The sequence below is a fragment of the Aeromonas sp. ASNIH2 genome, assembly GCF_002934795.1.
Classification (GTDB): Bacteria; Pseudomonadota; Gammaproteobacteria; order Enterobacterales; family Aeromonadaceae; genus Aeromonas; species Aeromonas caviae.
In genome coordinates, this window is the sequence record NZ_CP026406.1 from 2593837 (window position 1) to 2648133 (window position 54297).

The 54297-nt window shown below is 63.6% G+C and carries 56 protein-coding genes and 3 pseudogenes (2 of these 59 cut by a window edge); 29 read left to right on the plus strand and 30 right to left on the minus strand.

Features of this window, described 5'->3' with window-relative positions; translation table 11 throughout:
- On the plus strand, positions 1 to 429 hold the end of the coding sequence (locus C3F36_RS12210; protein ID WP_019706001.1) for an IS30-like element ISAs2 family transposase. 519 nt of this gene lie to the left of the window's left edge; 429 of the gene's 948 nt are visible here — the last part of the coding sequence; its start codon lies beyond the left edge, outside the window; its stop codon occupies positions 427 to 429.
- Here the strand turns inward: C3F36_RS12210 and C3F36_RS12215 are convergent.
- From C3F36_RS12215 to C3F36_RS12230, 4 genes and pseudogenes are all read right to left on the minus strand, one after another.
- The gene (locus tag C3F36_RS12215) at positions 395 to 1105 is read right to left on the minus strand and encodes a DUF3644 domain-containing protein (RefSeq protein ID WP_104455142.1); all 711 of its coding nucleotides are present in this window, start codon (positions 1103 to 1105) and stop codon (positions 395 to 397) included. The genes C3F36_RS12210 and C3F36_RS12215 overlap by 35 nt on opposite strands.
- Positions 1106 to 1364: 259 nt before the next feature.
- A pseudogene (locus tag C3F36_RS23840) lies at positions 1365 to 1586 on the minus strand (GNAT family N-acetyltransferase); the annotation flags it as partial.
- Positions 1587 to 1667: 81 nt separating this feature from the next.
- Positions 1668 to 2129: a hypothetical protein gene (locus tag C3F36_RS12225; RefSeq protein WP_233759649.1), complete on the minus strand. Its 462-nt coding sequence runs from the start codon at positions 2127 to 2129 to the stop codon at positions 1668 to 1670.
- Complete coding sequence (locus C3F36_RS12230) at positions 2110 to 2445, minus strand: hypothetical protein (protein WP_104451985.1); 336 nt, start codon at positions 2443 to 2445, stop codon at positions 2110 to 2112. The genes C3F36_RS12225 and C3F36_RS12230 overlap by 20 nt, the downstream gene beginning before the upstream one ends.
- A 142-nt stretch (positions 2446 to 2587) precedes the next feature.
- Between C3F36_RS12230 and C3F36_RS12235 the strand changes: the two genes are divergently transcribed.
- The 3 genes from C3F36_RS12235 to C3F36_RS12245 all read left to right on the plus strand — a co-directional run bounded on the left by C3F36_RS12235 (position 2588) and on the right by C3F36_RS12245 (position 5005).
- Complete coding sequence (locus tag C3F36_RS12235) at positions 2588 to 2908, plus strand: hypothetical protein (RefSeq protein ID WP_104453191.1); 321 nt, start codon at positions 2588 to 2590, stop codon at positions 2906 to 2908.
- A 215-nt stretch (positions 2909 to 3123) separates the two neighbouring features.
- Positions 3124 to 3708: a hypothetical protein gene (locus C3F36_RS12240; protein WP_010672673.1), complete on the plus strand. Its 585-nt coding sequence runs from the start codon at positions 3124 to 3126 to the stop codon at positions 3706 to 3708.
- A 406-nt stretch (positions 3709 to 4114) separates the two neighbouring features.
- Positions 4115 to 5005 (plus strand): sensor domain-containing diguanylate cyclase, encoded by an 891-nt coding sequence (locus tag C3F36_RS12245; protein ID WP_104455144.1) that lies wholly within the window; start codon positions 4115 to 4117, stop codon positions 5003 to 5005.
- 63 nt (positions 5006 to 5068) lie between these two features.
- Here C3F36_RS12245 and C3F36_RS12250 read toward each other — a convergent pair whose 3' ends face one another.
- A complete protein-coding gene (locus tag C3F36_RS12250) occupies positions 5069 to 5707 on the minus strand; it encodes an exopolysaccharide biosynthesis protein (RefSeq protein WP_010672675.1) in 639 nt (212 codons plus the stop codon).
- Positions 5708 to 5907: 200 nt separating this feature from the next.
- Here C3F36_RS12250 and C3F36_RS12255 point away from each other — a divergent pair, with 200 nt between their 5' ends.
- On the plus strand, positions 5908 to 6522 hold the full coding sequence (locus C3F36_RS12255; protein ID WP_039040459.1) for an outer membrane beta-barrel protein: 615 nt from the start codon (positions 5908 to 5910) through the stop codon (positions 6520 to 6522).
- Between the two features lie 12 nt (positions 6523 to 6534).
- On the opposite strand, the gene C3F36_RS12260 is transcribed toward C3F36_RS12255, so the two are convergent.
- Positions 6535 to 6840, minus strand: coding sequence for a monooxygenase (locus tag C3F36_RS12260; protein WP_041212361.1), 306 nt, complete (start codon positions 6838 to 6840; stop codon positions 6535 to 6537).
- A gap of 121 nt (positions 6841 to 6961) precedes the next feature.
- Between C3F36_RS12260 and C3F36_RS12265 the strand changes: the two genes are divergently transcribed.
- Positions 6962 to 7318 (plus strand): winged helix-turn-helix transcriptional regulator, encoded by a 357-nt coding sequence (locus C3F36_RS12265; RefSeq protein WP_042015355.1) that lies wholly within the window; start codon positions 6962 to 6964, stop codon positions 7316 to 7318.
- On the opposite strand, the gene C3F36_RS12270 is transcribed toward C3F36_RS12265, so the two are convergent.
- From C3F36_RS12270 to C3F36_RS12280, 3 genes and pseudogenes are all read right to left on the minus strand, one after another.
- Positions 7290 to 8324, minus strand: a complete 1035-nt coding sequence (locus tag C3F36_RS12270) for an acyltransferase (protein ID WP_104455145.1) — start codon at positions 8322 to 8324, stop codon at positions 7290 to 7292. The two genes, C3F36_RS12265 and C3F36_RS12270, sit on opposite strands and share 29 nt — an antisense overlap.
- Positions 8325 to 8500: 176 nt before the next feature.
- Entirely contained in the window at positions 8501 to 9121 is a 621-nt protein-coding gene (locus C3F36_RS12275) for a PepSY-associated TM helix domain-containing protein (protein WP_104455146.1), read from the minus strand.
- Positions 9122 to 9177: 56 nt separating this feature from the next.
- Positions 9178 to 11215, minus strand: a pseudogene (locus C3F36_RS12280) (TonB-dependent receptor).
- 272 nt (positions 11216 to 11487) lie between these two features.
- On the opposite strand from C3F36_RS12280, the gene C3F36_RS12285 reads away from it, so the two are divergent.
- Entirely contained in the window at positions 11488 to 11970 is a 483-nt protein-coding gene (locus C3F36_RS12285) for a GNAT family N-acetyltransferase (protein WP_104455147.1), read from the plus strand.
- Between the two features lie 469 nt (positions 11971 to 12439).
- Positions 12440 to 13177, plus strand: coding sequence for a class I SAM-dependent methyltransferase (locus C3F36_RS12290; protein ID WP_104455148.1), 738 nt, complete (start codon positions 12440 to 12442; stop codon positions 13175 to 13177).
- Positions 13178 to 13236: 59 nt separating this feature from the next.
- On the opposite strand, the gene C3F36_RS12295 is transcribed toward C3F36_RS12290, so the two are convergent.
- Entirely contained in the window at positions 13237 to 14295 is a 1059-nt protein-coding gene (locus C3F36_RS12295) for a porin (RefSeq protein ID WP_029313567.1), read from the minus strand.
- A gap of 218 nt (positions 14296 to 14513) precedes the next feature.
- Between C3F36_RS12295 and glpX the strand changes: the two genes are divergently transcribed.
- Entirely contained in the window at positions 14514 to 15524 is a 1011-nt protein-coding gene (gene glpX / locus C3F36_RS12300) for a class II fructose-bisphosphatase (protein WP_039040467.1), read from the plus strand.
- A gap of 260 nt (positions 15525 to 15784) precedes the next feature.
- On the opposite strand, the gene C3F36_RS12305 is transcribed toward glpX, so the two are convergent.
- Entirely contained in the window at positions 15785 to 17122 is a 1338-nt protein-coding gene (locus C3F36_RS12305) for an IS4-like element ISAeme15 family transposase (protein WP_104454934.1), read from the minus strand.
- Between the two features lie 197 nt (positions 17123 to 17319).
- On the opposite strand from C3F36_RS12305, the gene C3F36_RS12310 reads away from it, so the two are divergent.
- Positions 17320 to 17571: a YkgJ family cysteine cluster protein gene (locus tag C3F36_RS12310; protein WP_010675884.1), complete on the plus strand. Its 252-nt coding sequence runs from the start codon at positions 17320 to 17322 to the stop codon at positions 17569 to 17571.
- Positions 17572 to 17737: 166 nt separating this feature from the next.
- Here C3F36_RS12310 and C3F36_RS12315 read toward each other — a convergent pair whose 3' ends face one another.
- The 4 genes from C3F36_RS12315 to hemC are packed head-to-tail and all read right to left on the minus strand — an operon-like array spanning position 17738 to position 21695.
- Positions 17738 to 18901, minus strand: a complete 1164-nt coding sequence (locus C3F36_RS12315) for a heme biosynthesis HemY N-terminal domain-containing protein (RefSeq protein ID WP_104455149.1) — start codon at positions 18899 to 18901, stop codon at positions 17738 to 17740.
- Positions 18902 to 18911: 10 nt separating this feature from the next.
- On the minus strand, positions 18912 to 19988 hold the full coding sequence (locus C3F36_RS12320) for a uroporphyrinogen-III C-methyltransferase (protein ID WP_104455150.1): 1077 nt from the start codon (positions 19986 to 19988) through the stop codon (positions 18912 to 18914).
- Positions 19985 to 20719 (minus strand): uroporphyrinogen-III synthase, encoded by a 735-nt coding sequence (locus C3F36_RS12325; protein ID WP_104456044.1) that lies wholly within the window; start codon positions 20717 to 20719, stop codon positions 19985 to 19987. Before C3F36_RS12325 ends, C3F36_RS12320 begins: the two co-directional genes overlap by 4 nt.
- A gap of 46 nt (positions 20720 to 20765) precedes the next feature.
- Positions 20766 to 21695: a hydroxymethylbilane synthase gene (gene hemC / locus C3F36_RS12330; RefSeq protein ID WP_152552589.1), complete on the minus strand. Its 930-nt coding sequence runs from the start codon at positions 21693 to 21695 to the stop codon at positions 20766 to 20768.
- Positions 21696 to 22018: 323 nt separating this feature from the next.
- Here hemC and C3F36_RS12335 point away from each other — a divergent pair, with 323 nt between their 5' ends.
- Entirely contained in the window at positions 22019 to 24538 is a 2520-nt protein-coding gene (locus C3F36_RS12335) for a class I adenylate cyclase (RefSeq protein WP_104455151.1), read from the plus strand.
- A gap of 187 nt (positions 24539 to 24725) precedes the next feature.
- On the opposite strand, the gene C3F36_RS12340 is transcribed toward C3F36_RS12335, so the two are convergent.
- Both C3F36_RS12340 and cyaY read right to left on the minus strand, forming a co-directional pair.
- Positions 24726 to 25379 carry an alpha/beta hydrolase gene (locus C3F36_RS12340; protein ID WP_104455152.1) on the minus strand — a complete coding sequence of 218 codons (654 nt, stop codon included), beginning with the start codon at positions 25377 to 25379 and terminating at the stop codon, positions 24726 to 24728.
- The gene (gene cyaY, locus C3F36_RS12345; RefSeq protein ID WP_104455153.1) at positions 25376 to 25690 is read right to left on the minus strand and encodes an iron donor protein CyaY; all 315 of its coding nucleotides are present in this window, start codon (positions 25688 to 25690) and stop codon (positions 25376 to 25378) included. Before cyaY ends, C3F36_RS12340 begins: the two co-directional genes overlap by 4 nt.
- Before the next feature lie 73 nt (positions 25691 to 25763).
- Between cyaY and lptM the strand changes: the two genes are divergently transcribed.
- From lptM to C3F36_RS12380, 7 genes are all read left to right on the plus strand, one after another.
- Positions 25764 to 25964, plus strand: a complete 201-nt coding sequence (lptM, locus tag C3F36_RS12350) for an LPS translocon maturation chaperone LptM (protein WP_010672699.1) — start codon at positions 25764 to 25766, stop codon at positions 25962 to 25964.
- Positions 25965 to 25984: 20 nt separating this feature from the next.
- A complete protein-coding gene (gene lysA / locus C3F36_RS12355) occupies positions 25985 to 27235 on the plus strand; it encodes a diaminopimelate decarboxylase (protein WP_024942160.1) in 1251 nt (416 codons plus the stop codon).
- A gap of 65 nt (positions 27236 to 27300) precedes the next feature.
- Positions 27301 to 28131, plus strand: a complete 831-nt coding sequence (gene dapF / locus C3F36_RS12360; RefSeq protein ID WP_104455154.1) for a diaminopimelate epimerase — start codon at positions 27301 to 27303, stop codon at positions 28129 to 28131.
- A 79-nt stretch (positions 28132 to 28210) separates the two neighbouring features.
- Positions 28211 to 28891, plus strand: a complete 681-nt coding sequence (locus C3F36_RS12365; RefSeq protein ID WP_199769580.1) for a DUF484 family protein — start codon at positions 28211 to 28213, stop codon at positions 28889 to 28891.
- Positions 28884 to 29861, plus strand: coding sequence for a tyrosine recombinase XerC (gene xerC, locus C3F36_RS12370; protein WP_104455155.1), 978 nt, complete (start codon positions 28884 to 28886; stop codon positions 29859 to 29861). The genes C3F36_RS12365 and xerC overlap by 8 nt, the downstream gene beginning before the upstream one ends.
- Before the next feature lie 95 nt (positions 29862 to 29956).
- The gene (locus C3F36_RS12375) at positions 29957 to 30667 is read left to right on the plus strand and encodes an HAD-IA family hydrolase (RefSeq protein ID WP_104451972.1); all 711 of its coding nucleotides are present in this window, start codon (positions 29957 to 29959) and stop codon (positions 30665 to 30667) included.
- Positions 30668 to 30738: 71 nt separating this feature from the next.
- The gene (locus C3F36_RS12380; protein ID WP_010672705.1) at positions 30739 to 31143 is read left to right on the plus strand and encodes a hypothetical protein; all 405 of its coding nucleotides are present in this window, start codon (positions 30739 to 30741) and stop codon (positions 31141 to 31143) included.
- Positions 31144 to 31294: 151 nt separating this feature from the next.
- Here the strand turns inward: C3F36_RS12380 and C3F36_RS12385 are convergent, their stop codons facing one another.
- The 3 genes from C3F36_RS12385 to C3F36_RS12395 form a co-directional block, all read right to left on the minus strand.
- A complete protein-coding gene (locus C3F36_RS12385) occupies positions 31295 to 32065 on the minus strand; it encodes a gamma-glutamyl-gamma-aminobutyrate hydrolase family protein (RefSeq protein WP_104455156.1) in 771 nt (256 codons plus the stop codon).
- 363 nt (positions 32066 to 32428) lie between these two features.
- The gene (gene yidA, locus C3F36_RS12390; RefSeq protein WP_041214347.1) at positions 32429 to 33238 is read right to left on the minus strand and encodes a sugar-phosphatase; all 810 of its coding nucleotides are present in this window, start codon (positions 33236 to 33238) and stop codon (positions 32429 to 32431) included.
- A gap of 113 nt (positions 33239 to 33351) precedes the next feature.
- Complete coding sequence (locus C3F36_RS12395; RefSeq protein ID WP_324804809.1) at positions 33352 to 35016, minus strand: DUF342 domain-containing protein; 1665 nt, start codon at positions 35014 to 35016, stop codon at positions 33352 to 33354.
- A gap of 394 nt (positions 35017 to 35410) precedes the next feature.
- Between C3F36_RS12395 and C3F36_RS12405 the strand changes: the two are divergent.
- Positions 35411 to 35926: pseudogene (locus tag C3F36_RS12405) on the plus strand (metal-dependent hydrolase).
- Here C3F36_RS12405 and C3F36_RS12410 read toward each other — a convergent pair.
- Positions 35923 to 37098 (minus strand): competence/damage-inducible protein A, encoded by a 1176-nt coding sequence (locus C3F36_RS12410; protein WP_104455158.1) that lies wholly within the window; start codon positions 37096 to 37098, stop codon positions 35923 to 35925. The pseudogene C3F36_RS12405 and the gene C3F36_RS12410 overlap by 4 nt on opposite strands.
- Before the next feature lie 28 nt (positions 37099 to 37126).
- Positions 37127 to 38371 carry an HD-GYP domain-containing protein gene (locus C3F36_RS12415; protein WP_199769582.1) on the minus strand — a complete coding sequence of 415 codons (1245 nt, stop codon included), beginning with the start codon at positions 38369 to 38371 and terminating at the stop codon, positions 37127 to 37129.
- A 144-nt stretch (positions 38372 to 38515) separates the two neighbouring features.
- Between C3F36_RS12415 and metA the strand changes: the two genes are divergently transcribed.
- Entirely contained in the window at positions 38516 to 39463 is a 948-nt protein-coding gene (gene metA, locus C3F36_RS12420) for a homoserine O-acetyltransferase MetA (RefSeq protein ID WP_010672713.1), read from the plus strand.
- Positions 39464 to 39469: 6 nt separating this feature from the next.
- Here metA and C3F36_RS12425 read toward each other — a convergent pair whose 3' ends face one another.
- Entirely contained in the window at positions 39470 to 39988 is a 519-nt protein-coding gene (locus tag C3F36_RS12425; protein WP_104455160.1) for a phosphatase domain-containing protein, read from the minus strand.
- 149 nt (positions 39989 to 40137) lie between these two features.
- Here C3F36_RS12425 and C3F36_RS12430 point away from each other — a divergent pair, with 149 nt between their 5' ends.
- Positions 40138 to 40608: an Lrp/AsnC family transcriptional regulator gene (locus tag C3F36_RS12430; RefSeq protein WP_010672715.1), complete on the plus strand. Its 471-nt coding sequence runs from the start codon at positions 40138 to 40140 to the stop codon at positions 40606 to 40608.
- Between the two features lie 55 nt (positions 40609 to 40663).
- Here the strand turns inward: C3F36_RS12430 and C3F36_RS12435 are convergent, their stop codons facing one another.
- Positions 40664 to 42628 carry an LTA synthase family protein gene (locus C3F36_RS12435; protein ID WP_104455161.1) on the minus strand — a complete coding sequence of 655 codons (1965 nt, stop codon included), beginning with the start codon at positions 42626 to 42628 and terminating at the stop codon, positions 40664 to 40666.
- Positions 42629 to 42885: 257 nt separating this feature from the next.
- On the opposite strand from C3F36_RS12435, the gene C3F36_RS12440 reads away from it, so the two are divergent.
- Entirely contained in the window at positions 42886 to 43164 is a 279-nt protein-coding gene (locus tag C3F36_RS12440) for a DUF2442 domain-containing protein (protein WP_039039795.1), read from the plus strand.
- 117 nt (positions 43165 to 43281) lie between these two features.
- The gene (locus C3F36_RS12445) at positions 43282 to 44898 is read left to right on the plus strand and encodes an alpha-amylase family protein (RefSeq protein ID WP_104455162.1); all 1617 of its coding nucleotides are present in this window, start codon (positions 43282 to 43284) and stop codon (positions 44896 to 44898) included.
- 55 nt (positions 44899 to 44953) lie between these two features.
- On the opposite strand, the gene C3F36_RS12450 is transcribed toward C3F36_RS12445, so the two are convergent.
- Positions 44954 to 45484, minus strand: a complete 531-nt coding sequence (locus C3F36_RS12450) for an MgtC/SapB family protein (protein ID WP_045523053.1) — start codon at positions 45482 to 45484, stop codon at positions 44954 to 44956.
- A 24-nt stretch (positions 45485 to 45508) separates the two neighbouring features.
- A complete protein-coding gene (locus C3F36_RS12455; protein ID WP_010672720.1) occupies positions 45509 to 46951 on the minus strand; it encodes a RimK family alpha-L-glutamate ligase in 1443 nt (480 codons plus the stop codon).
- A gap of 187 nt (positions 46952 to 47138) precedes the next feature.
- Here C3F36_RS12455 and C3F36_RS12460 point away from each other — a divergent pair, with 187 nt between their 5' ends.
- The 4 genes from C3F36_RS12460 (at position 47139) to C3F36_RS12475 (ending at position 49284) form a co-directional block, all read left to right on the plus strand.
- Positions 47139 to 47612 carry a GNAT family N-acetyltransferase gene (locus C3F36_RS12460; RefSeq protein WP_104455163.1) on the plus strand — a complete coding sequence of 158 codons (474 nt, stop codon included), beginning with the start codon at positions 47139 to 47141 and terminating at the stop codon, positions 47610 to 47612.
- Complete coding sequence (locus tag C3F36_RS12465; RefSeq protein ID WP_041212265.1) at positions 47609 to 47845, plus strand: DUF3624 domain-containing protein; 237 nt, start codon at positions 47609 to 47611, stop codon at positions 47843 to 47845. Before C3F36_RS12460 ends, C3F36_RS12465 begins: the two co-directional genes overlap by 4 nt.
- Before the next feature lie 42 nt (positions 47846 to 47887).
- On the plus strand, positions 47888 to 48634 hold the full coding sequence (locus C3F36_RS12470; RefSeq protein WP_104455164.1) for an SDR family oxidoreductase: 747 nt from the start codon (positions 47888 to 47890) through the stop codon (positions 48632 to 48634).
- 224 nt (positions 48635 to 48858) lie between these two features.
- Positions 48859 to 49284 (plus strand): hypothetical protein, encoded by a 426-nt coding sequence (locus C3F36_RS12475; RefSeq protein ID WP_104456047.1) that lies wholly within the window; start codon positions 48859 to 48861, stop codon positions 49282 to 49284.
- A 100-nt stretch (positions 49285 to 49384) separates the two neighbouring features.
- On the opposite strand, the gene C3F36_RS12480 is transcribed toward C3F36_RS12475, so the two are convergent.
- Positions 49385 to 49969: a hypothetical protein gene (locus C3F36_RS12480; RefSeq protein ID WP_041212267.1), complete on the minus strand. Its 585-nt coding sequence runs from the start codon at positions 49967 to 49969 to the stop codon at positions 49385 to 49387.
- Between the two features lie 185 nt (positions 49970 to 50154).
- Here C3F36_RS12480 and C3F36_RS12485 point away from each other — a divergent pair, with 185 nt between their 5' ends.
- Entirely contained in the window at positions 50155 to 51330 is a 1176-nt protein-coding gene (locus C3F36_RS12485) for an iron-containing alcohol dehydrogenase (RefSeq protein WP_104455165.1), read from the plus strand.
- 147 nt (positions 51331 to 51477) lie between these two features.
- Here the strand turns inward: C3F36_RS12485 and C3F36_RS12490 are convergent, their stop codons facing one another.
- The 3 genes from C3F36_RS12490 to C3F36_RS12500 all read right to left on the minus strand — a co-directional run bounded on the left by C3F36_RS12490 (position 51478) and on the right by C3F36_RS12500 (position 53800).
- Positions 51478 to 52107: a glutathione S-transferase family protein gene (locus C3F36_RS12490; RefSeq protein WP_199769583.1), complete on the minus strand. Its 630-nt coding sequence runs from the start codon at positions 52105 to 52107 to the stop codon at positions 51478 to 51480.
- A 108-nt stretch (positions 52108 to 52215) separates the two neighbouring features.
- The gene (locus tag C3F36_RS12495; RefSeq protein ID WP_043154025.1) at positions 52216 to 53484 is read right to left on the minus strand and encodes an O-acetylhomoserine aminocarboxypropyltransferase/cysteine synthase family protein; all 1269 of its coding nucleotides are present in this window, start codon (positions 53482 to 53484) and stop codon (positions 52216 to 52218) included.
- 139 nt (positions 53485 to 53623) lie between these two features.
- Positions 53624 to 53800 (minus strand): hypothetical protein, encoded by a 177-nt coding sequence (locus C3F36_RS12500; RefSeq protein ID WP_080769963.1) that lies wholly within the window; start codon positions 53798 to 53800, stop codon positions 53624 to 53626.
- 100 nt (positions 53801 to 53900) lie between these two features.
- On the opposite strand from C3F36_RS12500, the gene sgrR reads away from it, so the two are divergent.
- Positions 53901 to 54297, plus strand: the 5' portion of a protein-coding gene (gene sgrR, locus C3F36_RS12505) for an HTH-type transcriptional regulator SgrR (protein WP_104455167.1). The gene runs 1358 nt beyond the window's last position; the window shows 397 of its 1755 coding nt (coding positions 1-397); the start codon lies at positions 53901 to 53903; its stop codon lies beyond the right edge, outside the window.

Below are 54297 nucleotides of genomic sequence, written 5' to 3' on the forward strand. Positions count from 1 at the left end.
GGCAAGCAAGGCACAGGTGCACTGGTCACCCTGGTGGAGCGCAAGAGCCGGCTCTATCTGGTCAAGCGGGTCGCGAGCAAACAGGCTGGGGTGGTGCGGGATGCGATAATCGAGATGTTAACGCCCTACATCGAGCAGGTGCATACCATCACCTTTGACAACGGCGGCGAGTTTGCCGAACACAAGGCGATAGAGGAAGCGCTGGGTGCCGAGACTTACTTTGCGCACCCTTACTCTTCGTGGGAGCGCGGTCTGAACGAGAACAGCAATGGGCTGTTGAGGCAGTTTATCCCAAAGGGAACAGACCTGAGAGAGGTCACGGACGAGGATGTCAGGAGAGCGGAGCAGTGGCTCAACCTACGACCTCGGAAATGTCTCGGATTCAGGCAGCCTGTCAAGGTATTCGAAGAGTACCGTCAGGCGGCATAGGCGAGTGTCGCACTTCGAAGTTGAATTCGCGGTTAAGGACGCCAGACTGAAATACTCTGGAAATAATTCCTTGTATCTCAGGCATAAGTAGATGAACAGCCTGATCTCTAAAATAAGCAACCTGCTCTATATTTTTTCTTATCTTAGAGTTGGAAGGATAATACCTTTCTAAGCACTCTCGTAAGGATATAGTTTCTTTGAATCCTTTAGTCTTAGTTCTAAAGATAGATTTTTCACCATCTCTTTCTATTAGTGCAGCTTTTAAAAATTGCTCCCACGCTGTGCAAAAACACATTGAGAAAGCATCCATCTTGTTTTCTAAGGATGGTCTGTTGTATAACTCCAAGGCAAGGAGCATGTTGTCTTGTGATTTTGCCAATAATGCTTTGGCTAACTTTGATCTGCAGTTGTGACCTAGTCCCCTCCTGTTTTTGGATTGGGATAGCAATTTTGAAAACTCTACTTCTGATATATTTTGGCAGTTAGATGCATCATATAAACCATCAGGAGTTTCACTGATGAAGTCTGCTAGCTGACCTTTTATCCAATAAGTTCTGAATGTTGTTGCTTTCCATCCTGTCGCAGAAAGAACATCTTCTAGGGAGAAAGGGACTCCATTTTTTTCTTTTTCTTGAAGAAACAGGAACAAAGAAGAAAGGGACTTACTTATTTTCATAAACACCCCGATTCAATGATTGTCTATTATGCATTCAAAATTGTCTTGTGGCAGTGTAGCTTTAACGATTCGTAAGCTGAAGCATTTGAGCCTTTTAATGTGAGGTGGTGCACCTTCTAGATCGTCTATGCGAAATGATGGAATGTGGATTCTGAGGTATTCTCCCTTTTTATTGGGGGCCGAAATTCAATCTGTAGGGCTGAGATCTAAATTACGATGATCATCACTCACCTCAGATAATCCTGTAGGGTTATCTCCGTTAAGAAATTTTGCCTGCGGTAACAAGGGTATAAATATGCGCATCAAGAGGCTGACCATGGAGGAATATGCGGTTCCTCGCCCGACACTCAAAGGTAGCCCCTACAGCGATGGCAACAGCTTTGTTGGCGATGTTGCCAACCCCCATCACGCTCTCCAGTCGAAATAGACCCAACTGCTGCAAACCAAAGCCACACAGCAGGGTGGCCGCCTGCCGGGCGACCCGTTGCCGATGTTCATGTCCGACATAATCCGCACCTTATCACCCATGCAGACATAGTGACCTACGGTACTACTTCTCTTGTCAGGGCGTGGCGCTGCCCAGTTGCTTGAGGTAAGCGGTCAGTGAGAATGGCTGAGCAAATTCCTTCATGCCTGCCAGCCTGTCCAGCTCCGCCTGCCCCATCTGCTGCAACTGGGTTTGCTGGGCTGGCGTCAGGGTGGTAGTCCTCGCCTTGATCAAGGTGTCGAGAAAGGTGCGGTCTCCCTCTACCGCCTGATGGAACGCTTTGAGCGCCAGCGCATCGACCTCTGCTGCGGTGCAGCGCTCCATGCTTTTCTCATGAAGATAGATAAGCACGGTCACTTGTTGTTCCCTCTCCAGTGACCAGAAGGGGTCGCTTTTCGTGGGCAGAGTGGTGCCGTGTTGCGACTTGATGGCTTCGCACCGCTCAAATGCCGGGTCCAGATCGTGCAGTGACAGCGCCATGGCGCCTTGGCAGGCGAAGAGCAGCAGAAGGGCAAATTTACTTGTTGTATGAGGCATGGACACATTTCCAGAACTGGGATTCTTTACCTGCTGAAGACCATGCCATGGGTTCAACAACCTGATTCAGTTTGTGGCGCAGGATATTGGGGATGCCTTCCATCGCCTGGCCATACAACTCCCAATCGTAATCACTGATGTTGTAGGCAACGTCCTTGGCACTTCTCGGGTCGCTGAAAATCGTATAAAGCGGTGTGGCGGAAACGGCGACAGCCAGTTGATTGGCGCTGTCTACAAGCTGGTCCATTTGCTCCAGGGCATCGATTGAACGGGAGCTCAATGTCAGTCCTTTGATCGGACATGTAGCTATCCCCATGATACTCTCCTGCTTTATCGGACATGAATGAGGCCAAATTGGATATCATTTATGCAACCGATGATCAAATTAAAAGCTGAAAAATGAGAGTCATATCGCCCTGTGTCGCGTGATGCCGAGCATGAAGAGATAGGCATTGATCATGATGTTATTGGTTGTTGGGCTTGTTGCAGGTAGCTACCTCTTGTCGGGTTGGGGGCGCTTTGCAGAGAGGCGTTTTGTATGTGGGTCATTCTTGATGCTCCTGTATCTTGCCCTCTATTACCTTTTTCCTTCTGATCTCGTCGGTAGCTCCATCCATCAAGGGCGTCTGGGGCAATATCTGCCGGTCTTGTCCTACGCCGCCATCTTGTTTGGTGAAGCCATTTTTCCCTTCGACAAGGGAAGGTATATCCCTTGGGTAGGTGTTGGTGGGTTGATCGCCGCCTCTCTCTATCACCTGGTGTTCTTCGCTATTCAGTAGCGCAATATGGTCACAACGGCGGTGTTGCGCTCAGGCCTCATTTGATTCGAGGCATTCTCTGGCACTGTCTGTTCGCCAGTCTCTGTCGCCCCCTGCCCATGTGCGCATCGACCCGGGGCGGGTTTGTCTCTAGCATGGAGGGGCGGCGGAGTCTGGCTCCGTCAAAATGGATGATGGACGAAGTGCGCCTTGCACACTTCTGGCGGAGAGAAAAGATGAAGCTGCGTTCCTTGTTGATGGTGGGTGCCCTGCTGCTGGGCGGATGTGCGGTCAATCCCTATGGGGGGACGCCTGCGCCGGTCGGCGAGCCGGACAAGCCGGTGACCAAACCAGAGAAACCCGTGGCCGAGCCTGACAAGGCCGAGCCGGTGCCTGCTCCCAAACCCGTGGCACCGACGGGGCTGGCGGTCGCCCTGGCCGATGACTTCCTGAAGGCCGCCGATGTGCAGGCGCTGGCGGGCAGCAGCCCGGTACTGCTGCTGATGGCGCCCCAGAACGGTACAGGTGAGCCCTTCAGCACCCAGCCCCTGGCGGTGGCCATGATCCAGCGCATTCAGGCCAATAGCGGCTTTCGTTTCGCAGACCCGGGTCAGGTGGCGGCCATCACGGGTCAGCTCGAATACCAGCAGGGGGGCATGAACCCCGCCTCCCTGGTGCGCCTGGGTCGCCAGACCGGGGCGGGTTACATGCTCTACGGGGATCTCCTCTCTGAAGGGGGCCGCTACCGGCTCGCCATGAGCCTGATGGATCTCAAGAGCGGCGAACTGCTCTGGAACGCCAGTCGATCCGCGGCCCGCTGATGCCGGCTCGCCATGAGCCTGATGGATCTCAAGAGCGGCGAACTGCTCTGGAATGCCAGTCGATCCGCTGCCCGCTGATGCCGGCTCGCCGGATCCCACTTGACCGGGATCCGGCCCTGCCCCCCTTGTCCGGGGGCGGGAATACCCTTGTGGTTCCCCTGGCGTCACATGCGTTGGTATGTCGCACTGCCTGAAGGCAAAAACACCTTCCTGACTGTCTGACAACTCTGGTTCTGACAGCATCCCCGATTGCTACCATTCACTTTGCCGGAGGCTTGTCCGGTGAACACGTCACCGATCGCATCCTTCCCGCCCGGCAGGCAGCTTTCTGCCCCTGTGCGATACTCCATGAGTCTTGTATAACAGGAGTACAGGGACCCACTCCCACGGATAGCAAGGAGCTCGGATGGCGCTCTCAGTGGCACAACTCTACGAAGTGATGGCCCAGTTGCCGGATCCCGTTTTCATCCTCAGCGAAGATGGCTACTACATCGAGTACATCGGCGGGATGGAGCAGCAGTCCTACCAGAACGGCAACCCGCTGATCGGCAGACAACTGCTGGACGTGCTGCCCGAGGACAAGGCGCAGTGGGTGATGGCGCAGGTGGCTCAGGCCCTCGTCAGCGGCCAGGTGCAGGTGGTGGAGTACGACCTCTCCCCCGCCGAGGTGGATGGCATCGACGCCGACGCCGGGCCCCAGGGAATGCAGCGTTTCGAGGGCAAGATAGCGCCCTTGCCCTCTTTATATGAGGGGAAGCGGGCGGTGGCCTGGATGACCCGCAGCATCACTCGCCAGCACGAGCTGCAACAGCGGCTCAAGCGGCTCGGGGAGACGGATCAGCTCACCGGCCTCTACAACCGCCACTTCTTCTTCGACCAGTATCACCATAAGGTGCAGGGGCAGCATCTCACCGGCCTCATCATGCTGGATCTCGATCACTTCAAGCAGATCAACGATCGCTTCGGCCACCAGACCGGTGACAAGGTCTTGTGCCGGGTCTGCGAGTGCGTCTCCGCCCAGTTGCGGGGGGAGGATCTCTTCGTGCGCAGCGGTGGCGAGGAGTTTCTGATCCTGCTGCCGCAGATCGACGAGGGGATATTGCTGAAGGTGGCGGAGCGGATCCGCGCCGCAGTGGCGGCCATGGCGCCGGATCCCGCCCCCGTGACCGTGAGTCTGGGCACCACCCTGATCCGGCCGGGAGAGGATCTTGGCACCGTGCTGGCCCGGGTGGACGAGTGGCTCTATCGGGCCAAGCGGGGCGGGCGCAACCGGGTGGCCCACGATGGGGCGCCCTGAGGGGCGCAGTGAACAGGAAAGAGGGCGACCCGGGGTCGCCCTCTTTCATTTGGCCGGGTCAGATCAGCCGAACAGGGTCGAGATATTCTGCCCCGCCATCAGCAGGCCGATGGCCAGGGCGCTGAACCAGACCAGGGTAGCAGCGACCAGGGCATAGCCAAGGGCGACGAAGAGCCCGTCCCGCTGCAACATGCCGATGGCCAGCAGCAGGATGGCCCAGGCGGGCATGGCGTTGGTGAAGGGAATGGCGCCCAGCGGCAGCATCAGCAGCAGGGCGGCCAGCATGATGAGCAGGCCGTTGCAGCGGTTGATGGTCACGCTGCCGGTCAGGATGAGCAGGCGCGGGCGGATGAAGCGGTCGATGCGGGCCAGCAGATCCGCCCCCTTGTGCAGGGTCGGCTTGAGGTGCTCGGCGGCGAAGCGGCGCTCCATCAGGAAGGCGGGCAGCCAGGGCACCCGGTTGAGGGTGATGCCGATGCCGATGAAGAGGATCAGCAGGCCAAAGGGGGTGCTGACGCCGGGAATGGAAACCGGCAGCAGGAAGGGAACCGTGAGCAGCACGCAAAACAGCAGCATGCCCTGCTCGCCCACCAGGGCCAGCATCTGGCGCAGGCTGATGTGGCTCTCCTCGATGGCGTGGGCGGTGGCCCTCAGAGTATCGGAGAGCGTGCTTTGGGGGTCGTTGAGTTGCGCGGCAACCATTCCTGAGATCCTCGTCTGTTGATGCCACTGCTGTGGCGCCGCCAGCTTACGGGGACGAGGTTAATCCCGGATGAATAACCCCGGGGAGCACAGATTTTTCCATCGGGAGCGGGGCAATGAGGCTGGTACAGCCCCCGTCCAGTGTGGGAGACGGGCGCTCTGATATGCTTTGCGCAGGTCTTTCACCAAAGGATGAGCACATGAGAGGAGCGATGGGGATGGTGCCGGGGCTGCTGCTGCCCCTGGCGGGCTGGGCAGCCGAGCCCCCGGCGACGGGCTGGCAGCTGACTCCCTTTGCGGGATACAGCTCGGCCATCGACTTTCGGGCCATGGACGAGCCGGCCCCCACGCCACACGGGAGCGACATCGACACCCTGCAAGGGGAGCGCTCCGGCAGCTGGGGGCTCTTCATCAGCAGGGAGGTGGATGACCCCGGCATGGTGGAGCTGCTCTACAGCCACCAGTCGACCCGGGTGTCCCCCGAACTGCCCGACAGGCTGACGGTGGACACCCTGCAGTTTGCCGGGGCCCTGACCCTTTCTGACCACCTGATGGCCCCCTATATCGGTGCCGGGATCGGGGTCACCCGCTTCGATGCCTACGACAGCGAGACGGCCCCTTCCATGTCCCTGGCCCTCGGGGTGCAGCCGCGCCTGACCGAACATCTGGCCGTGCGGGCCGAGGTGCGCGGTTATGGTGCCCTAGTCAACGACGACAGCCAGTTTCTCTGCAACCCCGAGATCTGCGCCTTTCGGGTGCGAGGGGAGCTGATCACCCAGTGGCAGGCCAATATCGGCTTGACCCTGAGGTTCTGAGCCCCGCTCGGACTAGGCGATGCCCTTGGTGACGCGGCTGAGGGGCTCGTTGACGTCGAACACCTTGTACTGCACCGCGCTGGCGCCCATGGCGAGCACCCGCTGCTCATGCATGGTGGCGTAGGCGAGGGCGCTCCCCTCATCCTCGAACAGATAGATGCCGCCCGCCTCGCCGGTGCGCGGGTTCTCGGTCCAGATCTTGGAGATGAAGCCGGGCTCCCGGGTGATGGAGTCGGCCAGCGGCATGGCCGCAGCAGTGAGGGCTGGTCCCATCATCTGGGCGGGGAAGTTGAAATGGATCTGTAGCAGGCTGGGCATGATAAACCTCTCGTGGGCGTTGATTGGCGGAATCCGCATCATAGGAAGCCAGCATCTTGGCTGCAAGAAGGCACATTTTCGTGGCATAGTTACCGCAAAGTAACCACTCACGAGCCATACCGTGCCCTCACTGCCCTGTCCCGCCTATCAGGTATTGCGCCTGCTGACCGGCAAATGGAAGCCGGCCATTCTGTTTCATCTGCGCGAACAGACCCTGCGTTTTGGCGACCTGCGCCGCTGCCTGCCCGAGGTGAGCCAGAAGGTGCTCACCGCCCAGCTCAAGGAGCTGGAGAGCGACGGTGTCATCATCCGCACCCTCTACCCCGACGTACCGCCCAGGGTGGAGTACAGCCTGAGCCCCCTTGGCGTCGCCCTGATCCCCCTGCTTCAACAGATGCACGATTTTGCGCTGAACCACGTTGATCTGCTGGCTGGTCAGGGTCCTGTTTCTAGCGAGCCCGCAGCAACCAGCGGCTGAGGGCGGTGGCCGCCAGCAGTCGGTAGCCGAGCAGAGTGAGCGCCAGCAGCGCGGGTACCTTGAGGAGTTCCCACCACACCTGCTTGCCCTGGGGGCCGAAGATCATCAGCCACACCACCAGCATCATGTGCAGACAGTAGAGGCCGAGCACCTTGGGGGCCTGGCGCTCGAGCCAGCTGCCCTGGCCCCAGCCGGGGTTGGCCAGCAGCAGGCCGAACAGCCCCAGCGCCCAGGGAAGCGAACCCAGCAGGTAGTCGTGGCGATTGAGGGGCACGGCGGCAGCGCGCAGCAGCCCTGCGGCCTCCAGGGCGTAGAGCCCCATCCCCACCATCATCATCAGGGCGCAGCGCCTGGCGTCCGGCTGCCAGGCACGCAGGCGCAGCTCGGCGCCAAGCGCCACGAACAGCAGGGAGAAGAAGGGGCCGTTGCGGGTCAGCAGGGCCCACTCGCCCCCGAGCAGCGAGCCATAGGAGCCGCCGATCAGGGCCAGGGCGTAGAGCAGGGCCCCCAGCAGCAGGGCCAGCCTCGGCAGGCGGACCTGCTGGCAGAGCCCCAGGATCAGCACCGCCACCATCAGGGCGGGCAGGAACCAGAGGTGGATCATGCCGCCCACCCACCAGACGTTGAGATGATCCCCGAGCTGCATCTGCCACTGGCCCGCCATGGCGGGCAGGTAGCCCTCGCTCACCGCCGCGAGCGGGTTGAACGGTATCAGCACGTAGAGCAGGCTCCACGCCAGCCAGAGCCCCAGCAGGGGTCGGCAGTAGCGCAGTGCGACCGTCAGCGGGTGGCCCGCGGCGAGGGCGGGTTGCAAGAAGTAACCGGCGCACAGGAAGAACAGCGGCACCGCGAAGCGGCAGAGCTGGTTGATGACGGCCCCGACCAGAGGGTAGGGCGTGCCGTCCCACAGGGCGGGGTCGAAGGGGTTGCTGAAAGGGGAGAGATGGATGGTCATCACGGCCAGGATGGCCACCACTCGCCCGCATTCGATGCTGGAGATGCGCATGATTCCTCGTGGCGTTCGGGAGCTGGGCGCACCCTATCAGCCGCAGGTGCTCCCTATCCAGCCGCCTGGTCGCCAACTGTGACCCCCATCGGCGGCCGGTTACCCTTTGTTACCCGAGGTGCGGGCAAGGTTACCGCCGCCGGGAGCAGGATCCCGTTTTGGTGTCGGTAAAAGGGCTAGAGCAGGGCCACCAGCACGGTGACCAGGGCGCCCAGCAGCAGCAGGGCGATGCCGCGACCGGCGGGGCCGTGCAGCTTGTTCCACATCAGCAGGCTGGTGAGGGCCAGCAGCAGCATGGCCAGGGCCGCCAGATCGCCCACCAGTTGCCAGGGCAGGCCGGTGCCCATGCCACGGTGCAGCCGGTTGAGGCTGGCAGCGAAGTTGGCCTGCTGCAGCTCGGTGCGCACCAGCAGAGTGCCTTCCACATAGCTGGCGGCCACGCTCTGGCTGAGGGTGACACCGCGCAGCTCCCAGCGGGCCGGCAGGGTGAGGGCGCCGGATGGTGTGGGCAGGGTCTGGGGCGGGGTGATCTGGGGTCGCCCCTCCTCGAACATGTCTGCATAACGCTGTTGCAGCAGGGCTTTCAGTTCATCCGGGCTGGCCAGCGGCGTGCTCAGCACTATCTGTCCGCTGGATTTCCCGGTGTGGGGGCCGGGCAGGGGCAGCACGGCCCTGTGTTGCAGCCAGAGGCCGGTGAGGCCGTAGAGCAGCATCAGGGTGAGGGTGGCAAAGCCGGCCCAGGCGTGGATGCGGCGCACCCACTTGTTGTTGTGCAGGGGGAGTCTTCTGGGTGTCATTGCTCGTGTGTCACAGAGAGCCTGGCCAGCGAAAGGCTGGCCAGGGGAGGGGAGAATTAGAAACGGTAGGCGGCGGTCAGGTGCAGCTGACGGGGCGTGCCCGGCATGATCTGGGCCGCGCTGGTGGCGCTGACGAAGTAGTCGTGATCGGTCAGGTTCTCCACGCTCAGCTGGGCTTCCCACTGGGGCCAGCGGTAGCCGGCACGGGCGTCGAAGCGGGCGTAACCGGGCAAGGTGGTGGTGTTGGCGTTGTCGGCGAAGCGATCCCCCACCGCCGTCACCCCGGTCTCGCCGAACCAGCCCTGCTTGCCGCTCTGGTAGCCGGCGAACAGCTGGCCGTTCTGGCGGGAGACGTTCATCGGCCGCTTGCCTTGCAGGTCCGCATCCGCCTTGACCTGCTCGGCATCCTGGATGGCGACGCCGCCGCGCAGATAGATCTCGTCGGTCAGCTGGGCGCGGGCGCTCAGCTCTATGCCGTCGGTGCGCTGCAGACCGGTGAGGATCACTCGGGTGGGATCCAGCGGATCCTTGCTGCGCTTGTTGTACATCTCCAGCCGGTAGAGGGAGAGGGTGGTGGCGAGGCGGCCGTTCAGCCAGTCGCTCTTCACGCCCCCTTCATAGAGCTGGGTGTGCTGGGGATCCAGCTGGTTGTTCTTGTCCCCCGGGGTGATGCCGATAAGCTCCCCGCCCACCGGGGTGAAGGTCTTGCTGTAGGAGGTGTAGAAGGCGTGCTCCTCGATGGGGTTCCACACCAGGCCCAGGCGCGGGCTCAGGCTGGTGACCGAGAGGGTCTCCTCCTTGTCGAGGTCGTTGCGGCGGCTGGTGACGGTGAAGTCATCCCGGCGCAGACCCGCCAGCAGGTGCCAGTCGCCCAGGCTGAGCTGATCCTGCACGTAGAGGCCATAGCCGCGCACCCTGTGATGGGCGTCGCTGGAGAGTTTCATGGCGCCGTCGTAGGTGGGCAGGGAGCCCGGATCATAGAGGTTGCCTGCCGGGATCGGGTTGGCATTCTGGTAGAGCTTGGGGGTGCGATCCTGCCAGCCCTGCTCCAGGCCCACCAGCAGACGATGGGCGATGGGGCCGGTTTGCAGCTGGCCTTCCGCCTCGGTGTTGCTGGTGAGGCTGCTGGCCTTGAGATCCTGCTGCCAGCGGGCGCGGGTCACCTTGTCACCCTTGACGCTGGTGACATAGGTATTGTCGAACTGGCTGTCGAGGGTGGTGTAGCCGAGCTGCTGGCGCAGTTGCCACTGATCGTTGATGTCCCAGGTGAAGCGGGAGCGGGTGGACTGGGCCACATCGTCGATGAAGTCGCGGCGGGTGTCGCTGTAGACGCTCTCGATGGGGACATCCGCCGGGCGACCATCGACGCCGGGAATGCCGCGATCCGGGGTGCGATCGTGCTCGTTGCGCTCGTATTGCACCAGCCAGTTCAGGGTGTCGGTGATCTCCCAGTTGACGGAGGGGGCCAGCAGGGTGCGCTTGCTGGTCACGTCGTCGCGAAAGCTGTCTTTGTCTTCCTGGGCCAGGTTCAGGCGCACCTGTACCCGCTCTCCTGCCTCGCCGTTGAGATCGGCGGCGAAGCGTCGGCTGTCGAAGCTGCCGACCTGGGCGCTGACGCTGGAGGCCTGCCCCTTCTGGGGAACCTTGCTGACCCGGTTGACGATGCCGCCCGTGCTGCCACGGCCGTAGAGCACGGCGGCGGGGCCCTTGAGCACTTCGACTCGCTCGGTGTTGCCAAGGTCGCGGGTGTATTGCATGTCGTCGCGCAGGCCGTCGAGGTAGAAGTCATTGCTGGCGCTGAAACCGCGGATGGTGACGCCGTCAAAGCGGGTGTCGCCGCTGGCGTTGACGCCAGGGATGCCGGTCAGGGCTTCACTCAGGGTGGGCTGGCCGAAGGCGGTCAGCTTGCTTGCCTTGACGCTCTCGATGCTCTGGGAGCTTGGCCGGGGTGGCGGTACGGGTCGCGGTGGCGACCTCTTCATGTTGGCTGCGTTTGCCGACCACGGTCAGAGTTTCGTCTTCGGCACGGGGGCTGGTGCAAACCGCCAGCAAGGCGACGCCCAGCAAGGCGCGCGGGGGGTTGGAATGGTTCATCTGGGTGTGACTCTTTGTCGACCAATCGGCCTGAACTTGTTGATTTATTTGTAATTATTGATTTCTCTCATCGCGAGAGGTTGCTAATGATATTGATTTTCATTTACCTTGCAAGGAGAAGATGCAAGAAAAAGAGATCATTGGCGGGCAGGCACTGAGGGGGCTGGAACCTCGGGGAAAAGGCCGGGGGAACCTTGGTTCGGTTCGGAGGGGACGCTACCATGGTGGCCTCGCGCCTTGGCGCACCATCCGGCACACACAGGGAGATAAACATGGTCGAGATCATCAGGGCGGATCTGCACAACCCTCGCCACGGCGAGGCGCTGATCGCGATGCTGGACGAATACGCCAGGGACGAGATGGGGGGCGGCAGTGCACTGGCGGACGAGGTGAAGGCGAATCTGGCCGAAGCCCTGGCCGCGCGACCCGGTGCCCATGTGCTGCTGGCCTGGGTCGATGGGGAGCCCGCTGGCGTTGCCACCTGCTTCGAGGGTTTTTCGACCTTCGCCTGTCAGCCGCTGCTCAATATCCACGACCTGGCGGTGCACCCGGATCATCGCGGCCAGGGCATCGGCAAGCAGCTGTTGGCGGAGGCGGAGCGGCTCGCCCGGGAGCTCGGTTGCTGCAAGCTGACCCTGGAAGTGCTGGAGGGGAACAAGGTGGCTCAGGCTGCCTATCGCGCCAGCGGCTTTGCGGGTTATGAGCTCGATCCCGAGGTGGGCCGGGCCATGTTCTGGCATAAGAAGCTGGGGTGAGAGAGTCGGCAACATGATCTGCCGGGCTTGCCTCTGAGACTCCTGTCCCCTGGAGTGGCACCAGATTTTTCAATGTGTTGATGGAACCGGCCCGGCCGGGTGAGTGACATGACCCTTTATGCTTCGGATCAGCGAGTGACCCGAATGAACTCCGTACAGATGCGCACGATGAAGCATTGTCCGGAGCCGGTGGAGGCCCAGACCTCCCATCCATTCATCGTGCAGTGACGACCGGATCTCGCTACCTCGCGGGAGCCGTGACCTTGCCGCACGACTGAACCAAGGCCATAGACGTTGCCTCGTCTATGACCTTTTTTGTTGCCCCGCAGCCAGGCTGCGGGTGCGAGACAGAGCAGAGGCCCGCCCGGGTCTCTGCTTTTTTTATGGTCTGTCATGACCGACGGGTATGCTTGGCAAGGGCCGGGTCGTCGGCCAGAGAGGCTGACCATCTTCCAGAGGAAACAGTGCAATGTCACAAAATATCTATGACGAACCAGGGTTTTTTGAGGGCTATGCCCAACTGCCACGCTCCCTTCACGGGCTGGCGGGGGCGCCGGAGTGGCCGGCGCTGCACGCCATGCTGCCGGATCTTGCCGGCAAGCGGGTGCTGGATCTGGGCTGCGGCTATGGCTGGTTCTGCCGGGCAGCCAGAGATCTCGGGGCTGCCGATGTGGTCGGTATCGATCTCTCCGCGAAGATGCTGGCCCGTGCCGCCGAGCTGACCCGGGATGAGGCCATCCGCTATCGGCAGGGGGATCTGGACGGTCTTGCGCTGTCCGATGAGCCTTTCGATCTCATCTACAGTTCCCTGGCGCTGCACTACCTGCCCGAGGTGGCGCCGCTGTTTGCGGAGATCCACCGTGCGCTGGTGGCTGGCGGCAGCCTGGTGTTCTCGGTGGAGCACCCCATCTTCACCTGTCCGCAGCCGCAAGGCTGGCTGGTGGATGCAGAGGGACGCCGCTCCTGGCCCGTCAACGGCTACCAGGCCGAGGGCAAGCGTATCAGCAACTGGCTGGCGGACGGGGTGATCAAGTATCACCGCACCTTGGGCACCTACCTCAATGCCCTTGTCGCCGCCGGGTTCCAGATCCGCCGCGTGGAGGAGTGGGGGCCGACGGTGGCGCAGATTGCGGCCAACCCGGCCCTGGCGGAGGAGGCGGAGCGCCCCATGCTGTTGCTGGTGTCGGCGTACAAATCCCTGGCCTGACGCAATAAAAAACGGCGCGCAGAGTGCTCTGCGCGCCGTGTCATCAGTTGGTTGCCGACTTAGAAGTCGTAGCGGGCCGCCAGCTGGAAGTCATCCTTGGTATTGAGCTTGCCGCTGTCATGGCTGTCGAGGTTGTTGATGCGGTACTCGCCGATGACGCGCAGGTTCTTGTTGAACTTGTACTGGGCACCCAGGGTGTAGTAGTCGATGGAGTCGTAGTCAGACTTGCCAGCCTGCTCCACCTTCTGCTTGTTCCACAGGGCCATCAGGCCGAAGCCGCTCTCGAAGTTGTAACCCAGCGCCCCTTCCCAGCCGGTGTGATCCTTGCCGGTGGCCAGGAAGTCGCTGCCGTCGGCATAGCTCAGGGCGGCGTAGAGGGCCTTGTTGTCGTACTTGGCGGAGAGCAGCCACAGCTTGGCATCCTCTTCACCGCTCTTGTCGCGGATGCCCACGTTGTAGGCGGTCCCCAGGGAGAGGTTGAACGGGAAGGTGTAGGCCACGGCGGCACCGTAGGCGGCATCGCTGTCCTTGCTGGAGGTCTCTTCGGTGTCACCGCCATCGAACTTGTAGCTGGTATCTACCTGGAAACCGTTGAACAGGCCGGAGTACTTCAGCACGGAGCCGGCGCGGTTGGTGGCGAAGGTGTCGGTCTTGGCGCCCAGTGCCTCGTTGCCGTAACCATCGGAGAGAGAGACATCAGTCCAGTCCGCCAGGAAGCCAGGAGCCCCCTTCTGGCGACCGAAGGTGACGGTCCCCCAGTTGGCGCCGACACCGGCGAACGCCAGACGGGTACGCAGGTTGTCGGAGTTCTCGCTGACGGTCTTCTCGCTGTCGTTGATGTACATCTGCAGTTCGTACTGGGCCAGCGCCTTGAGACCCGGGTTGATCTCGCTCTCTACCTTGGCGCCCAGACGGACAAACTGGTTGGCCCCCTGCTTGTCGCTGTATTCGTTTTTGATGTCACCGTTGGCGTCCAGCTCTTTCTTCTCGCCGAAGAACTGGCCGGCGTAGATGCGGCCGTAGAGGTCGAGCAGGGTGCTCTCGTTTTTGTACACTTCAACGGCTTGAGCCTGGAAGGCGGCGGTAAGAGCCAATGCTACTACTGTCAGCTTTTTCATCATGATCCCTTGTGTTGCAAGCTTTTGTTTTAAAAGACGGGGCCATGCTAGAAGTGACAGATGACAGTCGGGTGACCGTGCAATGAACAAACCGTGTCGGTTCCATGTCAGCGGGATGAAAACCGGGATTTATGTGGCTGGTCGCCACTTTTACGCGCAAAGGTTTGCCCTTGTGGTAGAATGCCGCCCGTTTTCGAGCTCCTAAGGTTGGATATGCGATGAGACGTGAACTGGCAATCGAATTTTCCCGAGTGACGGAAGCGGCAGCACTGGCTGGCTACAAGTGGCTCGGACGTGGTGACAAGAATATCGCCGATGGCGCGGCCGTGGCGGCCATGCGTCACATCCTCAATCAGATCCAGATCGATGGCGAGATTGTGATCGGCGAAGGGGAGATCGACGAAGCCCCCATGCTCTACATCGGCGAGAAGGTGGGCACGGGTCAGGGCGACGCCGTGGACATCGCGGTCGACCCCATCGAGGGGACCCGCATGACTGCCATGGGTCAGGCCAATGCTCTGGCCGTGCTGGCGGTGGGCGACAAGGGATCCTTCCTCAAGGCCCCCGACATGTACATGGAAAAGCTGATCGTGGGCCCCAAGGCGAGAGGCGCCATCGATCTCGATCAGGCCCTGGAGCTGAACCTCAAGGCCGTGGCCAAGGCGCTCGGCAAGCCCCTCTCCCGTCTGACCGTCATCACCCTGGCCAAGCCGCGTCATGACAAGGCGATCAAGGAGATGCAGGGCCTGGGAGTGCGGGTGTTCGCCATTCCCGACGGCGACGTGGCCGCTTCCATCCTCACCTGTCTGCCGGACAGCGAAGTGGACATGCTCTACGGCATCGGTGGCGCGCCGGAAGGGGTGATCTCCGCCGCGGTGATCCGCGCCCTGGACGGCGACATGCAGGCTCGCCTGATCCCCCGCCACCAGGTCAAGGGTGACAGCCCCGAGGTTCGCGCCCTGGGTGAACAGGAGATCGCGCGCTGCGAGGAGCTGGGCATCGACGTGAGCAAGGTGCTCAAGCTCGAAGATCTGGCCAAGAATGACAACGTCATCTTCTCGGCCACCGGCATCACCAAGGGTGATCTGCTGGAAGGGATCACCAGCGACGGCGTTATGGCGACCACCGAGACCCTGCTGATCCGCGGTAAATCGCGCACCATCCGTCGTATCAAGTCGATCCACTTCCTGGATCGCAAGGACAGCGTGGTACGCGACATCATCCTGTAAGCAGGGGGATGGCGGTGGCGGCAAGTCACGTATTCTCATGCCGTCGCATCAAGTCGATCCACTTCCTGGATCGCAAGGACAGCGTGGTACGCGACATCATCCTGTAAGCAGGAGGATGGCGGTGGCGGCAAGTCGCGAACTCTCATGCCGTCGCATCAAGTCGATCCACTTCCTGGATCGCAAGGACAGCGTGGTACGCGACATCATCCTGTGATGTGCTGACTCCCGCAGCAAAAAGCCCGGCACTGCCGCAATGCTGTTCACTTAAGCGGAGCCGCATTGCGATTTACCGGAAAACGGGTCTTTGATATCTTCACCGCCCTGGGTCTCGATGGCCTGGGGCGTTTTTCTATGAACATGACGCCTATGCAGCCCCGCAACTCCGCCAACCTCCGTGGCGTATGGGCTGGCGATAACGCGCCCGCCATCACTGCCATCTGGTTCGCGATGAACTGACAGGCAAACTTAAAGCTCACCTCATTGGGCGCTCGCTGATGGGCTACGGCGGCCTGGCTGGCCTCCCGCCTGACCAGATTGTATCCAAGCAGCAATCCCCACAGCTCCTGATAGACCAAGTTCACTTTCTTGCTTCTCAGCGTGATGGCGTTGTGCTGCATCGCGCTTTTGATATCCCGGTATCCCAGCTCGATTTCCCAGCGCTCGTGGTACAGGGTCGCCACCTGAGCTGCACTGAATCGCGCCACGGGCAGGGAGGTAAAGACCGTTTTCTCCTTGCCTGCCACCTCATAGGTCACTGCGCGAACTTGCCAGTGTGTCGGCAACGCCGGGTTTTTCTTGCTAGCCTGAGGCGAGACCGTCATTTGCAACAGACGGTCACCGTCGCCATAGCGCTCAAGTTCCGTGTATACCAGCCCCTTGCGTTCCGGGATGAGCCAGTGACGGTCGGTGTCTTCGGCCTGAATACGCAGCAACAGGTCGGCACCGAAGAAGCCTTTATCCAGCAGGGTCACTGACTTGTCCGGCAATGAGTGAATGAACTCGCTGGCCAGGGGGATTTCCCCTTTGCGGTACGGGCTGATGGCCGCGTTGGCAATGACATGCGAGCGGACATTCATGAGCGTGACCAACCGCAGCATCGGGTAGGGTGTCTGCCGGTTGGTTGAGGTGTTACCCGAGCCGAAATGTGCTCTGAGTTCAGGCATATCCTGGGTTCGGAACAGGGCCCCATCGATGGCAAAGACCTGTAAACCGTGCCAATGGTCTTCAGGATAACGTTCCCGCCCCCACACATCGGCGCACTGTTTGAACAGCCACTCGAGCGGCTGTTTGCCGAGTCGCTGACGGGCCTGAGACAGGGCACTGTCCGCGAGCAAGGCATCATTGGCCAACCCTTCTGCACAGATGTTGAGGCGCCGAGCGACCTCGGAGATGGGCTCATTGCGGAAAAAGGCCATCCCCACGACGAGCCACAAGACCATATCAGAAGGTAAGCGGCGTCGGCGGATAGTGGCCTTTTCAGACAAGGCGGCAGCGGCAGTAATCCATTCGTCGGGAATATGGTCGGCAAAAATGGCCAGCCGAGCCAGCATGTCGCCAGATGCCTCAACAACATCGTTCAGATCGTTTGCAATAGACATAAAAAATCCGGAACTAGTGATTGGTTCCGGATTGTCCTACAGCAGAAGGATCGGTCAATGGATCCTTAACTGATCAGCATTGCGGCACTGCCGGGCTTTTTGCGCTCTGCAGGGCGCCAGGGTGCCCGGGCAGGGATAAGGCTTAGGAGAAACCGGACTCCTTGCTACACTGCGGTGCCCCACAGAGGAAAAATCACATGGAATGTCGTCAGGGATGCGGTGCTTGCTGCATCGCCCCCAGCATCAGCAGTGCCATTCCCGGCATGCCGGACGGCAAGCCCGCCGGTGTGCCCTGTGTGCAGCTCGATGCGCACCTGGGGTGCAAGATCTTCGGCCAGCCGGAGCGCCCGGCGGTGTGCGGCGGCTTTCGCCCCATGGCGGACGTGTGCGGCTCCCATCGCCAGGAGGCCATCTGGCTTATCGGCGAGCTGGAGCGGCTGACCGCCTGAGCCCTTGACCCTCTCCCTCGGGGAAAGGGGGTCTGCTTGTCCTCCTCATCCCCGCCCCTTCTCCCGCAAGGGAGAAGAGAGCCACCATTCGGAACAATGGCAATAAACAATCCCAATAAAAAGAGGCCGCAATTGCGGCCTCTTCCTGTTTCGTGACGAACTGGCGTCAGACGTCGGCCAGCTGCAATGCCTGGCGGTAGTACTCGTTGGCCTTGTTGGTCAGGCGGCGCTTGTCCATCACCTGGCCGAGGGCGTGGTAGAGGGCGGCATCAGGCGCCTTCGCCACCTCCTGCTCCAGCAGGCGCTGGGCGTCGTCCAGCTGACCGGCCAGCAGGCAGACCCGGGCCAGCGCCGCCTCGGCGCCCGGCTGATCCTGGATCTTTCTGAGCAGGGTCAGCATGGGCTGGTAGTCGTCCAGTTTGAGCTTGGGCAGGCGGGCGAACAGCTCGGGGGAGGGATCCTTGCGCAGGGCATCCAGCCAGAGATCGGCGGCTTCGGCATCGGCCCCCAATCGGCGCAGGCGATCCCCGTAACTGGCCAGCAGCACGGGATCCTGGCGCTGTTTGCGGGGCAGACCCTGCCAGACCGTGCGCAGGGTGTCGAGGGAGCCGCTGGCGGCCTCCAGACGACCGCACCACGCCTGGTGCAGCAGGGTCTCTTCCTGCTGGGCGGTCAGCTTGCCCACCTTGCGCAGGGCAGGGGCGAGATCGATGAGGGCCGTCCAGTCTTCACGGGCCAGGTACACCTGACGCAGCTGATCCAGCACCATGGGGTGGCGCGGGTTGAGGGCATAGATGGACTCGAGGCGGCCGAGGGCGCTGTCGTACTGGCCCTGCTCAATCTGCAACTGGGTCTGGATCAGGGTCAGTGCCAGCTCTGCCTTGGGGTTCTCTTCCTGGGCTTTCTGCAGGTAGTGATCCCGGCGCACGTCATCGCCCCGGGCCTGGGCCACCCGGGCGGCGCTCAGGTAGTTGAGCAGCGGGGTGTCGCTGTTGTCTGCGCCCTTGATGAGAAGCTTCTCGGCCTGGTTGTAGTGCCCCTCTGCCATGGCCAGGGTGGCATTGACGGTTTGCAGGTTGGCCTTGCGGCGGCGGCGGGAGCCGAACCAGCCCTGGGTCTTGCGGCGCAGGCCGAACAGGCGGGCCAGCACCCATTCCACGATGAGCAGGGCGCCGTAGAACAGCACCGCCAGGATCACCGCGCTGGTGACCGAGGATTCCACCGTGTAGTTGCCCAGCGAGATGAGCACATAACCCTTGTTGCCGGAGGCTTCGGGACCGAAGATGAGGCCCGCCACCATCACGGCGACTATGACGATCAGACGAATCATGGTCTCCTCCTCAGTTGCCGGCCAGGATGCGTTGCAGGCGTTCGGTCAGCACCTGTTCCAGCATGGTCTGGGTCTTGAACTGATCCGGGTAGTCAAACTGGATCTGCTCGCCTTTGAGCTTGTCGAGCTCGGACTGCATGTACTGGGTGGCGCTGTTGTCGGCATCGAAATACTGGGTCAGCCAGCGCTGGGCCTTCTCCAGGCTGTCGACATAGAGGGACTGCTGTTCACGATAGACGGCGAGCTGGGCCTGCAGCAGCTTGGTCTTGAGGTTCTCCCGCAGGAAGATCTCCTGCTGCGGGGAGAGCAGGGCTTCCACGGCGCCATCGCGGCGACGGATGGTGATGAAGTTTTCGGTGAACTTGACCCAGTTCTTCTTCAGGTTGCTCTGCCACTCGTCCGGGTTGGTGCTGACGGTCTGGTCGGGCTCGCTCTTGGCTTCCGGCATGCTGACGGTGGAGAGGGGCAGCAGCTCGATCTGGTCCGAGAGGGCGGCCAGCTTCAGGGTCAACCCTTCGCGATCGACTCGCGGCATCCCCTTGAGCTTGGCGATGTCTTCCGCCAGCGCCTTGCGGATGGGCATCAGGCTGGGGTCGTTGAGCGCCTTGATGCGCTCGTCGGCGTTGCCGAGCAATGTGATGGCGGAGACGATGTCGTGTTCGAGCCACAGCTTGCGGCCCGCCATGCGCACCAGGTATTCGGATTCGGCCAGCATCCAGTCGTTGGGGCGCTTGTCGTCCAGATCCAGCACCTTGGTCTGCAAGGCGTCCAGCGCCTCCTGCAACTGCTGCTGGCTCTTGCCGAGGGCACCGATCTGTTCGGCATCCTTGCTGCTGCCCTGATCAATCCTGGTCATGGCGCCGGCCAGTTGCTGCTTGAGGGCTACCAGTTCGGCCTGCTGGGCAACGGCGTTCTGGTGTCCGTGGACATAGAGACCGCCGGTCAGTCCCAGGGCCAGCAGAATGGCGATGCCGCCGAGCACGGCACCCGAGCCGCCCTTCTTGCCGTCGGGGGCCTTCTGGCCGGGCTGGTTGTTGTCGGCCACGGGGGCCGCGGCACTCGGCTGGACTTCTTGCTGTTCAGTCATTCCATCTTCCTCAGTTCCAGGGCGGCCACCAGAGCCTGGTTGGATGCACCTTGGGCAATCACGATACGGGTAAAACCAGCCTCCCCGGCCATCTCGGCCACCCGGGGACTGGGCACCACCAGCAGGCGGTCATAAAGCCAGGGGTGCTGCGGGCCGGGCACCAGCGCCAGCAGCCGCTGCAGCAGTTCACCGCTGGTGACGAGCAGGCTGTCGAGGCCGGCTCCTTGCCAGCGGCGGGTCAATGCATCCCCGTCAAGGTCGGGGTAGTGGCGCTCGTAGGTGGCACAATAGTGCACCAGTGCGCCGCGTGAGGCCAGCGTCCGGGCGATGAGATCCCGCCCGTCGTTGCCGCGCAGGATCAGCACCCGCTTGCCGCTCACTCCCTGCAGGGCCGGCAGGGCCAGCAGGCCTTCGCTGCGGGGATCGTCCGGGCGCAGCGCCTGGATACCCGCCTCGGCGAAGGCATCCGCGCTTGCCTGACCGACCGCAAAGTAATCAATATGTGGCCAGGTCAGACCAGTTTGCAACAGAAAATGATGTGCAAAATGAACGGCATGCATGCTGACGGCGATGACGATGTCCGCTGCAGGCAGCCATTCGGGCAGGCGGGCGAGTTCGCTGCCCGGACGGGTTTCCAGCAGCGGGCAGCAGAGCGGAGCGTGACCGTGCTGACGCAGCAGGGCTGTCAGCTCGGCGGCCTGGGCGGCCGGACGCACCACCAGGGGGACCATCAGGCCGCGCCCCGGCAGGGTGGCCATGATCCGATCCTGACCGGACTCATGCCCGGTAGACCTCGGCCAGTATGGTGTCTGCCCCGTCGGCCAGCAGACGCCGGGCCAGCGCTTCTCCCAGGGCCTCGCCGTCGGCCAGGGGGCCGCGGATCTCGTCGCGGATGACGCGGGCACCGTCCGGGCTACCCACCAGGCCCCGCAGCCAGACCTCGTTCCCCTGCACCAGGGCATAGGCACCGATAGGTACCTGGCAGCCCCCCTGCAGGGCGCGGTTCATGGCCCGTTCGGTGAGTACCCGGATGCGGGTCTCGGCGTGCTCCAGCGGCGCCAGCAGGGCGTGCAGCTCAACATCGTCCAGGCGGCACTCGATGCCGACCGCCCCCTGGCCGTTGGCGGGCAGGCTCTGCTCCGGCTCGATGAAGGCGGTGATGCGATGGGCCATCTCCAGCCGTTTCAGACCGGCGGCGGCCAGGATGATGGCGTCGTAGTCACCGGCATCCAGCTTGGCGAGGCGGGTGTTGACGTTGCCGCGCAGGTCGCGGATCACGAGATCCGGGCGAGCCGCGCGCAACTGGCACTGACGGCGCAGGCTGGAGGTGCCGACCACGGCCCCCTGCGGCAGCTCGTCAATGGCGGTGAAGCGGTTGGAGACGAAGGCATCGCGCGGGTCTTCCCGCTCGCAGATGGTGTGCAGGCCGAGTCCCTCGGGAAACTCCACCGGCACGTCTTTCATGGAGTGAACGGCGATGTCGGCCCGCCCTTCGAGCATGGCAGTCTCCAGCTCCTTGACGAACAACCCCTTGCCACCGACCTTGGCGAGCGGGGTATCGAGGATCTTGTCACCCTGGGTGCTCATGGGCACCAGTTCGACCTGCAGATCGGGGTGGAGCGCCTCCAGCCGATCTTTCACAAAGTTGGCCTGCCACAGGGCCAGTGGGCTCTTGCGAGTGGCAATTCTCAGGGTTCGGGCTGCCATATCAATCAGTTGTTTCATCTTTAGAGAGGAAAACGATCTTACCACCCTTTGCAGGGGCTTTCATGGCGCAGCCCGCAAAAGCGGGGCCAAGCTCAAAAACGGCAGTTGAAAAGAATTTTCATTACGCCAAAAATTGATTTTAAGACACTGAAAATACAGTGTTTTATTGCTTTCCATTGATACCGTTAAGGCAGTGCTCAGAAATAATCCGGTGATTGTGTGCGGGCTTGTTTACCACCGCTGTTTGCATTGTTAACATGATCACACTTTTTTGACGTCTCCCCGTTTTGGTGCGTCATTTCTCTTCCCCCATAGGTAGGGCATTGCTGGTAAAACTCGACACGCTGGTGGCGCGCTACGACGAGCTGAATCGTCTCAAGACGCAACGAGCGCTGGATCTCATGAGCCGGTACGGGCAGCAGGTTTTCCAACTGCTGCCTGTCATGCTGCACTTCAATCATCCCCTGCTGCCCGGTTATGTGGCAGGGGACGTGCCTCATGGTATCTGGAGTTTCGTGGCAAACGACGCCCAGCAGGCCTTCATCCAGGATCTCTGCCAGAACGCGAACTGCCAGGGGGGGCTCAGCACCCACGACAAGTCCATCCAGGGCCTCTACTCCATGGGGAGCACCTCCTCTATCGGGCAGTGCTGCCACTCGGATCTCGATATCTGGGTCTGCCACGTGGCCGGCCTGTCGAGCGAACGCCTCGCCCTGCTGGAGCAGAAGTGCCATCACCTCTCCCTGTGGGCCGAGCAGCGGGGGGTCGATCTCAACTTCTTCCTTATCCCCGAAGACAAGTTCCGCCAGCGCAACGATGCCCAGATGCAGGGGGAGAGCTGCGGCAGCGCCCAGCACCTGCTGCTGCTCGACGAGTTCTACCGCAGCGCCATGCACATCGCCGGCAAGCGGCTGCTCTGGTATCTGGTGCCTGCCGAATATGACGATCACTACGACGACTACGTCAACGGCCTGTTTGCCCACGGCAAGTTGAGCCAGGATGACTGGCTCGATCTGGGGGGCTTTGATCGCATTCCTGCCGAGGAGTATTTCGGCTCCGCCCTGTGGCAGCTCTACAAGGGAATCGACTCCCCCTACAAGGCGGTGCTCAAGTCGGTGCTGATGGAGGCCTACTCCCACGAGTATCCCAACACCCGGCTGCTGTCGGTGACCAGTCGCGACTGGTTCCAGCACAACGAGGGGATGCACTACCGCCTCGACAACTACTGCCTGATGCTGGACAAGGTGACCAACTACCTCAAGTCCATCGGCGACATGCAGCGCCTCGATCTGGTGCGTCGCTGCTTCTATCTGAAGGTGTGCGACGGGCTGAGCCATCCCAAGGAAGATCACTCCCCGGACTGGCGCCGGGAGCAGATGGCCCAGCTGGTGGCCTACTGGGGCTGGAGTCCGGAGCGCCTTTACCACCTTGATCACCGCCAGGAGTGGAAGGTCGAGGACGTCAAGGTGGCCTACGCCGAGTTGCTGGAGGCTCTGATGCAGAGCTACCGCAACCTCATCCAGTTCGCCCGGCGCAACAACATCAGCGAGTCCATCAACCCGGAAGACATCGGCATCCTGTCGCGCAAGCTCTATGCCGCATTCGAGAGCCTGCCGGGCAAGGTGCAGCGCATCAACCTCAAGATTGCGCCGGATCTCGGCGAGCCGGATCTCAGCCTGGTACAGGTACCCCACGGCCGCCTGAATCGCGCCGGCTGGTATCTCTACAAGCATTCCCTCGAACCCGCCGACATCATCGGCCGGGCGCCGCTCGAATATAACGGCTACATCAGCAAGCTGGTGGCCTGGGCCTATTTCAACGGCCTGCTGACGCCCCAGTCCCGGGTGCACCTGTTTAACCAGGGCTCGGATCTGCACATCGACAACCTGCATCAGTTCTGTCGCGATCTCTCCGGCACCTTCCCGGTCAAGTATCCCCGTGCGACCAACCTGGCCCTGAGCCGGCCGTGCGAGATCCGCCAGCTCTCTATCTTCCTGAACCTGGAGACGGACCCGTCCAGCCACTGGGTGGGGCAGGTGATCGAGTTCGATGCCAACGCCGCCGATGTCTTCTCGTTCGGTCGCAACCAGGAGTGTCTGGTGGGATCCGTGGATCTCGTCTATCGCAACTCCTGGAGCGAGATCCGCACCCTGCACTTCGAGGGAGAGGAAGCCGTGGTGGACGCCCTCACCACCATCCTCGGCAAGATGCACCAGGACGCCGCGGCCCCCGAGATGATCGAGGTGTTCTGCTACAGCCAGCACTTCCGCTCCCTGGTGCGCACCCGCTTCCAGCAGCTTGTGGCTGAATGCATCGAGTTGCGCCTGGCCCGGGACAAGCAGCAGCTGGTCAAGACGCTGGCGCTCGGCAAGGAGAAGTACGGCATCTTCTTCGAGCGGCGCGGGGTGTCGGTCAAAAAGCTGGAAAACGCCATCGATTTCTACCGCCACATCTCCCACAACAAGCTGGATCACCTGCCGCTGCGCCTCGACAAGACTCACAGCCAGCACCTGCCCGGCATCGTCGACGCCTACGCCAGCGAAGGGCTGGTGCAGTTCTTCTTCGATACCCGGGATGCAGGCACCAACATCTATATCCTGGACGAGGCGAACCGGGTAGAGATCTACCAGCACTTCTCCGGCAACAAGGACGAACTGGTACAGGGGGTGAACCGGTTCTACACCTCGGGTCACGAGCGATTCAGCAATGCGGGTCAGTTCAGCAACTTCAACCTGCCCCAGTACTATGAAATCGTGCAGGTGGGTGACAAACTCGATGTGATCCCCTACCGCAGCCAGAGCCCGCAGCGGGACAACCCAGGAGCGGCGCGGGAAGTAGGATGATACGCTGATAACCGCACCGGCAAGATGGCAAACGGCCTGCATGATGCAGGCCGTTGTCCTATCCGTGGTGCGGGAATCTGGTGTGGAGGGGGCCGCGGCCAGTGGGGGATGCCGTCGAGCATCGCCGTCAGGGATGAAAGCAAACGGCCTGCTGATGCAGGCCGTTGTCTTACCCGTGATCCGACAATCAGGCACCGAGGCGGGCCAGCAACCAGCTGCGAATGTCGCCCAGCTGGGGGCGGTAGATCTCGTGGCGCATGGGGTATTCGTGCCACTCGGGGCTGAGTCCCGCCGCTTCCAGCCGGTTCTTGGCGTCCCAGCCCATGGAGAGGTTCACCACGTCGTCATAGATGCCGTGCATGTAGCAGATGGGCAGGGCGCGGGCCGCCTCGCTCATCTCGCCGGGCAGGGCATCGGGTACCGCTAGATAGGTGGACATGCAGAGTAGGCCTGCCAGTGGCACCGGATGGCGCAGGGCGGTGAAGGAGGCGATGACGCCCCCCTGGGAGAAGCCGGCCAGCACGATGCGCTCGGGGGCGAAACCCTCGGCCACCAACTGTTCAATCAGCGAGGCGATACGGGCCGCTGACTCCCTGACATGGGACTCCACGGCGCGATCCGCCGGATCCTCGAAGCTCTTGATGTCGTACCAGCCGCGCATCCGGTAGCCCATGTTGATGGTGATGGGACGCTCGGGAGCATCCGGCAGCAGATGGCGGACGGGCAGGTCGGCGGGCAGGGCCAGTGCCTCCACCAGGGGGGCGAGGCCGGCGCCGGAGTCCCCCAGCCCGTGCAGCCAGATCACCGCATGGCGGGCACCTTCGGGATGCAGATCCGTCATGAGAAGACCACGGGCTCGCCGGCCTGGGTGGTGCAGGCCCAGGTCAGCAGGGCCTTGAGCTCGTCGCCGAAGCGGTTGTCGATCCAGCTGTCACCGCGCAGCTCGAAGTGGAAGCCGTTCTCCCGGGTGGCGACCCAGATCTGGTGCAGGGGCTCCTGCTTGTTGATGATGACCTTGGTCTTGTTCTCGAAGCTCAGGGTCAGCACCCCGCCGGCGCGTTCGCAGTCGATATCCGGATACCCCTCGTCGATGGTGTCTTCCACATACTGGAAAAAGGCGTCGGTCAGGGCGTGATACTCGTGATCCTTCATCGGTTTATCCTGTTGCTTTTAACAATGTGAGTGCGATTATAGAGGGCCAAAAATTTTTTCGCAGCGAACCATTATGATTACCCAGTTCACCAAGTGCCTGTTTGCCGCGTCGCTGTCGCTCGGGTTGGCCGCCTGTGGCCTGACGGGGCCGCTCTATATGCCGCCGGCCGAACAGCCCGCACCTGCAGAGCAGACACAGCCCAAGACAGAGAGTACACCGCAAGCCGCCTCGCCTGCGACCGCTACACCGGCCTCAGAGGCCGCGCCGCAATAATTTAGGAAGGAACCGCCCCCTTGGATCACTTTAACTACGACGCCGACGGCCAGCTTCAGGCCGAACACACCTCGCTGCAACAACTTGCCGAGCAGTACGGCACCCCGCTGTACGTCTACTCCCGCGCCACCCTGGAACGCCACTGGTACGCCTTCGACAAGGCGGCGGGCGACATCCCCCATCTGATCTGCTACGCGGTCAAGGCCAACTCCAACCTGGCGCTGCTCAACCTGCTGGCCCGCCTGGGGTCGGGTTTTGACATCGTCTCCGGCGGCGAGCTGTCGCGGGTGCTGGCGGCGGGCGGCGATCCGGCCAAGGTGGTCTTCTCCGGCGTCGCCAAGAGCGAGGCCGAGATGCGCCTCGCACTGGATAAAGAGATCCTCTGCTTCAACCTGGAGTCGGAAGCCGAACTGGAGCGTCTGAACCGGGTGGCGGGCAGCATGGGCAAGAAGGCCCGGGTGTCGGTGCGGGTCAACCCCGACATCGACGCCGGTACTCATCCCTATATCTCCACCGGCCTCAAGCAGAACAAGTTCGGCATTCCCATCGAGCTGGCGCCCGCCATCTACCGCAAGGCGGCGGCCATGGCCAACATCGAGATCGTCGGGGTGGATTGCCATATCGGCTCGCAACTCACTGAATTGAATCCCTTCATGGAGGCGGCTGACAAGCTGCTGCGGCTGATCGACGGCCTAGCGGCGGAAGGCATCCATATCCACCACCTGGACGTGGGCGGGGGGCTGGGGGTCAACTATGGCGCCGAACAGCCACCCCATCCCAGCGAATATGCCGAGGCGCTCAAGCAGAAGCTGGCGGGCCGGGATCTGACCCTGCTGTTCGAACCGGGCCGTGCCATCGTCGCCAATGCCGGCGTGCTGCTGACCCGGGTCGAGTACCTCAAGCCGGGCGAGAGCCGCAACTTCGCCCTGATCGACGCCGGCATGAACGATCTGCTGCGCCCCTCGCTCTACGGCGCCTGGATGAACATCATCGAGGTGGACAGCCGCGCGAGCCACGAGCAGGCGGTTTACGACGTGGTCGGCCCGGTCTGCGAGACCGGCGACTTCCTCGGCAAGGAGCGCACCCTGGCGATCGCCGAGGGCTCCTTGCTGGCGGTGCGTTCCGCCGGTGCCTACGGCTTTACCATGTCCTCCAACTACAACACCCGTCCGCGCGCCGCCGAAGTGCTGGTGGACGGAGCGCAGTCGTTCCTCATCAGAGAGCGCGAGCAGTTGGCGGATCTCTGGCGCGGTGAGCACTTGCTGCCCTGATGGTTGATGGATTTCTCTAAGCGTTCCTCCGGGTGAGAGCGTGAACAAGGGTACAGGAACGCACGATGTTGATAGATTTTTCCAAGATGCACGGCCTCGGGAACGACTTCATGGTGGTGGATGGCGTCACCCAGAAGGTGTTTTTCAGCAATGACGTCATCAAGAAGCTGGCGGATCGCCACTTCGGCATCGGCTTCGACCAGCTGCTGCTGGTGGAGCCGCCCTATGATCCCGAGCTCGACTTTCACTACCGCATCTTCAATGCCGATGGCAGCGAGGTGGAGCAGTGCGGCAACGGTGCCCGCTGTTTCGCCCGCTTCGTCCGTCTCAAGGGGCTGATCAACCGGGATCGCATCGCGGTGAGCACGGCGCGCGGCCGCATCACTCTGCAGCTGGAGGGGGAGAACCAGGTCACGGTCAACATGGGAGTGCCCCAGTTCGAGCCGGGCAAGATCCCCTTTCGGGCCCAGAAGGCGGAAAAAACCTACCTGCTGCGGGCCCAGGAGCATACTGTGATGTGCGGGGCCGTCTCCATGGGCAATCCCCACTGCGTCATCGAGGTGCCCTCGGTGGCCGATGCGCCGGTGGAGACTCTGGGTCCCATCATGGAGCGCCATGAACGCTTTCCCGAGCGGGTCAACGTCGGTTTCATGGAGACGGTCAACGCCAGCGAGATCAAGCTGCGGGTGTTCGAGCGCGGGGTGGGCGAGACCCTCGCCTGCGGCACCGGCGCCTGCGCCGCCGTGGTGATCGGCATCAGCCAGGGCAAGCTCAAGGAGCGGGTCACCGTCACCCTGCCGGGGGGCAAGCTGACCATCGCCTGGAAGGGGCCGGGTCAGCCGGTCTACATGACCGGGCCGGCCGAGCACGTGTTTGACGGCCAGATAGAGTTATAGGCACGGGCGGGGAGCCCCCGCACTGCCCAGCACTAATGTCGGGGCCTTGTGCCCCTTTTTCGGATGGACCAACCAAGTTATGAGCGAACTCAAACGGCAGGAACCACTGGTGGATGAAGCCACAGTGCTGGAGTACCTGGCCCGTTATCCCGAGTTTTTCCAGCGCCACGCGGCCATGCTGGACCGGATCCGCATTCCCCATGAACAAAAGGGCGCCATCTCCCTGGTGGAGCGCCAGCTGGACCGCCAGCGCGAGCGCATCGAGCAGCTGGAGCAGGAGATCACCGAGCTGATGGGGATCGCCAGCGAGAACGAGCGGATCTTCCGGGTCTATGCCGATCTCTACGGCGAGCTATACGGCTGTCGGAGCCTGTTCGAGGTGAGCGCCGTGATGGGCAAGGCGTTCGTGCAGCGGCTGCGACTCACCGGCCTGCGGCTCTGGCTCAGCCCGAAAAAATTCCAGCTGAGCGGCCCCGAGCAGAAGTTCATGGCGGAGGGCAAACAGCTCGAGCAACTGCTGGGTCAGCGCCTGCCCGGGCAGGATTATTACTTCGGCCGGCTCAACCAGAGCGAGAAGCAGGCGCTGTTCGGTCACGACGTGCTGGTCAACTCGGTGGCCCTGATGCGGCTTGGCGATCTCGGCGTGCTGGCCTTCGCCAGCGCGGATCCGAGTCATTTCACTCCCCACAACGACACCCTGCTGCTGGGTCAGCTCGGCCGCCTGCTGCAGCTGCGCCTGCCCGAGCTGGCCCGTGGCTAAGGCGCCGGCCAGCCCCTCCACCAAGGCGGCGCCTGCCGCCGAGCCCCTGCCGGCCGCGCTGGCGGGGGAGCTCGCGGCCTTTATCGAATACCTGCGGGTCGAGCGCCAGCTCAGCCCCCACACCCGCCACAACTACCAAGCCCATCTGGAAGCCATGACCGCCGAGCTGGTGAAGCTCGGGGTCGATGACTGGGCCCGGCTCGAGGCGAGCCAGGTGCGCAGCCTGGTGACCCGGATGCACAAGGCCGGGCTCGCGCCCCGCTCGCTCGCCACCAAGGTCTCCGCCCTGCGCAGCTTCTGTGACTGGCAGGTGCGCCAGGGGCGGCTGGTCGCCAATCCGGCCCGGGGCATCGTCACCCCCAAGCAGGGGCGGCCGCTGCCCAAGAATCTGGACGTGGACGAGATGTATCAGCTGCTCAACATCACCGACGAGCAGGATCCGCTGGCGGTGCGGGATCGCGCCATCATGGAGCTGATGTACTCTTCCGGCCTGCGCCTCGCCGAGCTGGTGGGGCTCAATCTGGCGGACGTGAAGCTCGACGAGCGCCAGCTCAGGGTGACCGGCAAGGGCTCGCGGGAGCGGGTGCTGCCGGTGGGGCGGATGGCGGTGGAGTGGCTGCAAAAATGGCTCAAGCTGCGCCCGCTGCTGGCCGGCGACGAGCAGGAGGCGCTGTTCGTCTCCAAACGCCGGCAGCGCCTGTCGGCCCGTTCTGTGCAGGAGCGGCTCGACGGCTGGGGCAACAAGCAGGCGCTCAACGCCCATGTCCATCCCCACAAGCTGCGCCACAGCTTCGCCACCCACATGCTGGAGTCCTCCGGCGATCTGCGGGCGGTGCAGGAGCTGCTGGGGCACGCCGATCTCTCTACCACCCAGATCTACACCCACCTCGACTTCCAGCACCTGGCCAAGGTGTATGACAGCGCCCACCCGCGGGCGAAGCGGGATCCGGAAACGCCGGAGGATGAGTGATGTGGTGTGCGATCTGCGGGGATGACAATCTCCACGTCGCCCCGGTCAGGCGGGAGCTCGCAACGCCAGAGGATGAGGAGTAAAGAGGAACAGCCATGCAGTTTTACCGTCGCTGGCAGCCGGTGGCCGCCATCTCGTTCGATCTGGACGACACCCTCTATGACAACGGCCCCGCCATCGCGCGGGCGGAACAGTGGATGCTGGACCACCTGCGCAGCGAATACCTGGCTACCGCCATGCTGGACAAGCCGCGCTGGCTCGCGCTCAAGCGCCAGTTGCTGCTGGACCACCCGGCGCTGAGCCACGACGTCAGCCTGACGCGCCAGCGTGGCATTCGCGAGGCCCTGGTGCAGGGGGGCATGGAGCCCAGGCTGGCGGAGCAGCAGGCCCGGGCGGTGTTCACCGGCTTCATGGCCGAGCGCTCGAAGATAGAGGTGAGCGAGGCGACTCACGCCCTGCTGGCTCGTCTGGCGGCGCGCTACCCGCTGGCGGTGATCACCAACGGCAACCTGGATCTGGAGCAGGCGGGTCTGGCTGGCTACTTCACCCTGGTCTGCAAGGCGGGAGCGGGAGCCAGAATGAAACCGGCGCCCGACATGTTCGTGCAGGTGCAAGAGGCCCTGGGGCTGACCCCCGGCCGCATCCTTCATGTGGGGGATCACCCGGTGACCGACGTGCTGGGTGCCAGGCTGCACGGCTTTCGGGCCGCCTGGCTCAACGAGAGCGGTCAGTCCTGGCAGTCGCTGTCGCTGCTGCCGGATGTGGAGCTGGGGCAGTTGCAGGATCTGGCCACCCTGCTGCTCTGAGCTGGGGATGAGGGACAGATTCCGTGATCTATATCTGGCAATAACAACAAGGGAGCAAGGGGGTGAAGGGAATGAAGGGTGTCATCTGGCTGGCGATCCCCGTGATGCTGGCGGGATGCGATCTGGTGCAAGACCGTTACCGGATGGAGTTCAGGGACGGATCCTGGCGGGAGATCGCCATCTCCCCGTTTTCCGACGAGGCGCGCTGGCGCGAGGGGTGTGCCACCGGCGAGATCCAGGTGGACATGACCCTGCCCCTGAAACGGGGCAAGGTGGTGAATGGCCGGGAGCAACTGCTCATCGGCGGCGAGCTGTTCGAGCTGGAGGATGCCCGTCTCTATCGCGGTAACGGCATGGTGCTCGGGCAGGCCCCGGACCATATCCAGCGGGGCCTCAAGGGGCTGGATGTCTGCCGAACCCTGCGTCCTGATCGCGGGGCTCTGCCCAAGCTCAAGGGCAAGGGATTTGGCGACTAGCCCGTCTGCTGCCTGAACGGGCAGGAGGCGTCGCCGAAGGCCGTGGGCAGCTTGATGGCGTGGGGGGTTCACAGGCCCGTCACGTCGGATGCCTCTGGGTAGCCCCCGATGTACGAGGCCCTGCCCAGGCTCAAGGGCAAGGGGTCGGCGACTAGCCGACCTGCTGCCTGAACCGGCGACAGGCGTCGCCAAAGGCGGTGAAGAGCTTGATGGAGTGGGGGTTCTCGCTGGCCTTCCACTCCGGGTGCCACTGCACCGCCAGCAGGAAGGGGGAGAGGGCGGGAGCGTGGATCGCCTCGATCAGCCCGTCTTCGGCATGGGCCAGGGGGGCCAGCCCCTTGGCCAGCGTCTTGATCCCCTGCCCGTGGAGGGAGTTGACCGGAATCGACGGCTGCCCCATCAGCTCGGCCAGCCAGGTACCGGGCACCAGCTCGACCTGATGGCTCTCGCCATACTGCTCGTCCACCGGGTCATCCGCATCCTCCCGATGATCGTCATAACCCGGCTCGCAATAGACCTTCTGGTGAATGTCGCCTCCCAGGGCCACGTTGATCTCCTGCATGCCGCGGCAGATCCCGAGGATCGGCAGGCCACGGTCGAGGGCGGCGCGCACCAGGGGAATATCGAACAGATCCCTGTCCCTGTCCTGGGGCTTCTCCGGGGTGAGGTTCTCCTGGCCATAGAGGGCAGGATCGATGTTGGATCCGGCACCGCTCAGATAGACCCCGTCGGCGAGGTCCAGATACTGCTCCAGATCCTCGGTGCCACAGCAGGTGGGCACCAGCAGCGGCACGCAGCCGCTGATCTCCACCAGAGGCTTGATGTATTTGTGGGTCATGACCTGGTAGGCGTGGCCACTGCGGGCCTGGGCCCCCATGGTCATCAGCACGACGGGTTTGTTATGGGAACTGAGGTTGGGCATAGGTCACCTTGGCTATCCTTGGCGGTCTCATCCTGCGCCTTGGGAAGGCCCTTGCCGCCTCGGCTCGCAAGGGCATGCCTCAAGGCATGGTCGTGGGATCAGGGTCGCGCCAGCGTGCCAGAATCGTCGGTCAGCCTTGGCAACGACAGCCTGGATCCTGCCTCCAGTCTGCCAAGGCCGTTCAATATGTCAAACAAAATGATGCAATTATGTTAACCGTTGATGTCGAGATACGGCTGAGAGTCCCATTTAAAGGGACTTGAGGGGGAGGGGCTGGTCCGGTGAGAGATTTGATGGTGGATATATTAAACATCTGGCCGGGTGGCCGGATAGCAGAAGGGGCCCACAGGGCCCCTTGTCGACTCAGGCGTTCAGGATGAAACGTTCGATCACCTGGGCGACCCCGTCTTCATCGTTGCGCCCCGTGGTGTGCTGTGCCAGCGCCTTGATCTCGTCGGTGGCGTTGCCCATGGCGACCCCGAGTCCGGCGTAGGCGATCATGTGGTGATCGTTGCCCGCATCTCCCACCGCGATCACCTGGGAGGCATCCAGCCCCAGGTGCTCGGCCAGGGCGGCGACGCCGGTGCCCTTATTGCTGCGCTTGTTCATGAACTCGAGGAAATAGGGTGCGCTGCGCACCACGGTATAGCGCTCGTGGAGTTCGGCGGGCAGCTGGGCGATGGCACGGGAGAGCAGGGGCTCTGGGTCAATCATCATCACCTTCATGATCTGCTCGTCGTCGGGCAGGGTGGCGAAGTCCACCAGGTTGATGGGTTGACCGATGAGGCGGGATTCGTGCTCGGTGTAGGGGCTGATCCTGGGGCTGATGAGCCCCTGGCGGACGGAGAAGCCGTGGATGTTCACCCCCAGCTCACAGGCCAGGTGGGCGATGGCACGGGCATCGCTGCCGGTCAGCAACTGGCTGCGGATGATGCGTTGCTCGGACACCTGCTGCACCAGGGCGCCGTTGTAGCAGATGACGTAGTCATCCTGGCCGGTGAGGCCCAGCTCGGTCAGGGCGGCGGTCATGCCTTCCAGCGGGCGGCCGGAGGCCAGCACCACGGTCACGCCCCTGGCGCGGGCTGCCGCGATGGCGGCCTGGGTGCGGGGGGAGATTCGGCCCTCTGGGGTCAGCAGGGTGCCATCCATATCCAATGCGATCAGCTTGTACATCTTCTCACTACCTGAGTCTGGCCGGCCCGCCCGATGGGGCCATGGGGAGGCCGAGTGTAGCGAAAATCGCCGCCGGGATCACGCCGCCTGCCGACGCGGGGGCACGTTGCCCCTCAGCGCTGGCCCTGGTAGGGGGTCAGTTGCAGCTGATCTTCCCGGATGGCGAAGTGGATGGGGCCGTGCTCGATGTCGACCCTGTTGTGGTGATGGGCCATCTCCACCTCGACGCCGGGGAAGAGGCGCTGGGTGGCGATGATGTCCATGTTGGCCATGAGCGCCTGCAGCTCCCGCTGCGCCTCGGCGAGCTGCTCGTCCAGGCTCTTGCTCTCGTCGAACTGGCGGGTGCGCAGCGCCTTGATCTTCTGCAGGGTCTCGGGATTGCGCTTGTCACGGGGCAGTTGCAGCAGCCGCAGGATGAGATCCTGCAGCTTGTCTATCTGCTCGGAGCAGGTCTGTTTGCGCTGGCGCAGCGCCAGCTCCTGCTCCTTCTGGCTGAAATAGCCACCGAGGATCTGCAACCGGGTCCGGTTGGCCGCCGAGGCTCCGAGCACCGGTGCCATGATGAGCCGGTTGGCGATGTTGATGCCGCCGATGAGGTGCCCCTTGCGCATGGCGCTGTCCCCCACCTTGAGATCCTGGCCGCTGCGGCAATAGCAGTGACTGAGCTGGCTCAGGATATGGATGTCGCCATCGGCCTCCAGCCTGGCGTACTGGGCATAGCTGGCGTGGATCTCCCCCCCGGCGTTGAGGTGGCAGAGGTATTCGTCGTCCGCCAGCTTGCGCCCTATGATGCCGTTGCGCACCGTGATGGTGCCGCCGGATTCGATGTAGCCGCCCTCGACGAAGCCGCCGATCACCACGTCCCCGCTGGTCTTGACGCGCATGCCGGGCATGACGTCCCCGGTGACCAGCAGGGATCCCTCGAACTCGACGTGGCCGTGGCGGATGTCGACCTGCTTGACGTTGAGCACCTCGTCGACCCGCATCCCGGCACGCTCCTGACAGGGGAGCCCCGGGCGGGTCGCCAGCAGCAGGTCCGGATCCTCGGGGGAGAGGCAGGTGCCGTCACCCGGCGTCATGGGGCTCTCCTTGCCGTGGCGGGCGGTCAGGGTCTGGCCCGTCACGGTGAAGCCGTCGATGCCCTGGGTGGCGGGGTGCCTGCGCATCAGCAACGCCCCCGCCTTGACGGTGAGCAGGGTGCCGAGGTCGCGCATGTCCACCTTGCCGTGATCCCGCTCCTGGGGTTTGAGGATCCGCTCGGCTGCGGTCTCCACCAGCCGCTCCAGGCGGGTATCCAGGCCGTGCCTGGCGGCCTTGCCGAGGGCGATGACGGGATTGAGCTGGGCACCGGGTGCCGCCTCACCCGCTGCCTGGATGGCGGCGGCAAGCAGCCGCTCGCTCACCCCCTGCTTGACCGTGCTGGCCGCCAGGGCCTCCTGCAACCGGGCCAGGGTCAGGGGCTGACCACCCCAGTCCGCGGTGATCTGCGCCCTGGCGCTCATCTGGTCCTTGTCCACCTGGATGAGCAGCCTGGCATCCTGGCGCCGGGCAATGGGGACTGGCGGATGCGCGGGGGCATCCGGCTCTGCAATGAGGGCGTTGAGCAGGGTGACGGCTTCACGGATCCCCTCGCCGAGGGGTTCGTAGCGCCGACAGTTGGAGAGTCGCAGCAGGGCGAGGACGTCGCTTTCCTGGATGGGCTCGGTGAGGCCCGGGGTGATGCGCAGGCAGACATAGCTCATGTCGGCCGACAGCTGAAACCATGCTTTGCTTAACACCGGGCCCTCCTTTGTTGTCCCTGTCCGGTTTGCCCCATGCCGGGGCCTCTCCTTGCCGGCATCCAATGCCGCCGGGGCGGATCCAACGCGCAGTATTCGGGTATTTTTCCTTCCGGGTCAACGATCTGAATGCAAATGGGTGAGCCGGGTTGAGGAAATTTCGGCTGACGGGAGAGGGGCGGAGCCGGCTATGCCATGGGCTCCATTGCGTTTTTTTAGCGCAATATGCTGATGTTTTATGCTTTCGCTATCCAGAGTGTCCATCACGTTGAGGGAGGCGATGCAAATCACCTTGCCAGGCAGGAAGAGAAGGATTTTAATCTGCCGCCGCCCCAGGGCGAGGACCCTGGTCGCCATCGATCAGCCCCTTTTTCTGTCCAACCGAACGAGCCCCATGACCGCCCAAGGCCACCTGCTGTTTTCCGTCACCTGCGTCCTGCTTGCCCACAAGGTCGAACTGACTCCGGCCCTGGCCGATGCCAGCCTGTGGCACATCGTCCCCATGGCCCTGGCGAGCGCCCTGCTGCCGGATCTCGATCACCCCCGTTCCCTGCTCGGGCGGCAACTGCCCTGGATCTCGGGGCCGCTCTCCCGGCTGTTCGGCCATCGCGGCTTCACCCACAGCCTGCTGGCGGTGGGGATGGGGGTCTGGGGGCTGGCCCAGGTGGAAGCCCCCTAGTTGCTGTCGGGGGCGGTGAAGGATGCCCTCATCGTGGGCTATCTCAGCCATCTGCTGGGGGACTGGCTCACCCCCATGGGCATTCCCCTGCTCTGGCCCTGGCGTCGGCGCTTTCGCCTGCCCGGCCTGCCCCTCAAGAGCGGCGGGGGTTACGAGAGGGCCTTCTGCCTGCTGACCCTGGCGCTCGCCGGGTACTGGGTCCATGGCGGTGCAGGCTTGGCTCACTTCTAGCCCCGGGTGCTCTCCTGGCACCTGGCCGTTCGGGTCAGGGTGAGGTAGTCGGCGAGCACCGGCAGCCCCAGCAGGTGGCGGCGCAGCATGTCGAGGGCGGCGAAGGCGAGGATCCGGCGACCGCTCGCGGGATCCGGGTGGCTGACCCTGAGCGTCTGGCCGTGCAGTTGCCCGTCGGCGCAGAGCAGCAGCGGCACGCCGTCCGGCCCGGCACGGCCTATGGTGAGGCTCAGGGGGGCGGCGGGCACCGCCAGTTGAGTCAGATCGTCGCTCAGGGTGTGGCTGAAGCCGGCGGTCAGGGCCGGGTGCCCGTGACACATGGCCAGCAGGGCGCCCCGGCTCTCCCCTTCCTGCAGGTGCAGCGACCGCTCCCCCAGCAGGGCCAGGATCTGGCTGGCAGGTGCCTCGTTGCCACGCCCCACCAGCCAGGGGGCGATGGCCGCAAGCAGCCTCGCCTCGGCGGCATCCATGTCGGCGGTGCTGGCACCGTGGCCGATGAGCTTGAGCTCGATGAGAGGCATGGAGGAGCGGTAGCCCAGCTCGATGCCGGCAGGCCAGGGGGCCGCATCCAGCATGTCGCTGAGGGCGGACTCCGAGACGCCGAAGGTGTAGAAACGGCGCAGCTCGGTGTCCGTCTCTTCCCCGGCCAGCACCTTGAGGCGGGGCATGATCTGTTCGCGCACCATCTGCTTGAACTCGAACGGCACGCCCGGGGTGAAGAAGAGCCGGCTCTGGCCGTGGCTGGCCGGGTGGCAGACCACAAAGCCGCAGGCGGTGCCCACCGGGTTGTCGAGGATCTCGCAGTCCCGGGGCAGCCAGGCCTGCTTGGTGTTGCTCCGGGCCATGGTGCGGCCCCGGCTGGCATAGCGTTCGGCCATGGTGGCGAGCCAGTCCGGGAACAGGGTCAGGGGCTGGTCAAACGCCTCGGCCGCGGCCTGGGCGGTGAGGTCGTCCGCCGTGGGGCCGAGCCCCCCGCACACCAGTACCACCTCGGCGCGGTTGGCGCTCTCCTGCAGCACGGCTGTCAGATCCGCGAGGTTGTCCCCCACGGTGGCGCGGCGGCGCACCTGCCAGCCCTGCTCCAGCAAGAGGGCGCTGAGCCAGGCGGCATTGGTGTCCACCACCAGGCCGGTCACTATCTCGTCGCCTGTGCTGATGATCTCGATGCGCATGGGGACTCCTTGGGTGGGGCCAGCCCTCTCAGGGCTTGCCGTGTTCGAAGTAGTAGCTGATCCGGGTGCGGGGGTTGAGGTATTCGAACACCGCCGGGGGCAGGCGTTTGGGCTGGATCACCTTGGCGATGGTCAGCCCGGCCGCGTCGAGGTCGATGATGGCCGCCTCCTGGCGCGGAATGCGGGGGTCGTATACCAGCACGGCGGGGTAGAGCAGGCGGGAGGCGTTGACCGACATCACCAGCCCCACCTGGCCGTTGGAGAGCTGCACCACGCTGCCCGGGGGATAGACCCCCATCAGCCGGATCAGCATGCCTAGGTGATCGGCGTTGAACTGGGACTTGCGCTGCTTGTAGAGGCTGCCGAGGGCCGCGTAGGGCACCTTGGCCTCCAGGTGGCAGAGGTTGTCGTACTCGTTGATGAGGGAGACGATCTGGGTGAGGGGATCGAGCTGATCCCCCTTGAGCCCCTGGGGGCCGGTGCCGTCCAGGTACTCGTGGTGGTTCTGCACTATCTGCTTGGCTGCTTCCGGAAAATCGCTGACCAGCCCCAGCAGTTCCAGGCCGTAGCGGGGATGCTGGGCCATCAGGTTCTGCTCCGGTTTGGTCAGCGGCTCCGTCTTGCGCAGGATCTGGCTCGGGATCCTCAGCTTGCCGATGTCGTGGAACAGGGCCCCCATGCCGACCTGACGGATCGCCTCGGCCGGCAACTTGCACTCCCGGGCGAGCAGCATGCTGAGCACGCTGACGTTGAGGGAGTGAAACTGCAGGCTGTTGCCATCATCGCTGTCGGAGACCAGGTACAGCACCATCTCGTCCACCGAGAGGAGCTGCTCCGTCATGGCGTTGATCAGCTCCTGGGCCTCGCTGATGGCGTTGAGGGGGCGGGACTGGATCTTGCCCATCAGGTTGCGCACCTGGGCCAGGGATTGGCGGAACTGTTTCTCGCACTGCTGCAGGTCGCGGCGATAGCGCTGCAACTGCTCGATGCGCCGCAGTTTCTCCTGCTGCATCTCCTCCTGGCGGGCGACGAGACCCTCTCCTTCAACCTCATCCGCCTGGGGCTGGGTCTGGCCGAGGGGCTTGGGCGGCGTGTCGCTCTTGTCGGGAATGATGGTCACCAGCTTGAGGCCAAGGCGACGAATGAGCTCGATCTCCTCCTCGCTCTTGAGCTTGAAGCTGGAGAACAGAAACGGGTGCTCACGCCATCCCAAAGGCAGGGAGACATAATTGCCGACTTGCAGCCGTTCTACGGAGATCTTGATTCCTGTCATGGGGTTGGGCACGAGGGACACACTGAGCCGTATGCTAGTCAAAGGGCGGGGTGAATACAAAAGGTATCTGATGACAGTGGGAGCGCTTTATTATAGGCTTCTAGATGTCCAGACATATTTACCGATGCAGTACAGGGAGTCAGCATGCCGATCAAGATCCCGGACCAGTTGCCCGCCGCCGAAGTGCTTGGGCAGGAGAACATCTTCGTGATGACGGAATCCCGGGCCGTCACCCAGAACATCCGCCCGCTGCGGGTGCTCATCCTCAATCTGATGCCCAAGAAGATAGAAACCGAGATCCAGCTGATGCGGATGCTCTCCAACTCGCCCTTGCAGGTGGACGTGGATCTGTTGCGCATCGACGATCGGGAGTCGAAAAACACACCCCAGGCGCACCTGGAGAACTTCTATCACGACTTCGAGCAGGTGAGAGGCAACAACTACGACGGCATGATCATCACGGGGGCGCCGCTCGGGCTGGTGGAGTTCGAGGAGGTGGTCTATTGGCCCCGCATCGTCGAGATCATCGAGTGGTCCCATCAGCATGTCACCTCCACCCTCTTCCTCTGCTGGGCGGTGCAGGCGGCGCTGAAAGCCTTGTACGGCATGGAGAAGCAGACCCACGGCGAGAAGCTCTCCGGGGTCTATCGCCACCACCGCCTCGACGAGCACGAGGCGCTGCTGCGCGGCTTCGATGACGAATTCGTGGCGCCCCACTCCCGCTATGCGGCCTTCGACGGGGATCTCATCCGCGCCCACACCGATCTGCAGATCTTCGCCGAATCGGAAGAGGCGGGCGTCTATCTGGCCGCCACCAAGGATTGTCGCCAGGTGTTCGTCACCGGCCATCCGGAATATGACGCCCTGACCCTGGATGGGGAATACCGGCGGGATCTGGCGGCCGGGCTCACCCCCGTCATTCCGGTCAACTATTACCCGAACAACGATCCAAGCCAGACCCCGCGCGCCACCTGGCGAAGCCACGGTCACCTGCTGTTTTCCAACTGGCTCAACTATTACGTCTACCAGTTGACCAGCTACAAGGTGGAAGACATCGGCAAGGTGTTTACCTACCAGCAGCCCAAGGGATAGAGCCCATCAGTCCGCCCCGGTCAGCCGCCGCCCACGGGTATCGAGCCAGTGACGGTGGCAGGCCAGGGTGAAGGCCCGTGGCCGTCTGGCCCGGATGAGGGTCATGGCCTCCTGCTGGGGCAGCCCCTGGGTCATCAGCAGCAGGGCGGCCGCCAGCCCGGTACGCCCGCTTCCTCCGTGGCAGTGAATGGCAAGGTGCCGTCCCTCGCGTAGCAGGGCGAGCAGTCGGGGTTGCACCCCGGGCCAGGCCTGTTCGAAGGCGGCATCCGGTGCCTCGTCATCCGCAATGGGCAGATGGAACCAGCTCATGCCTCTGGCCTGCACCAGCTGCCCGAGAGAGAGGGACCCGCACAGGGCTAGCTCCTCCACCGTCATCAGGGTCAGCACCCCGCCGGCACCGGCCAGCTGCAACTGGGCAAGGGCGTCGGCCATGGGGACCTGCTGGCTGCCGGGGCAGGGGGTGAGCAGGAGCTGGCCGTCGAGCCGTGGAACGTCCAGGCTCCAGAAGGGATGGGCACTGATCATGGGGTTCCTCGTGGTGTTCGGGGTCAACGGGATGGGCATCCCGCGGGTGCGGCACAGCATAGAGGGGCCGGAGGCGATGTCAATCTGCGTTGTGTTCGGCCCGGTTTACGGGCAGAGTCTAAAAAAATCGAGCGATGCAAGGAGTAAAGATGAGAAACCTGGATCAACTGGACTTGGACATCCTGGCCCATCTGTTTCGCGATGCGGGCATGACCAACAAGGATTTGGCGGCCCTGGTCGGGGTGGCGCCGTCCACCTGTCTGGAGCGGGTGCGCAAGCTGCAGCAGGATGGCGTGCTCAAGGGGGCGCACTGCGAGGTGGATTACCAGGCCCTGGGCGGTCACATCCAGGCCATGGTCTCCCTGCAACTGGCCCGTCACAGCCGCCAGATCATCGATGCGTTTCGCGACGCCATCCTGGCCCTGCCCGAGGTGATCAGCCTGTTCCACATGGGCGGCAAGGATGATTTCCTGGTGCACCTGTGCGTCTCCGATACCGAACACCTGCGCAATTTCGTCTTCGATCACTTCACCTCCCGGGAAGAGGTGGTGCACCTCGAGACCTCCCTGGTGTTCGAGCACAGGTTCAGCCGCTCGCTCCCCTGCTTCCCCCACCCCTGATGGGGCGAGCCGCAAGAAAAAACCGCCCGAGGGCGGTTTTTTTGTGGGCGGTTCCTCAGTTGAGAGCCAGCCGGTTGTCCTGCGCCGTCCGGTAGAGCCCCTGCTGATAGGCCAGGCTGCCCCACAGGACCAGCCCCAGGGCGGCATCTTTCATGGTGTCCGGCTGCTGCGCCGGGGTGAGCGTTTCGGTCGCATCCTCGTAGATGAAGCCTTCCGGCGCCCGCTCGGGCTGCAGGATCACCACATCCTTGCCACGCATCAGGGCGAAGTTCTTGTCGTACTGCATGATGGCGCGTCCCGGCCAGTCGGCGGGCATGCGGGTGAGATCCTTGCCCAGCATGGGGTAGTCGGCACTGATGCCCATGAGGGAGAGCAGGGTCGGGGCCATGTCGATCTGGCTGACGATGCGGGGATCCTTTCTCGGTGCAATGCCGTCCCCCAGAATGACCCCCGGGATGTGGAAGCGGGGGATGGGCACCAGGCTGGCTCCCCCGACCCGGCTGTCGTGATCGGCGATGACCAGGAACAGGGTGTCCTGCCAGTAGTCCGATGCCCTGGCTTTCTTGAAGAACTCGCCGACGGCGTAGTCCGCGTACTTGGCGGCGTTGTTGCGGGTCTGCTTGGGCTGCTCGTACAGGGCGATGCGGTTGTCGGGGAACTCGAAGGGATCGTGGTTGCTGGAGCTGAACACCAGGCTGAAGAAGGGTTTGCCCTCCTTGTGCAGCGCCGCGAAGGTCTCGTTGGCCTTGGCCATCAGATCTTCATCCGAGGCGCCCCAGGATCCCTCGAACACCGGGTTCTTGAAGTCCTTCTGCTCGACGATGGTGGTGAAGCCGTTGCCGAGGAAGAAGCTGCGCATGTTGTCGAAGTGGCTCTCGCCGCCATAGATGAAGCTGGTGTCATAGCCTCGCTGCTTGAGCAGGTCGGCGATGGTGAAGAAGTTGGTCTGGCTCTTGCCGAGCTTGACCACGGCCTGGGCCGGGGTCGGCGTGAAGCCGGTGAGCACCGCCTCGATGCCGCGTACCGAACGGGTACCGGTGGCGTAGAGCTGCTCGAACGCCCAACCCTCTTTCGACAAGGCATCGATGTTCGGGGTGAGCGGCAGGCCGCCGAGGGAGCCGACGAACTGGGCCCCCAGACTCTCTTGCAGCAGGATCACCAGGTTTTTGGGCTTGCCCTGGTAGCTGGCCGTGTTGAAGGTCTGGCTCGGCAGATCGGCAGAGGTGAAATCGCCGAGAGGGCGACCGCTCTCCTCGCGGACTATGTCGAGTACCTGATGGTCAGCCATCTTGCCGTAAAACTGGCTGGCGTCCTCCTCGGCCCCCATCTGCTTGATGGCAAAGAAGAGGGAGTAGGCGGAGTTGACGGTGAGGGCGTTGACCAGGGGATCGTCGGCAAAGGCCACCATGGCCGGATTCAAGGCGCGATGGCCGAGACTGGAGCGGGCGCCGAGGAAGCCGACGGTGAGGATCAGCAGGGCGAAGGCGGGGCGCCAGTACCAGCGGGGGAAGCTTAGGTCACGCACCAGGCGGCCGCTCAGCCACCAGCCACCGCCCAGCACGGCGCCGCTGAAGATCACGGCCAGCAGCAGCTCGCCCTTGCGGCCAGCCCACAGCATGGAGAGCACCTCCTTCGGATAGATGAGGTACTCCACATAGAGGCGGTTGGGGCGTACCCCGTATTCGGTGACGAAGGCGGGAGTGGAGATCTCGAGAAAGAGCATCAGCCAGAGCCCCAGGGTGAGCCAGATCCGGATAAGCTGCATCCAGAGCCGCCCCGGCGCGTGGGGTCCGGCCAGCAACTGGGTCAAGACGGCGGGTACGCCCCAGACCCAGCAGAGAGTGGCGACGTCGACGCGAATGCCTTGCAGCAGCATCTCCTGCCAGCCAGAGACGGCATCCACCCGTTCCAGTTGCCAGAGCCCCAGGCCAAGGCGGCTGACGGTCAGGGAGGTGAGCGCGATCAATGAAAAGACGGCGATGGGCCAAACCGGTCCCAGCCATTGTCTGATGGTGGTCATATTGTTCCTGCAAACCTGTTTGCGCCCAGTCCCCGGGCGCATTGTTGTTATGGTGCAGGAGTATGACAGTGGCACCTGGCAAAGGTTGCATGGGCATGGGGTATAAATGGAGAAGCTGGCACGTTTTATGATTTTTTGTGACGGGATGCAGGGTTCGAAGAGAGCATAAAACGCTGGGGAAACTGTGATCCTGCTGGCACATCGAGACAATGGTCTTGCCTATAATGGCGCCGGATTTCTCAATCGGAGCCGAAGGGATGCCGGTCTTCATCGATGTGGAATATATGCAGGGCTGGTCTCTGTTCGTGGTGCTCTCCGACGGCACCACAGGCGTGCTGGATCTCACCCCCTGGCGCGGCCAGCCGCTGTTTGCGGCCATGGAGACCGAGCGTCGCTTCGCCCGTGTCTTCATCGATGATCGCCATCAACTGGCGTGGCCCTCGGGCTTCACCCTGGCGGCCCACGAGGTCTACCACCTGATCCTGCCCATCGACGAGCGTGCCGCCTTCCCCGATCGCAACATGCATCGCTTCTGACATGCTAACTCGTTGAGTCAGGTAACGTTTTCAGTCACAGACCCGCGTCGGTCAGGTCGTTATCATGACCCTAGTGCGGCGCTTTGGGCGCCCATCCACCACAGCGGGAACATAACAATGAAACAAGGAACGTTGCGTCGTAGCGGCCTCATCGGGGCCGCCCTGTTACTGACGGCTTGCGGCAGCGGGGGAGGCGGTGGCAGCAGTGACCCCCAGCCTCCGGTGGTCAATCCACCCCCCGCGTCGGCCAGCCGCGCCTGCTACGGCAATGATCAGCCAGCCTGCAACCTGCGCACCTACCAGGTGATGGTGGAGTCCTTCGTCGACGGCGACGGCAGCGCCAACTACGGCGTCGGCTACGGCCCCTCCCGGCACAACGGCGATCTGCAGGGGATCATCGACAGCCTCGACCACATCAAGAGCCTCAACGTCAACGCCATCTGGCTCACGCCGGTGTTTGACTCCTGCGCCGGCCAGGCCGGGGACGACCGGCTGGATGCCACCGGCTACTTCGCCTGCGACTTCTTCAACGTGGATCCCAACTTCGGCAGCAACGCCCAGCTTAAAAAACTGGTGGACGGGGCGCACCAGCGCGGGCTCTATGTCTTCCTCGACGGGGTGTTCGGCCACGTCAACAAGGTGGGGGTGAGCAAGCCTTCACCAGAGGGGCGGCTGCCTGCCCTCAAGAGCGGCGGCGCAGGCTACCCGGGTCAGCTGGTGGATTACGGCCAGCCCGAGAGTCTGGCCTACTTCAAGGAGGTGGCCCGTTACTGGGTCGAGCAGTACGGCATCGACGGCTGGCGCCTCGATCAGGCTTATCAGTTGGGGCTGGATGACTGGCGCGCCATTCGCAGCGAAGTGGCGCAGGCCAGCGCGGCGCGCAAGGCCGCCGGCCAGCAGTGGGGCACCCTCGGCTACATGGTGGGGGAAGTGTGGAAGGGCGCCGACGAGATCCGTGCCCAGGCCTATGGCCCGAGCGACAACCCGGCGCTCTCTTCGGCGTTCGACTTCCCCCTGCGCTACGGCCTGGTACAGGCGCTGGCGGTGGAAGAGTCTGGCAAGGGCGGGCAGGGGGCCAGCGTGCTCGACGCCAGTTGGAACAAGGTGGAGAACTACCCGGACCACGCCATGCCCAACCTGATGCTGGGCAACCACGATCTGGTGCGCTTCGGCGATCTGCTGGAGCGGGGTAACTTCAATGGGGCGGACTACTGGCAACGCCACAAGGCGGCCTTCAGCTTCATGGCCGCCCGCTCCGGTCCCATTACCTTCTACTATGGCGAGGAGTTTGGCGACGAGGTGCCTGGCTTTGCCAGTCAGGTGGGGGGCGACTGTGCGGCCCAGGGGCTCTGCGATGATCACGTGGCCCGCAGCGATGGCAAGGTTCCCGGTGTCACCGGCTTCGTGCCGAGCAGCGAGCAGAGCGATCTGAAGCAGTGGCTGAGCGATCTGCTGGCCTTGCGCGCCGGGCACCCGGCCCTCTATCAGGGGGAGCGGGTCAAGCTGGTGGCCGAGGGGAGCGTCTATGGCGACATCAAGCAGACGGCGGGCGAGCAAGTAGTCTACCTGCTCAACGTCTCCACCACGCCCCAGAGTTACGCCGTGCCGGTCGGCAAGCTGCGCAGCGGCAGCGCCCTGGTGGATCTGCAGAGCGGCGAGAACCTGGCCATCGGTGGCAGCAGCGTGACGGTGGACTTGCCGCCCCTCACCGGCCGCTTCCTGCTGGTGCGCTGAGGGAGGAAGACAACAGAAAGGGCTCCATTGTGGAGCCCTTTTTCATGGTGGCGGCTTACTTCTCGATGCCGCTGCCCAGATCGTCCCGGCGGGAAGAGACCGAGGACTCGGCCCCGTGGCGCCAGTGTTCCAGCCGGTTGTGCACCCCGCGGCGCAGGCTCTTGAAGCTGGCTTCCAGATAGTCCACCCCCACCAGGATGGAGAGGGTGACGACGGTGAGCAGCAGCGCCTGATGCAGCATGTCCATGCCGATGAGGGCGCCGAGGGCGGCCAGCATCCAGATGGCGGCGGCGGAGGTCACCCCCAGCACCTGACCATCCCGGGTCATCATGACCCCGGCCCCGAGAAAGCCGACCCCGGTGATGAGCTGACCCAGCACCCGCGCCTGATCGGCGCCCTGAGGACTGACGGCGGCGCCGATGGCGAGAAAACAGTAGGTGCCGAGCACGATGAGGGAAGAGGTGCGGATCCCCACCGGCTTGCCGCGAAGCTGCCGCTCCAGCCCCACCAGGGTGCCACACACCAGACAGACCAGGATGTTCTCCCAGCCAAGGGGCGCGATGTCCCACCACTGCATTGTCATCATATCCACCTCTGCTCGCGATGCTTGTTATCCTGTCGCGCTCTGCCCCCGGTTCTCCAGCCGCTGGCGGAAGGCCCGGGCGAGGCGCTCGTAGAGGTCCTTTGCCTCCCTGTCTTCAATATCGCCACGTATCCAGGGGTTGTCGATGATTTCCAGCAACACGCAGCCCTGGCCCTGCTGGCGCAGATCCACCCCGAACAGGCCGTTGCCGAGCTGGTGCACGGCGCGGCGGGCGGTTTGCAGCACCCGCTCCGGCACGTCGCTGAGGGGCAGCGCCTCGATGCGGCTCATGTCGAGGGGGTGTTTGCGGCGACGGATGCGGTTGCCGGGTTCGGGTCGGTAGCGGCGGCAGGCGAACAGCGGCGAGCCGTCGAGAAAGCCGATGCGCCAGTCGAACTCGGCAGGGATCCGGCTCTGGACCAGCAGCAGGGCGGAGCGGGCCAGCCCCTCGTCCAGCAGGCGGGCGAGCTGGATGTCATCGCTGGCCATGGCGAGGTCGCGCCCCTGGGCGCCGTCGGGGATTTTCACCATCAGTGGCAGACCGAGGCGCTGCACCAGTTCGTCCACATGCTGGCGACCGCGGCGGGTCACGACGGTGGTGGGGGGCATGGGCACGCCGCTGCGCACCATCAGCTCGTAGAGATAAAGCTTGTTGCTGCAGGCGAGGATGGCACGGGAGCTGTCGATGACCGGCATCTTGAGCTGCTCGGCACGGCGGGCAAATTCGAAGGTGTAGTGGCCGACCGCGGTCTCGGCGCGCAGCCAGAGGGTGTCGAACTCCGGCAACCGCTCAATGGCCGAGGGGGGCAGGATCTCGGCCTGGATCCCCTGGGCAGCGGCCGCCTTGATGAAACGCTCCAGCGCCAGGGCATCGCTGCTGGCGCGGCCGTCGTTGGGGTCGACCAGGATGGCGAGCTGGTAGCGTGGCGCCGTCTGCTCCTCGTCCCCCGTGCCCACCAGCGCCTGGGCGTGCTGCACCATCAGCGCCTTCTCGCTCGGGCTCAGCGCCAGCGGTGACAGGCTCTCCTGCTGACGCACCGACCAGCCGTGGCGACCGCGCTTGAGGGTCAGCTCCTGCAGCGGCAACTGGCTCAGGCCGTAGTAATAGCGGGCGAGCCCCGCCAGCTCGCTCTGTTCGCACTGGCCGAAGATGGCGCGCACCCGGATCCTGTCTTCGCTCTGCTGGGCCAGCCAGCCCTGCAATTTGCGCCACAGCTTGGCGGGAGGCTGCTGGGGTTGCAGCCTGCTGATGGCCTGCAATCCCGGCAGGCAGTGGTGGCCGCGGGCCTGGGCCAGCAGGGAGCAGTAATAACCGGCCCCCAGGTGTTCCAGGCTGCGGCAGAGGTTGATGATGCGCGGACGCCCCCCTGTGGTGGGCAGACCGTGTTGCAGGTAGGTGCGGGCGGTCAGCAGATAGTCGGCATGGCAGGGCCAGTCGCCCGGCTCCTCGACGATGACATAGGTACTCATATTTTCAGGCTCCACAGAAAGGACTGCCAGAAACGGCAGGATCCCCAGTGGGCTTCGATGCACCGACAAGCACGACAATGGCGCGAGGGGAAACAAGAGGTTACAGTGCCTAATATTCTGCCTTGGTAACTTGTGATACAAGTCGCATTTCTGGTGCTGAGGATAAATAACCGAACAAGGACTCCCCGTGTTGACCGTGCGCGCCGCCCGAGCCGATGATTTGGGCGCCATCGTGAAGCTGGAACGCTACTGTTTTCCCCCCGAGGTCGCCTTCGGCCGCAGCCGCTGGCACTATCTGCTCAATCAGGCCAAGGGGCGCACCCTGCTGCTGCAAGACGAGAAGGCGCAGGTGATGGGCTATTTGAGCGTGCTGGAGCACAAAGGCTGGGATCGTCTCATCATCCAGACCCTCGCCATCCGCTGGACCGTCCGCCGTCAGGGGTGGGCACGCCGCCTGCTGGAGCAGGTGATCCGGGAAGGGCGCGAGGCCGGCTGGGGGGCGATTCGCCTCGAGGTCGCCGACGCCAACCCAGAAGCCATGACCCTCTATCAGGGGCTGGGGTTTCGCCCCGGGGTACGGCTGCCCGATTATTACGGGCCAGGCCAGCATGCCCACCGCCTGGTGCTGGCGCTGGGGGATGAGCGGCAGGCGCCATCATGAGTTGCGAGGATTGCCTGGCCACCGCCATCAGGGCCAAGCTCGGGCGCTGCCCGGTCTGCGCCGCCCAGACCTTTCTCATCGGGGTCGTCGGCTGGCTGGTCTGGTGGTGGTGCGGCGCCGATACCTCGGTCAACGCCCTGACCGGCCTGCTGTTTGCGCTGGGGGGCTCGGGTCTCTTCCTGCTGCATCTGGCGGTGTTCGCATGGCGAAAGCTGGGCAAGCGCGACATATAACGTGCTGATTTTTCAAGAAGACAAATAACAATGGAGGTTCACATGATTGCAATGGTAACGGGCGCCTCGTCCGGCTTTGGTGAGGCCATCAGCCGCCTGCTGGTGAGCGCTGGCCACCGGGTGATCGGCACTGGGCGTCGCGCCGAACGGCTGGCAGCCCTGTCCGAGGAGCTGGGCGAGCAGTTCCTGCCTCTGGTGTTCGACGTCCAGGACAAGGCTGCCACCCGCGCCGCCATCAAGGGGCTGCCGACCGAATGGCAACAGGTGGACCTGTTGGTCAACAACGCTGGCCTGGCACTGGGGCTGGAGCCTGCCCACAAGGCGGATCTGGAAGACTGGGAGCAGATGATCGCCACCAACATCAGCGGCCTGACCTTGATCACCCGGTTGCTGCTGCCGGGCATGGTGACGCGCAACCGCGGCCACGTCATCAACATCGGCTCCATCGCAGGGACCTATCCCTATCCGGGCGGCAACGTCTACGGCGCGACCAAGGCGTTCGTGAAGCAGTTCAGCCTCAACCTGCGTGCCGATCTGGCGGGCACGGCCATCCGCGTCACCAACGTGGAGCCCGGCCTGTGTGGTGGCACCGAGTTCTCCAACGTGCGCTTCCACGGCGACGACGCCAAGGCGGCCACCGTCTATCAGGGGGTGCAGGCCATCCTGCCGGAAGACATCGCCAATACCGTACTCTGGATCAGCGAGCAGCCCGCCCACGTCAACATCAACAGCATCGAGATCATGCCGGTGGCCCAGACCTTCGGCCCGCTCCACATCAGCCGTCGCTGATGTCATGACGAGCCGACTTCTGTCCACAAGAGGCGCCTTCGGGCGCCTTTTTTTGATGGGTCTGGTCGCACTCGTCATGGAGTGCAGAAGGAGGCGTGCTGCGACCCCGTGCTGAACCGTCGAAAGAGGGGGTACTCAAGTTGGCCTGCATTTTGCTGTCTCCGGCCCATGGCGGGGAAACCATCCCCGGAGCCGGCGAGGCCGGCAGTGAGCGTGGAGCCTTCATGGATATCAAACCCTATGGTCATCAACTTGCCCAGAGCGCGTCCCAGAACCGTGCCCTGGCGACCCTCAGCGACAGCGATGACAAGCAGAGCGGCTGGTCTCAGCAGGTCAGCCTCTCCAGTCAGGTGCTGACCGGCAAGGCGCAGCAGGCACTGACCTACGAGCATCTGGCCAGGAACGGCAAGAACACAGTCCTGACCGGTGGCGTCAAGGATGCGCGGGTGCAGCAGATGGTGGACAAGGCCCTGGGCTTTGATCGCAAAAAATTTGACGATCTCGAGCGTCAGCTCAAGGGGATAGCGGATGACAAGACGCTCTCTGCCGAGGAGCGCGAAACGCAGAGCAAGGACCTGGCCGCGCAGCGCGATGCCATGCTCAAGGAGGCCATGGATCGCCTCACCGGCAAATCCGCCTCCCAGGTATGACGTGATTCAAACGGAAATCTTTGGGCGTTAAAGGCAAGGGGTTGCCCCCTTGCCACGGGGCCGGCAGGCCGTGGGAGGCACGGCCTGACGTGGTCAGGGTTCAGGGACTCTGGGGGGCGATGCCGATGGCGATGGCGGTGGTCTGCACGGCCTTGATCTGGTCCCCCTTGGCGATGAGGGCGAACTGGGCCGGATCCTGCACCTTGAGGGTCAGGGTATGGTCGACCCCCTTGACCCGGATGGTCTGGTGCGCCTTGTCCACGTCGATGACGTCGGCATAGATGGTTACCTGCATGCCAGCGCCGGCAGCGGGTTTCTCCCCGGCGGCCGCCTTGCCCCCTTCCACTTCCACCACCCGTTTTCTCACCCCGGCGGTGCCCTTGAGCAGGGTCAGGTCCAGCAGTTGCAGATATCTCAAGGCCACGACATCTCCCACCTTGAGCTGGGGAAGGTTGGTCACCTCCTCCCCGGCGATCAGATCCAGGGTCTGCCCTTCGGCATTTTTCAGGCTGACCTTGCGGGTGGCCAGGTCGATGGCGGTGACGGTTGCCCTGGCCGTCAGTTCTTCGGCGAGACTGGCTTGTCCGGGGGCCACGGCCACATGGGTGGTGACCTCGGCGGCATAGAGCAGGGGAGGGGCACAGAGGGTGAGGGCACCCGCAATCCAGGCGTGCTTCAGTTTCATGATAGAGACCCTGTGAGTGGGAAAGGGACCCCGGGAGGGGCTTGAGGGGGCGACGAACTCGTCTTCCCGCTATCACCATAGCAAAGCCGGGCAGGAGCGCCCGGCATCGGCAGGCTGGCATCGTATTTTTGACGACAGGCTCCCGTTTTTGACCTGATGGCACGGCAGGCGCACAATTCCCCGGCATGCAATCAACCGAGGGCTCTGCCGTGTACAACTTCCAATATGCCAATCCCACCCGCATCTGCTTTGGTGAAGGCCAGATAGCCACTCTGCCGGAGCTGATCCCGGTCGGCAGCCGTCTGCTGGTGCTCTACGGCGGCGGCAGCATCAAGCAGAACGGGGTCTATGAGCAGTTGACCCAGGCGCTGGCGGGCCGGGAGTGGCTGGAGTTTCCCGGCATCGGCGCCAACCCCCAGTACGATCAGCTGATGGAGGCGGTGGCTCTGGTCAAGCGCGAGCGCATCGACTTCCTGCTGGCGGTGGGTGGCGGCTCCGTGGTGGATGGCACCAAGTTCGTGGCCGCCGCTGCCTGCTTCGAGGGGGACGATCCCTGGGAGATCCTGCGGGACAAGGCCCCCATCAAGGCAGCGCTGCCGCTGGGCTGCGTGTTGACCCTGCCGGCCACCGGCTCGGAGAGCAACCCCGCCGCCGTGGTGAGCCGGGGGGAGGCCAAGCTCTCCTTCTACAATCCGCTGGTGCAACCGGTGTTTGCGGTGCTGGATCCCGCCACCACCTACAGCCTTCCACCGCGCCAGGTGGGCAATGGCGTAGTGGATGCCTTCGTCCACATCCTCGAGCAGTACCTCACCTTCCCGGTGGGGGGCGAGGTGCAGGACCGGCTGGCGGAAGGGCTGCTGCAGGTGCTGGTGGACAACGGTCCGCGCGCGCTGGCGGAGCCCACCAACTACCAGGTGCGCGCCAACCTGATGTGGGCGGCCAGCCTGGCGCTCAACGGCCTCATCGGTCGCGGCGTGCCGCAGGACTGGTCCACCCACGCCATCGGCCACCAGCTCACCGCCCTGCACGGGCTGGATCATGCCCAGAGTCTGGCGGTGGTGCTGCCCTTCCTGCTGCGGGAGCAAGCGGCCCAGAAGCAGGAGAAGCTGGCCCAGTTTGCCGAGCGGGTGTGGCACTCCAGCCGGGAGGACAAGGCGCTGCGCATTGAGGAGGCGATCATCCGCACTGAGCAGTTCTTCCAGCAGATGGGGGTGGGCACCCGGCTTGCCGACTATGGCCTGGATGCGCGCTGCATCCCGGGGATCTGTTCCAACCTCAAGCTGTTCGGCCTGACCGCCCTCGGGGAGCAGCAGGACATTGATCCCGACAAGGTAGCGCGGATCCTCTCTCACGCCCTCTAGGCCTGAGGCCCTTGGCCAAGGGGCGATCTGGACAATAAGTGCGGCCAGGATCCTGTCCCACGCGCTTTGATCATCTGGCTGACGGCCGGAAAAGAGAACGCCCCGATCATCGGGGCGTTTTGCAGGGTGTCACCGGGGCACCGCTGTTTATTCGGCGCTGCGGTCCAGCTCGCGCTCCAGCGCTGCCGCCTTCTGGCGGGCAGGGTGAGTGTTGAGTCGCTGCCAGTAGGCCTCAAGGTGCGGGAACTGGGCCAGCTGGCCGCTCTGGGCCAGCAGATCCACCAGGAAGGAGTTCAGGATGTCGGCGCCGGTGAGGCGATCGGCCACCAGGTAACGGCGGTTTGCCAGCACCTCATCGAGATAGCCCAGCACCTTGGCGCACTCGGCTTTGGCGTAGTCCGGCAGGAAGCGCATCGGGCTGCCATCCTTGCGCACGAACATGTCGAGCAGCAGCGGCAGAATGCCCGAGCTCTCGGCGAAGTGGAGCCACTGCAGATATTCGGCATAGTCGGGGCTATCTTGAGCCGGCGCCAGCCGTTCCGGAGCGTGGCGGGCGATCAGGTACTCTGTGATGGCGCCCGATTCCGCCAGCACCCGGCCGTCGAACTCGATGACCGGCGACTTGCCGAGGGGGTGGACGGCCTTGAGCTCGGGCGGCGCCAGAAAGGTAGCGGCATCGCGCTGGTAGGCCTTGATCTCATAGGGCAGGCCCAGCTCTTCAAGCAGCCAGATGATGCGCTGGGAGCGGGATTTGTTCAGGTGGTGCAGGACTATCATGGAAACCTCGACGCAGTGACGGAAGGCGGTGATACGCAGCGCAACGGCAGCAGGTTCACTTATGGATGAAAAAGAGCGGGCGTGGTGCCCGCTCCTTCGTCGATTGACTCAGGCCTCCAGCGCCTGATCCAGATCCGCCAGTATGTCCTCGATGGCTTCGATCCCCACCGACAGCCGGATCATCTCAGGTTTCACTCCAGCCTTGGCCTGCTCCTCTTCGCTCAACTGGCGATGGGTGGTGGAGGCGGGGTGGCAGGCCAGGGACTTGGCGTCGCCGATGTTGACCAGCCGCTTGAAGATCTTGAGGGCATCGTAGAAGCGCACGCCCGCCTCGTAGCCGTCCTTCAGGCCGAAGGAGAGGATGGCCGAGGGGCGACCGGCCATGTACTTCTCCGCCAGCGGGTAGTGGGGGTGACCCGGCAGACCGGCGTAGCTGACCCAGGCCACCTTGGGGTGGTGCTTGAGGTGGTGGGCCACCCGCAGAGCGTTGTCCACGTGGCGCTCCATGCGCAGGCTCAGGGTTTCCAGCCCTTGCAGCAGCAGAAAGGCGTTCATCGGCGCCAGCGCCGCCCCGGTGTTGCGCAGCGGCACGGTGCGCACCCGGCCGATGAAGGCCGCCGGGCCGAAGGCCTCGGTGTAGACCACCCCGTGATAAGAAGGCTCGGGTTGGGTCAGTTGGGGGAAGCGCTCGGCGTGATCCGCCCAGGGGAACTTGCCCGAGTCGACGATGACGCCCCCCAGGGAGTTGCCGTGGCCGCCGACATATTTGGTTAGGCTGTGCACCACGATGTCGGCGCCGTGCTCGATGGGTTTGCACAAGACCGGAGTGGCGACCGTGTTGTCGACGATCAGCGGCACGCCGCGGGCGTGGGCCACCTTGGCGAAGGCCGCCAGATCGACGATGTTGCCCGCCGGGTTGCCGATGCTCTCGCAGTAAACCGCCTTGGTCTTGTCATCGATGAGGGCGGCGATGGCCTCGGCGCTGTCATCCTTGGCGAAGCGAACCTCGACCCCGAAGCTCGGCAGCATGTGGGCGAACAGGGTGTAGGTGCCGCCATAGAGCTGGGGGGTGGAGACGATGTTGTCACCGGCGGCGGTCAGCGCCTGGATGGCGTAGGTGATGGCGGCGGAGCCCGCCGAGACCACCAGGCCGGCGATGCCCCCTTCCAGCGCGGCCATCCGCTGCTCCAGCACATCGTTGGTGGGGTTCATGATGCGGGTGTAGATGTTGCCTGGCACCGCCAGATTGAACAAGTCCGCCCCGTGCTGGGCGCTCTCGAACTCGTAGGCCACCGTCTGGTAGATGGGCACGGCCACCGCCTTGGTGGCGGGATCGCTGGAAAAGCCGTGGTGCAGGGCCAGGGTCGCATCTTTCATCACACACTCCTTGTTGGATGTCACCATTATGGATGGATAGACGTCCAATCTAGCAGTCCTGGCGCCGATGTAAACCACCCATTCCGGCAAAGCAATGCCGGGGGATGGCGGTGACCGGATGGCGTCTGTGACGGCGACCTCAGAGACGGCGGCGATACTCCCTGTCGTCTATCTGGTGCATGTCCCACTGCATCAGGCGGTTGAGCTGCGCCATGGGATCTTCGACCAGCGTCAGAGGGCGGGGCAGGATCCTCAGGAAGTAGCGACGAAGGGTTTGCTGGATCCGGTTCGGTTTGAGGGGGTTGGCATGGCTCATGATGGTGCTCCTGTGCTGTGGTGTTCACGTTCGCCAGCAGTATTGAGCTAAAATGCGGAAGTAAAAACTGATGACTTTCAGAGACAGGATTTCCTCTTTTATGCCTACCACCCGCCTTTATCAGCAATTTCAACGGCTCACCCAGCAGCTTGGCTGCGACGAGCGGGAAATCAGCCTCGCCGAGGTGGCGGATCTGCTCTGCTGCACCACGCGCAATGCACGCCTGCTGCTGCGCCGCATGGAAGGGCAGGGCTGGCTTTGCTGGACGGCAGAGGCAGGGCGGGGGCGGCGCTCCCGCCTCACCCTGCTCGACAACCAGGAGAGCCTGACCCGGCGCCGATTGCGGGATCTGCTGAGTCAGGGCCAGCTGGCGCAGGCGGTGCGGCTGGCCGAAGATCGCCTGGATCTGCTCACCCCGCTGCTGATCGAGCAGCTCGGCCAGGCCACCCGGGAGGGGCGCCAGATCCTGCGGGTGCCCTACTACCGGCCCCTGCCCG

Coding starts and splice junctions, on each gene's coding strand:
- C3F36_RS12215 (WP_104455142.1), bottom strand. CDS start 1,105: ATGAAAATAAGTAAGTCCCTTTCTTCTTTGTTCCTGTTTCTTCAAGAA.
- C3F36_RS12225 (WP_233759649.1), bottom strand. CDS start 2,129: ATGCCTCATACAACAAGTAAATTTGCCCTTCTGCTGCTCTTCGCCTGC.
- C3F36_RS12230 (WP_104451985.1), bottom strand. CDS start 2,445: ATGGGGATAGCTACATGTCCGATCAAAGGACTGACATTGAGCTCCCGT.
- C3F36_RS12235 (WP_104453191.1), top strand. CDS start 2,588: ATGATGTTATTGGTTGTTGGGCTTGTTGCAGGTAGCTACCTCTTGTCG.
- C3F36_RS12240 (WP_010672673.1), top strand. CDS start 3,124: ATGAAGCTGCGTTCCTTGTTGATGGTGGGTGCCCTGCTGCTGGGCGGA.
- C3F36_RS12245 (WP_104455144.1), top strand. CDS start 4,115: ATGGCGCTCTCAGTGGCACAACTCTACGAAGTGATGGCCCAGTTGCCG.
- C3F36_RS12250 (WP_010672675.1), bottom strand. CDS start 5,707: ATGGTTGCCGCGCAACTCAACGACCCCCAAAGCACGCTCTCCGATACT.
- C3F36_RS12255 (WP_039040459.1), top strand. CDS start 5,908: ATGAGAGGAGCGATGGGGATGGTGCCGGGGCTGCTGCTGCCCCTGGCG.
- C3F36_RS12260 (WP_041212361.1), bottom strand. CDS start 6,840: ATGCCCAGCCTGCTACAGATCCATTTCAACTTCCCCGCCCAGATGATG.
- C3F36_RS12270 (WP_104455145.1), bottom strand. CDS start 8,324: ATGCGCATCTCCAGCATCGAATGCGGGCGAGTGGTGGCCATCCTGGCC.
- C3F36_RS12275 (WP_104455146.1), bottom strand. CDS start 9,121: ATGACACCCAGAAGACTCCCCCTGCACAACAACAAGTGGGTGCGCCGC.
- C3F36_RS12285 (WP_104455147.1), top strand. CDS start 11,488: ATGGTCGAGATCATCAGGGCGGATCTGCACAACCCTCGCCACGGCGAG.
- C3F36_RS12290 (WP_104455148.1), top strand. CDS start 12,440: ATGTCACAAAATATCTATGACGAACCAGGGTTTTTTGAGGGCTATGCC.
- C3F36_RS12295 (WP_029313567.1), bottom strand. CDS start 14,295: ATGAAAAAGCTGACAGTAGTAGCATTGGCTCTTACCGCCGCCTTCCAG.
- glpX (WP_039040467.1), top strand. CDS start 14,514: ATGAGACGTGAACTGGCAATCGAATTTTCCCGAGTGACGGAAGCGGCA.
- C3F36_RS12305 (WP_104454934.1), bottom strand. CDS start 17,122: ATGTCTATTGCAAACGATCTGAACGATGTTGTTGAGGCATCTGGCGAC.
- C3F36_RS12310 (WP_010675884.1), top strand. CDS start 17,320: ATGGAATGTCGTCAGGGATGCGGTGCTTGCTGCATCGCCCCCAGCATC.
- C3F36_RS12315 (WP_104455149.1), bottom strand. CDS start 18,901: ATGATTCGTCTGATCGTCATAGTCGCCGTGATGGTGGCGGGCCTCATC.
- C3F36_RS12320 (WP_104455150.1), bottom strand. CDS start 19,988: ATGACTGAACAGCAAGAAGTCCAGCCGAGTGCCGCGGCCCCCGTGGCC.
- C3F36_RS12325 (WP_104456044.1), bottom strand. CDS start 20,719: ATGGTCCCCCTGGTGGTGCGTCCGGCCGCCCAGGCCGCCGAGCTGACA.
- hemC (WP_152552589.1), bottom strand. CDS start 21,695: ATGGCAGCCCGAACCCTGAGAATTGCCACTCGCAAGAGCCCACTGGCC.
- C3F36_RS12340 (WP_104455152.1), bottom strand. CDS start 25,379: ATGACGGATCTGCATCCCGAAGGTGCCCGCCATGCGGTGATCTGGCTG.
- cyaY (WP_104455153.1), bottom strand. CDS start 25,690: ATGAAGGATCACGAGTATCACGCCCTGACCGACGCCTTTTTCCAGTAT.
- lptM (WP_010672699.1), top strand. CDS start 25,764: ATGATTACCCAGTTCACCAAGTGCCTGTTTGCCGCGTCGCTGTCGCTC.
- dapF (WP_104455154.1), top strand. CDS start 27,301: ATGTTGATAGATTTTTCCAAGATGCACGGCCTCGGGAACGACTTCATG.
- C3F36_RS12365 (WP_199769580.1), top strand. CDS start 28,211: ATGAGCGAACTCAAACGGCAGGAACCACTGGTGGATGAAGCCACAGTG.
- C3F36_RS12375 (WP_104451972.1), top strand. CDS start 29,957: ATGCAGTTTTACCGTCGCTGGCAGCCGGTGGCCGCCATCTCGTTCGAT.
- C3F36_RS12380 (WP_010672705.1), top strand. CDS start 30,739: ATGAAGGGTGTCATCTGGCTGGCGATCCCCGTGATGCTGGCGGGATGC.
- C3F36_RS12385 (WP_104455156.1), bottom strand. CDS start 32,065: ATGCCCAACCTCAGTTCCCATAACAAACCCGTCGTGCTGATGACCATG.
- yidA (WP_041214347.1), bottom strand. CDS start 33,238: ATGTACAAGCTGATCGCATTGGATATGGATGGCACCCTGCTGACCCCA.
- C3F36_RS12410 (WP_104455158.1), bottom strand. CDS start 37,098: ATGCGCATCGAGATCATCAGCACAGGCGACGAGATAGTGACCGGCCTG.
- C3F36_RS12415 (WP_199769582.1), bottom strand. CDS start 38,371: ATGACAGGAATCAAGATCTCCGTAGAACGGCTGCAAGTCGGCAATTAT.
- metA (WP_010672713.1), top strand. CDS start 38,516: ATGCCGATCAAGATCCCGGACCAGTTGCCCGCCGCCGAAGTGCTTGGG.
- C3F36_RS12425 (WP_104455160.1), bottom strand. CDS start 39,988: ATGATCAGTGCCCATCCCTTCTGGAGCCTGGACGTTCCACGGCTCGAC.
- C3F36_RS12430 (WP_010672715.1), top strand. CDS start 40,138: ATGAGAAACCTGGATCAACTGGACTTGGACATCCTGGCCCATCTGTTT.
- C3F36_RS12435 (WP_104455161.1), bottom strand. CDS start 42,628: ATGACCACCATCAGACAATGGCTGGGACCGGTTTGGCCCATCGCCGTC.
- C3F36_RS12440 (WP_039039795.1), top strand. CDS start 42,886: ATGCCGGTCTTCATCGATGTGGAATATATGCAGGGCTGGTCTCTGTTC.
- C3F36_RS12445 (WP_104455162.1), top strand. CDS start 43,282: ATGAAACAAGGAACGTTGCGTCGTAGCGGCCTCATCGGGGCCGCCCTG.
- C3F36_RS12450 (WP_045523053.1), bottom strand. CDS start 45,484: ATGATGACAATGCAGTGGTGGGACATCGCGCCCCTTGGCTGGGAGAAC.
- C3F36_RS12455 (WP_010672720.1), bottom strand. CDS start 46,951: ATGAGTACCTATGTCATCGTCGAGGAGCCGGGCGACTGGCCCTGCCAT.
- C3F36_RS12465 (WP_041212265.1), top strand. CDS start 47,609: ATGAGTTGCGAGGATTGCCTGGCCACCGCCATCAGGGCCAAGCTCGGG.
- C3F36_RS12470 (WP_104455164.1), top strand. CDS start 47,888: ATGATTGCAATGGTAACGGGCGCCTCGTCCGGCTTTGGTGAGGCCATC.
- C3F36_RS12475 (WP_104456047.1), top strand. CDS start 48,859: ATGGATATCAAACCCTATGGTCATCAACTTGCCCAGAGCGCGTCCCAG.
- C3F36_RS12480 (WP_041212267.1), bottom strand. CDS start 49,969: ATGAAACTGAAGCACGCCTGGATTGCGGGTGCCCTCACCCTCTGTGCC.
- C3F36_RS12485 (WP_104455165.1), top strand. CDS start 50,155: ATGCAATCAACCGAGGGCTCTGCCGTGTACAACTTCCAATATGCCAAT.
- C3F36_RS12490 (WP_199769583.1), bottom strand. CDS start 52,107: ATGATAGTCCTGCACCACCTGAACAAATCCCGCTCCCAGCGCATCATC.
- C3F36_RS12495 (WP_043154025.1), bottom strand. CDS start 53,484: ATGAAAGATGCGACCCTGGCCCTGCACCACGGCTTTTCCAGCGATCCC.
- C3F36_RS12500 (WP_080769963.1), bottom strand. CDS start 53,800: ATGAGCCATGCCAACCCCCTCAAACCGAACCGGATCCAGCAAACCCTT.